The organism is Micromonospora sp. CV4, assembly GCF_003667455.1.
GTDB lineage: Bacteria > Actinomycetota > Actinomycetes > Mycobacteriales > Micromonosporaceae > Micromonospora.
In genome coordinates this window covers 1-57671 of the sequence record NZ_RCVI01000262.1, presented here as the reverse complement: position 1 = coordinate 57671, position 57671 = coordinate 1, and the positions used below count along the sequence as shown (strand labels likewise).

Genomic DNA, 57671 nt, shown 5'->3' with positions numbered 1-57671 from the left:
CCCGGGCGCCGAGCGGCAGCAGCGGACCGTCCAGCTTGGCGACGAAGTCGCCGAAGTCCGGGTTGAGCGCGGTCAGGAAGCTCTGCGACGGGTGCCGGCCATCCTGCAGGATGCCCTTGTAGCCGGCCGTGCAGACGCTGCGGGTTTCAGCACCGCTGAGCTGCCAGACGATCCAGTCCGCGGCTTCGATGAAACGCTCGGCGCGGTGGTAGACCTCGGGGTCCTCCTCCAGGATCTGGAGGCCCTTGGCGAACTGCCACTCGGCGGAGATCTTGCCGCCGTACCGGCCGATCCACGGCTCCGCCCGATCGTGAGCCAGGGCGTTGATCCGGTCGGCGTGCGGCTGGGCGGCGTGGTGCTTCCACAGCTTGACCCAGGAGTGCGGACGGTCGCGCAGGTCCGGCGCCTCGCAGAGCGGCGTGCCGTCGGCGAACGTCGGCAGCACCGTGCAGGCGGTGAAGTCGATGCCGATGCCGACGATCGCGGCGGGATCCACTCCCGCGGCGGACACGGCCGCCGGAACGGCGTACCGCAGCACGTCGCGGTAGTCCTCCGGGTTCTGCAGGGCCCAGTCCGGCGGAAGCGGCCGACCTCCGGGAAGAGCGGCGCTGATGACTCCGTCGCCGTACTCGTGCACCGCGGTCCCCAGCTCGGCGCCGTCACCGACCCGGACCACCAGGGCTCGCCCGGACAGCGTGCCGAAGTCGACACCGACGACGTAGCGTTCGCCAGCTCCGTCCACAGGAATCATGTCCACCTCCACCATCGACGGGCCCAGTGTTAACGCTCACATCCACCCTCGTCAAGACACCTACCGGCAACAGCTCCGTAACGTCGACTGAGGTGGAACGCCGAAGGCCCGGCCTGGCGGCCGGGCCTTCGGGTTGTCGCGGTCGTCGACCGCGGGGCGCTGCGATCAGCGGGCGGGGTTGCGGTTGTACAGGGCCCTGGCCCAGAAGAAGCAGAGCACGGTGATGACGGCGCACCAGACGACCGCGAGGACCGCGTTGCTCCCGATGCCGGTGCCGAGCAACAGGCCCCGCAGGGTCTCCATGACGGGGGTGAAGGGCTGGTAGTCGGCGAACCACCGCACCGCGGTCGGCATCGAGTCGGTGGGGACGAACCCGCTGCCGAGGAACGGCAGCAGCACCAGCGGCATGGGCAGGTTGCTCGCCGTCTCGACACTCTCGCTGACCAGGCCGAGAGCGACGGACAGCCAGGTGAGCGCAAGAGTGATCATGGCGAGGACGCCGATCGCGGCGAGCCACTCGACCGGATTCGCGGTCGGCCGGAAGCCGACCAGCAGTGCCACACCGGTCACGACCGCGAGACTGAGCAGCGTCTGGAGCAGGCTGCCCAGCACGTGGCCGGTGAGGACAGACGGCCGGAAGATCGCCATGGTGCGGAACCGGGCGATGATGCCCTCGGTCATGTCCATGGCGACCGAGATGGCGGTGCCCTGCGCCCCGCTGGCCACGGTGATGAGCAGGATCCCGGGGGTGACGTAGTTGGCGTACTGGGCCCGGTCGCCGGTCGGCCCGAGGCCGGCGCCGAGCGTGCCACCGAACACGTAGACGAAGAGCAGCAGGAGGATGACCGGCATGCCGATGAGCAGGAGGGTCATCGACGGATAGCGCCGCATGTGCAGGAGGTTGCGCCGCAGCATCGTGCTCGAGTCGCGGGCAGCGAGGGTGAGAGTGCTCATCGCGCCATGGCCCTTTCGTTGTCGGGTCGGCCGGTCAGGGTGAGGAAGACGTCGTCCAGGTCGGGACCGTGCACGGTGAGACCGGCCACGTTCACCGCGGCGCGGTCGAGCTGGTCGAGCAGGGCTCGCAGCGATCCGACCCCGCCGTCGCTCGCGACCTGGAGGGTCAGCGCCGCGTCGTCCCGGGTGGCCGCCGGGAGCAGGCCGCTCGCCGCGTCGAGCCCCGCCGGCTCGGCGAACTGCAACACCACGTGACCACCGGGGATGAGCCGCTTCAGCTCGTGCGGGCTGCCCTCGGCGATCAGGCGGCCGTGGTCGAGGAAGGCGATCCGGCTGGCGAGTTGATCGGCCTCCTCCAGGTACTGGGTGGTCAGCAGGATGGTGACGCCGTCGGCGACGAGGTCACGGATGATCTGCCACATGGCGCGGCGGCTGCGCGGGTCGAGGCCGGTCGTCGGCTCGTCGAGGAAGATGACGCGTGGATCGCCGACCAGGGTCATCGCGAGATCGAGCCGCCGGCGCATCCCGCCGGAGTACGTCGCCGCCGGCTTGTCCGCCGCCTCCGTCAGGTCGAACTGCTCCAGCAGCTCGACGACGCGTCGGCGGCCCGCCACGCTGCCGAGGTGGCGCAGGTCGGCCATCAGGCTCAGGTTCTCCCGACCGGTGAGCAGGTTGTCGACGGCGGAGAACTGGCCGGTGACGCCGATCAGTCCGCGTACCGCGTCGGGATCGCGGGTCAGGTCGTGACCGCCGACGCGGGCGTCGCCGCCGTCGGCACTGATCAGGGTGGACAGGATCTGGACGATGGTGGTCTTGCCGGCGCCGTTGGGGCCGAGCAACGCGAAGATCGTTCCTTCGGCGATCTCCAGGTCGATGCCGTTGAGCACGACCTTGTCGCCGTAGGACTTGCGCAGGCCGGTCGCGACTATCGCGGGTCGGGAAGGGCTGGACATGGTCTCCTCGATTCGTGGACGGGGGTGTCGACGCGCGGCCGTCAGGCGCGGCGGATCATGATGTCGCCGTAGGAGGTGCTGGCCCGGACCTCGACCGTGTCGTCGGTCTGCGCCGGGCTGTCGGTCGCGTCGAGCGCGTTGTGCACCCGACCGTGGCGGGAGCTGACGTCGAGCCAGGCGGCGGTCCCCCGGCGGACGCCGACCTCGATGGCCCCGTAGGAGGTCTCCAGCTCGATCGACCCCCGCACGACCTCGCCCAGCCGGACGTTGCCGTAGGCCGTGCGTGCCGCCACCGAGGCCATCGGCTCGTCGACGGTGATGTCGCCGTACGCGGTGTTGACCCGGACGTCGCCGTTGCTCTGGCCGATCCAGCAGTCGCCGGAGGAGTTCTTGATCTCGGCGGTGCCGTCGACCGCGCCGATGCGTACCTTGCCGGAGGACGCCTTCACCCGGGCTGATCCGGTCACGTGCTCCACGGCGACCTCGCCGTGGCTGGTGTCGATGTCCAGCGGACCGGTCCGGTCGAGCCGGATCGCGCCACCGGTCTTGAGGTGGCACTCGCCGAGCCGCCCCTCGCAGCGGAACGCCGCCCAGGACGCCCTGGCGTTCACCCGCGACCCACTCGGCACCTCGATCAGGAGGTCCACCGAGGGGCCGGCGCCGGGACCGAAGCGGCGCCAACTCTTCGGCGCTCTGATCACCAGTTGGCCGGAGGCGTACTCGACGGTGGTCTGCTCGGCGGCGCTCGCGTCGGCCTTGCTCGACGGGTCACGCGGCCGCACCTGGACGACCGTGTCGGTGCGGTCGGTAGCGGCGATCCACGCGTCCCCGACGGGCAGCTCGATCTGGACGGAGATGGGCTCTGGCGTATCGAAAACAGGCATGGTGGTCTCCCGGAATGTGGGCAGCGGGCGAGGGACGGGAAGAAGCAGGGGGTACGGGGGTCAGCGCGCCCAGCCGGTGAAGTGCTGGCCGGAGCGCGGCTCCACCCGACGTGTCGGGCGACGGTCCGGGTCGCCGGCCCCGATGGCGCCGGCGACGGCGCGCACGAGCCAGGCGTTGACCGACAGCCCGGCCCGGCCGGCGGCGTCCTCGACGCTGGCCTTCAGGTGGTCGGGGAGTCGGAGGTTGATCCTCGACGTGCCGCCGTCGTCGCCGCCGGGTGCGAGCACCGGCGCCGGCAGCACCGACGGGCCGGCGTCCTCGCCCGCCCCACCGGCCGGTGGGCTCGCCGGCGTCACCACGAAGTCGGGCTCACGCCCGCGCAGCCGGACGTGCACCGACCCGGGGGCGAGTTCCCGGGTGATCTCGTCGGCCGCGTCGGACAGCGCTTCGAGCAGCGTGAGTCGGGTCGCCGCCTCCAGTTGGGTGGAGAGCCGCTCGGCCAGCGCCCGGCCCTCCGCGTCGACGCCCTCCGCGGCGACGGCGAACTCGTTACGCAGGTTCTCGACGTACGGCTTCAGATCCATGACGCCATCATGGCACCACTTTGGCTCACAGTGCAATACCGCTGGCTCACCTTGATGCCATCACTGGAAAATCGGGTGCCATCCGAATGGACCGTCCCTGCTCACCCACCGGACCGGGCGGGCGGCCTCAGCTCACCGAAGGCGCGTCGGACCACCCGGTTCGCCACCTCCTGGGTCAGCCCGGTGGCCACCAACAGGTCGCTGACGGTCGTGCGGACCTGCGCGACGACGACCGCGCCCGAGAAGCCCACCCCCTCCCGGTAGGCGTCGCCGGCCGCGCAGACCGCGCGTAGCGCCTGCTCCCGCGCCCGCCTGGGTTCGTCGCCGGCGGCGAACTGCCGCTTCATCAGCCGTACCGCCTCGGCAAGGTCGGTGACCGCCCTCGGCATCGGCTCCGGTATCGGCTCGCCGTCCTCGATCAGGCTCACCGACCGGCGGATCAACGTCCCGCTGTTGCGCATCGCGCGGTCGATCGGCTCCGCCGCCTGCGCGTACCGGCCCACCGGTCCGCGCCGTTGGTGCCAGTGCACCGGCGACAGCGTGCTGGCCTCCCGCGCGCCCTGGGTCGCCTCGATGAGCGCCTTCAGCTCGTCCTTGTTCTGCCGCAGCTCGCCCATGGCGGTACGTGCCGGAGCGGCATCGTGGCGGGCCAACGCGCCGGCCGTGGCATCGAGCTGGGTACTCAGGAGATCCAGCGCCGGCCGTGCGGCCCGGTTGAGCACCCGTAGCGGGTTCAGCGGCAGCAGCACGGCGGTGACCAGGAGCGCCACCGCTCCCCCGACGAGGGCGTCCACGAAGCGGGGGATCTCCAGGTCACGCACGGACGGGCTGAGCGTGGCGATGAGCACCGCTGTCGCCCCGGCCTGGATGACCACCGCCGCGCTCCCGGCGAGAAACAATGCGACGACGATCGCCAGCACGACGATCAGGGCCAGTTGCCACCAGCCGGTGCCAATCACCACGAGCACCAGGTCACCGATCAGCACCCCGACCGTGACGCCCAGGACCAGCTCCACGGTGCGGCGCAGGCGTTGGCCGACCGACGCGGCGAGGGTCGACACCGCCGAGATCGGCGCGAACACCGGCTGCGAGATGTGCAGCACCTCCTGCACCACGAACCAGGACAGCGCCGCGGCCAGGCCCGCCTGCACGGCGAGCCCGCTGAGGGCGCGTGCCCGAAGCAGCCGGTCCCGCAGAGCGGCCACCGTACGGCCGCCGAGCCGGGCGGCGGTCGCCGCCAGGCCGGAATGGTCGGTGGCGTCGGCACGGGGCGGGGTGCTCCCGTCACCCCCGTGCCGATCGGCGTCGACCATGGGGGCACCTACCCCGCCATGACCGGATCAATCCTGGCCGCCGTCGCGGCAGCGCCCGGGGGCGGTCAGCCACGGTTGGAGCCCTCGCGGTGGGGTAGACGCCGGTCTGTCACGGGGATGGCCGCCCTGCGCGGGATCGCGTGGCCAGGGCTGCCGGGCGGGTCGGGGGGCGATGTCGGATGGATCAGCGGGGTTGAGCCGGCCGGAGATGACCGGCGGCGTCGTGGAGCTGCGGGTGCACGGGGTGTCCGGCGCGAGTGCCGCCCACGTGTTGGACCTGCGGCAGACAGCGCAGGTGGCCGGCGACCGCAACGGGGGCTTCTACCGGCCCCGCCCGCTCTGCGAGGACACCGGCGGCGTGCGAGGAGTCACGCTGGAGGCGTACCGCTGGGGTGACCTGCCCTCCGGGACCGTGGCCCGCACGCTGGCGCTGGTGTTCCTGCTGCCCTTCATGCTGGCCAACCTGGCCATCTGGATGCGGCCGGCCGACCCTGGCTCCGCGCCGCTGGTCAAGTCCCTGTGCCGGGTGCTGGCGCTCACGGTGACCGCGCTCTACGTGCTCGCGATCGCCGGTGTCGCCCTGGACCTGATCGCCTGGAAGTGCCCGACCTCGCCCCGCTGCCTGGCCGGGCGCAGCTGGCTGTCCTGGTTGGGAGGGCAACCGGTCGGGCTTCGGCTGGCGCTGCTCGCGGTGCTCCCGGTCACCGCCATCGGCCTGATCTGGCGGATCAGCAACCGCCCGGGAAGGACGTTCGACGCCTTTCACGCACCCGAGAAGGCGGTCTCCGATCGTCCGCTCGGCACGGTCGGTCAGTGGGACGCCGAACCGCTGGTGGGTCGGCTGCGCTCCATCCACGTGGCGACGGCGTTCGCCACCCTCGACCTCGTTCTGCTCCTCGCCCGAACCGGAGCCGGCGCCTCGGTCGTCACGGTCGCGCTGGTCATCGTCACCGGGGCGGTCCTGGTCGCCTGCGTGGCGCTGCTCTGCACGCCCTCGATCATCGACCGGGGCGCCGCCGACCGGCGGCTCGACGGGGTCACCCGCGCGCTGCGGACGATCGCCATCATTCTGACCGTCGTGGTCGTGACCCACGTGCTGGCCAGCCCCGCTCGGTGGCACGAACAGGGCACGTTACCGGGCTACGACGCGACCCTGACCTGGCTCTTCGTCACCCAGACGACGCTGCTGGCCATCCTGGGAGTGGTGCTGCTCTGGCGCCGGGACCGGCGGGCGGGCGTCACCCCGCTGTTCGGGCTGGGCGCGCTGGTGATCATGGCCGTCGCGGTCAGCCTGGGGGTGGCGTACTCCGCCGAGCTGGTGCACCGGACGGCGGACTTTCTGGATCGCGACCTGCCGACCGGGGAGGGCATCGCGAACATCTCACCCCCGGCGTACACCTGGGCGATCTACGGATTCGTCCGCGCGGTGCTGATCACGCTGATCGTCGCGCTCCTGATCATCCTGTTCTCCCGTCGCGGCCGGTACCGCGCCGCCGCGGCGATCGTCGCGCTCGACTACCCCGACCCACCCCCGGAGACCGAACCTCGGCTACGGCAGGTGCGGCAGGCGATAGCCCGGGCCCGGTTCACCGAGAAACTGGTGCCGCTGGCCGTGGTCTACAGCTGCCTCGCCGGACTCGGCACGGCCACCACCGCCTTCGGCCTGCTGGAGCTGTTCCCGAGCGACCTCATCAATCGGAACACCCGGGTGCCGGCCGACGTGGTCACTTTCGGCATCGCGTTCGGCAGCTGGGTCATCGCGGCGATCATCCTCAGTCTGATCATCGCCGGGGTCTTCGCCTACCGGAGCATCCCGTTCCGGCGCCACGTCGGCGTCCTCTGGGACCTCGGCACCTTCTGGCCCCGGGCCGCCCACCCGTTCGCGCCACCCTGCTACGCCGAACGGGCCGTGCCGGAACTGGCCCGACGGATCACGTACCTGGTCACACAGGGCAACGCGGTGCTGCTCACCGGGCACAGCCACGGCTCGGTCCTGCTCGCCGCGACGGTGCTTCAGCTGCCACCGGAGGTCGGCAGCCGGGTCGCCCTGCTCACCCACGGGTCGCCGCTGCGCCGGCTCTACGGTCGGATCTTCCCCGCCTACGTCGACGACGCGGCGCTGCGCGAGATCGGAGGCCGGATCGGCTGGCGGTGGGTGAACCTGTGGCGCGACACCGACGGCCTCGGCGGCTGGATCTTCTCCGCCCACCGGCCCGGGGAACGCGCCACCGTCGACGGCCCACCGGCCTCCGTGGACCGCCGACTGAGAGATCCCAGCGATGTGGTGACGCCGCCCGGCGACAGCGTCCCCCCACCGATCCAGGGGCACGGCCCGGACGAGTCCGACGAGTCGTTCGCCGCCGCGGCGCGTGAGCTGGTGCAGCGCCTCGTCGGGCCGGCGGATCCGCCCGGCACCGCGACGTAGTGGAGTCCCGCTAGGCCGCCCGCGCGCGCCAGTCGTCCAGGCGCGTGTCGGCGACGCGGGCGCCGTCGACGGGGACGAGGGAGCGCTCGCCAAGCGTGGCGCCGAAGTACCGGGCGGCGGGGTCGGTCACCACCGAACGGGAGTCGGACCGCGACGCGAGAAGGGATCGGCCCAGCTCGTCGAGGCGGAACTGCTCCGGCCCGGCGATCTCGACCGTGCCGTTCATCGGTGCGCCGACCGCGACCTCGGCCACCGCGGACGCGACGTCCTCGGCCGCCATCGGCTGGATGAGCACGGGTGCGAGGCGTACGGTGTCGCCGTCCGTGGCGGCGTCGATGATGCCCTGGACGAACTCGAAGAACTGCGTGGCGTGCACCAGCGAGTAGGGCAGCCCGGAAGCGGCGATGAGCTTCTCCTGGGCGACCTTGGCCCGCATGTAGCCGCTGTCCGGGAGCCGGTCCGAGCCCACGATGGAGAGGGCCACGTAGTGCCCCACCCCGGCTTTCCCCGCGGCGGCGAGGAGCGTCCGGGTGGACGTCTGGAAGAAATCCAGCACGGCGGCGTCCTCGAACGAGGGGGAGTTCGACACGTCGACGAGGACGTCGGCGCCGTCGAGCACCTCATCCACCCCTTCGCCGGTCAGCGTGTTCACGCCGGTCTTCGGGGACGCCGGGACGGCCTCATGACCCTGCGCGCCGAGTTTGCCCACGAGCTTGGAGCCGATGAGACCGCTGCCGCCGATAACGACGATCTTCATGAAACAGCCTTCCTGCTGTCCGCTGACGGATCACCCCCGGTTCGGACGGGGCCACGACGACACCAGGCTACGTACCTGCGGATACCCCGCGTGGAGACATCACGGCTCATGATTGCGTGCGTGATGCAGGATGGGAGACCGCGATCGCATCGCATCTGGAGGTCCACGTGGCTGCGGTATCCCACCCGGTGTTCGCCCGGGTCTACGAGCGGCTCAGCGTGGCGATGGACCGCGCCGGCACCGCGGCGTACCGGCGGAGCCTGGTCGCCGGGCTGTCCGGCCGGGTGATCGAGATCGGCGCGGGCAACGGCCGCATGTTCCCCCACTACCCACCCGCGGTCACCGAGGTCCTCGCGGTCGAGCCGGAACGACGTCTGCGTGCCGCGGCCGTCCGGGCCGCGCAGAGCGCGCCGGTACCCGTGACGGTCGTCGACGGCCTGGCCGAGGCACTACCGGCCGGCGACGGCGAGTTCGACGCCGCCGTGGTCGCGTTGGTGTTGTGCACCGTTCCCGATCAGGCGGTCGCGCTCGCCGAGATCGACCGGGTGCTGCGCCCCGGCGGTCAACTGCGGTTCTTCGAGCACGTCGCCGTCGAGGGCTCCGGCGGGCTGCGCCGGGCCCAACGGCTGCTCGACGCGACGCTGTGGCCGAAGCTGTTCGCCGGCTGCCACACCGGCCGCGACACCACCGCCGCCATCAGTGCGGCCGGGTTCGTCATCGAGGAGCTGCACCGGTTCCGGTTCCCGGCCAACAGCAACAGCCCGTCCTCGCCCTGCGTCGTCGGACGCGCCACCAGGCCGGCGCCGACCAGCTCGCACTGAGGGCCGGCACCGGCCGCCCGCGTACCGACGCGGCCGCCGCCCGCGCGACGAAAGTCGGTTGCCGCGCGCGGCGGGCTCGGAAAGAGTGGCGTCCATGACGTACTGACGGACAACACCTCCTGCCCCGGCCACCGGTGACACCACCCCGGTGCCGTGCTGCCGTCCGTCCGTACGTTTCCTCAGAGGTGAGCGTCTCTTGTCTGCGCACCACTCCCGTCGGGAGTCTCTGCCCCCGTCCACTCTGGCGACCGTTCCGGTGTTCGCCTCCCCCGTCAACCGGATCGAGGCCGCTGTCCGCACGCGGCAGCTGGCCACGCTCGACGGCATGATCCACGGTGCCGCGATGCCGGACCTGCGACCGGAACGGACAGCACCCGTTCGCGCCGCCACGACGTCGACCGTGCCGTACCCGTTTCCGGTGGGGTGCGGCAGGGCGGTGTTCCCCATCCGGCTCAAGCGCGTCGTACCCGAGCGCCTGGCCGTGCGGTTCCCCGACCTCGACCGTGCGCTGGAACGGGCGGGAGGGCGACGACCCGGCCTGGGCCCTCGCGCGGGGCGCCATTCCGGCCGGCCTCGGGACGGACGGCCGGGGCAACCACTTCGTCGAACGTACGCGCGTCGACACCGCTTCCGACCCCAGTCACGCGGCATGTCCCGGGCTCGGCGCCGGTGACGCCGCCCGCTGCCGTGCCGCCGTCCTTCCCCGCGTTTCCGCGAGAAGTGAGCATCCTTGTCTGAGCACCACTCCCCTCGGGAGTCCCTGCCCCCGTCCACCCCGGCGACCGTCTCGGTGTTCGCCTCCCCCACGAGCTGGATCGAGTCCGATGCCCTCGACCAGTGCCAGCAGGTGGCGGCCCTCGACGGCATGATCCACGTTGCCGCCATGCCGGACCTGCACCCCGGCAAGGGCGCACCCATCGGCGCTGCCATGGCATCGACCGTGTTGTACCCGTTCCTGGTGGGCTCCGACATCGGGTGCGGCATCGCCGTGTTCCCCATCCGGTTCAAGCGCGTCGTACCCGAGCGGCTCGCCACGCGGTTCCCCGACCTCGACCGTGCGCTGGACCCCGACCGGGACGCCGACGACCCGGCCTGGGCCGTCGTACGGGGTGACATCCCGGCCGGCCACTCGGAGGGCCTCGGCACGGTCGGCCGGGGCAACCACTTCGTCGAACTCGCCCGCGTCGACACCGTCTTCGACCCCGGTCACGCGACCCGTCTCGGGCTCTCCGCCGGTGACCTCGTGCTCATCGTGCACACCGGCTCGCGTGGCCTGGGCGAACGGATCCTGCGGGCGCACACCGAGGTCCACGGGGCCGGCCCGGCCCCCGATCCGGCCGCCTACCTGGTCGAGCATGACGACGCGGTGCGCTGGGGATCGCTCAACCGGCGGTTGCTCGCCGCCCGGGTCGCGTACGCCCTGGGGACCGAGCCCACCGAGCCGATCGTCGACCAGTGCCACAACCTCGTCGAGGTCCGTGACGGGGTCTACCTGCACCGCAAGGGGGCGGCTCCCGGCGACGGCCGGGACGTGCTCATCGCCGGCACGCGGGGCACCTCGTCCTACCTCGTGGCCGCCCACGCCGGGCCGGACGCCAACCACTCCGTGGCGCACGGCGCGGGCCGCAAGATGTCCCGCGCCGACGCCCTGCGCCGGGGCCGGGCCAAGCACAAAGTCGACGAGCTGCGCCGCACTCCGGTGGGATCGCTGGTCGTGTGCGGCGATCGGCAACTGCTCTTCGAGGAGGCGCCCACGGCGTACAAGCGCATCGAGCAGGTGATCGCCGACCTCGTCGACCACCACCTGGCCACGCCGGTGGCCACCACCACTCCCCTGGTCACGTACAAGACGGCCGATCTGGGGTCCACGCAGCGGCCGGACCGCCGGGACCAGCGCCGCAAGCGAGGTCGGGTGTGAGCGTCGAGCTGTTGTTGTCGGCCGGGCGTGGCCCCCGGGAATGCGCCTGGGCGCTGGCCCACCTGCTGCGCCGCCTGGAGGGCGAGGCCATCCGGCGGGGTCTGACGGTTCAGCGGGTCCGGGCCGTACCCGGGGACCGGCCAGGCACCTACCGCTCGGTCCTGATCCAGATCTCCGGCGCCGCCGCCGAGGCGTTCGCCGCCTCGTGGACCGGGACCCTGTGCTGGCAGGCGCCCAGCCCCTACCGGACGAGCGCCGGCCGAAAGAACTGGTACGTCATCGCCCAGCCACCCCGGCCCGACACCGCGCCCACGCCGTTCGCGGAGTCGGATGTCGACATCGTCGGCTGCCGTACCGGCGGCCCTGGCGGCCAGCACCGGAACAAGGCCAGCACTGCGGTACGGGCGACGCACCGCCCCTCGGGCATCGTGGTGGTGGTGGACGAGGAGCGGCAGTTCAGCCTCAACCGCAGCCTCGCCCTGCGGCTGCTGCGCGAGCGCATCGAGCGCGGCGACGAGGCGGCCCGGCGCGCCGTCACCACCGCCCGTTGGCGCGTCCACGACGAGCTGGTACGCGGCAACCCCACCCGCGTCGAACGCCCGGAGCCGGCGGGGCACGACGCGCCACGGCGACCCTCGTAGGGTGGTGGCATGGCTGAGCGATCTCTGACCTTGATGGCGGTGCACGCGCACCCCGACGACGAGGCGACGAGCACCGGTGGTGTCCTTGCCCGCTACGCGGCGGAGGGGATCACGACGGTGCTCGTGACCTGCACCGACGGGCGGTGTGGCGACGGCCCCGGCGGGGTCAAGCCCGGCGACCCGGCACACGACCCGGCTGCGGTCGTGGCGCTGCGCCAGGCCGAGTTGGAGGCCAGCTGCGCGGCGTTGAAGGTCACCCACCTGGAGACGCTCGGCTACGCCGATTCCGGGATGATGGGCTGGGCGACGAACGACCTGCCCGGGGCGTTCTGGACCACGCCCGTCGACGAGGCCGCGGACCGGCTGGCGGAGCTGATCCGCCAGTACCGGCCGGACGTGGTCGTCACCTACGACGAGAACGGCTTCTACGGCCACCCGGACCACATCCAGGCCCACCGCATCACCATGGCCGCTGTCGAGAAGACGGACATCCCCGCGAAGGTGTACTGGACCACGGTGCCTCGTACGGCTTTCGCGGAGTTCGGCCGGGTCATGCGGGAGCTCGGCGTCGAGTGGGAAGAGCCGGACGCGTCGTCGGGCGAACCGGAGCCGCAGCTCGGCCTGCCCGACGACGAGATCACCACCTGGGTGGACACGAGCACCTACGGCGAGCAGAAGTTCGACGCGTTGGCCGCGCATGCCAGCCAGACCGAGAACATCTTCTTCCTGCAACTGGGCAGGGAGCGGTTCACCGAGCTGATGGGCATGGAGACCTACGTCCGGGTCCGCGACACCACCGGCGCGCCGTTGCCCGAGGACGACCTCTTCGCCGGCCTTCGCTGAGGCGTCGCCCGGACGCGGCGCGACCCGCCGGGGACCTTTCACCGCCGTGCAGACCGCGGCGTACGTCGCGGTGGCCGAGGCCCTGGCCATCCGGTCGACCCGCGGTGATGCGGCGGGCCGGTAGGGCGACACGTGTGGCCAGCAAACGGTTGTTCGGCAACACATCTGGCGATCAACACACCGCTGCTAGAGTGGGCACATGTCCGACATCGACCCGTGCGATCTGCCCGCCGACCGCCAGCGCGGCTCGAACTTCGGGTGGTCGCTCGGCATGGTGCTGCGCCGCTGGCACGAGTACGTCGAGGAGGCACTGAAGGACCTGCCCCACCGCAGCCGTGGCTACCACATCCTGGCCGTGGTCGTTCATGAAGACGTGCCGACACAGGCTGCCCTGGCGTCCCGGCTCGTGATCGACCGCAGTGTCCTGACGTACGTGATCGACGACCTGGAGAACGCCGGCCTGATCGAGCGACAGCTGGACCCGCGCGACCGGCGTGCCCGGCGGATCGTGGCCACCGAGCGCGGGCGGCAGGCGCTCGCCGACGCCGAGAAGCGGGTCGCGCACGCCGAGGACCACGTGCTGGCCGGGCTGCCCGAGGAGCAACGTGCCACCTTCCGCGACTTCGCCAACCGCGCCGCCGAGGCGATCCACGCCGCCGCACCCGGCACGGACCCCTGTGCCGCGGTGACCAGCGTCATCGGCCCGACGGAGCAGGTGCCGGGCTGACCCGGCCCGAGCGATCTCAAGCGGCATCGTCGAACTCCTCTCCGGTCTGGCGGGCGGGCGCCGGTGGAATCGGGAAGTTGCGGTTGAAGACGTTGTCCGGGTCGTACGTGGCCTTGACGGCGCGCAGCCGGCCGAGGGTGGGCTCGGGAAAGGCGTCCAGGAGCCGCTCCGGGCTGGTGTCGGACTCGAAGCTGAGATACATGCCGTCGAGGTGCCCGTACAGGTCGGCCCAGAGCCGGTCGAGTCGGGGCCTGCGCTCCGGGACGGTGGCGGCGAGCACGGAGAAGTTCTGCTCCCGGTGGGGGTAGGCGGTGGCCTCGCGGGCGATGTCGTTGACCGCACCCCCGACAGAACGGACCTGCATGACCATCACTTCGCCGGAGCGGATCATCGTCGCCATGGCCTCCGCGGCCTGCGGTGTGAGGTGGTGCAGCAGCCCGCTGCGCGTGTCCGAGAGTCCCTGGCCCCGGTGCTGGTTGCCGGGCGGTGCGACGAGCGCCGGGTACGGCGCGAGCTGGGCCTGCTGATCGAGGACCGGCCCGATCTCCAGGAACGGGCTCAGGGCGGACTGCGCGGCCTCGATGTCGTCTCCGGCGTAGACCAGGGTGACCTGGGCCATCGGCGGGTTGCCACGCCGTCCGGGGAACAGGGACAGGAAGCTGGTCAACTCGCGCGGCGCGTCCTCGACGAGCCGGCCCCAACGACCGAGCAGGCCGGCGGCGTCGCTCGCGTCGATGACGAGCTGGCCGAAGACGACGTTGTCGACCTCGTACGCCTCCAGTTCGAGGGCCGTGACGACGCCGAAGTTGCCGCCGGCGCCGCGGATCGCCCAGAACAGGTCGGGATGATGGTGTGCGTCCACCCGGAGCAGGCTGCCGTCCGCGGTGACGATCTCGGCGGCGACGATGTGATCGATGGTCAGGCCGTACTTGCGCACCAGGTATCCGACACCGGCAGTGGTGGCGAGACCACCCACGCCCACGTCGCCGTAGTCGCCCGAGCTCATCGCCAGCCCGTACGGGGCGAGCGCCCGGGCGACGTGTCCCCAGCGGGCTCCCGGCTCCAGGCGGATCCGGCGGGTGGCCCGGTCGAGCACCTCGACCTTGTCCATCGTGGACATGTCGATGACGATCCCGCCGTCGTTCGTCGACCGGCCGCTGATGCCGTGCCCACCGCTGCGTACGGAGAGCGGAAGCTGCTGCGTGCGCGCGTAGGCCACGGCGTCGATCACCTCGGCGGCGTCCCGGGGTCGGATCACCAGGGCCGGTGAGCCCTGCCAGCTGTAGCTGTGGCGCACCCGCTCGTACTCCGGGTCGCCGGGCTCGACGGACCTGGCGACCAGCGACGCGGGCAGTGCGTCGTAGTCGACGCCGGGCTGGCGCCGCGCCAGGGCGACGCTCGACCGGACCCGGCTGGTCGAACTCCCGCCTCCCGTGCGCTCCCTGGCCACGGCCTCCCGCAGCGCGGGGGCGATCTCCTGCCCGAACGCCTGGATGATGCGTGGGTCGTCGCGGCCGATCAGGAAGGTGCTGAACCCCTCTTCGAGGACCAGCGGGAGGAGCTGCTCGACCCACTGCTGGGCGGGTCCCTGCAGGAAGCCCCGGCTGCGCGACGAGACGTCGACCGTGAACACGTTGAGCAGCCGGCGGATCTGTCGCGGGTCGCGTCCGGCCGCCACCGCCGCCTCGTCGATGAGCCGGTTGGCGGTGGCCCGGTCCGGCGACCGGAGGTACTCCTGCGTCGGCAGCCACCCGTCGGCCTTCTGGCCGGTCAACTCCAGCATCCGGGGCTGGTAGGCGCCGAGCCAGATGTTGATGTCGTGCTCCGGTGCCGGGCCGCGCTGCATGCCCGGAATCGGGTAGTACTTTCCCTCGTGCCGCAGCGGCCCGGCGGCGCCGTCGTCCCAGACGCCGCGCAGGACGTCGATCGCCTCGCGCAGCGCCGCGACGCCCTGCCCCGCGGTCAACCGACGTGCGCCCATTCCCTCGACCCCGTCCCAGAAGGCACCGGCGCCGAGGCCGAGCTCGAACCGGCCGTGCGAGAGCCGGTCCAGGCTCGCCGCGGCCCGGGCCAGGACGGCCGGTGGGCGCAGCGGCAGGTTCAGAACGTTCGCGGAGACCCGTAGCCGCTCGGTACGGGCGGCGACCCAGCTCAGCAGAGTCCAGGTGTCGAGGAATTCGGCGTTGTAGGGATGGTCCTGGAAGGTGGCGAGGTCCAGCCCGGCCGCCTCGGTCAGCTCAGCCAACGCCACGACCCGGTCCGGGTCGTGCACGGTCGGCGTGAGGAACGTCCCGAACAGAAGATCGTGTCCGTAATCGGGCATTGCCGTACCACCAATCTGACTCACTCGTCGGTAACCTGTTGATCCACAACTCGTTTGCCCGACAGCTCATTCCGCGATCGGGATCGGATGTGTTGGGTGCAACATGAGTTGCCAGACAAACGGTTGGCGCGGGTGGCCGGAGCGAGCGGCGACCTCTCCACAGCCGTGGAACGATCAACCCATGGGCGATCCGCGCCTTCGTCGACGCGACGAACCAGGGCGACCCGGAGGCCTTCGCCGCCTCGTTCACCGACGACGCCTACCTCAACGACTGGGGCCGCGAGTACCGGAGCCGGGACGGCGTGCGCGACTGGGACCGCACCGACAACATCGGCAAGCAGTCCCACTTCGAGATCGTCGGGATCGAGCAGGGCCCCGACCCCGACAGCTACGTCGCCACCCTCACGGTGACCGGCAACGGCCACAACGGCACCGGCCCGATGACCTTCCACCTGCGCGACGGTTTGATCGCGAGCCTGCGGATCAGCTGACGCGAAGGCCGTCCGTCGTTGACACTCGATCGACGCGCTGCTATTTGTTAAGAGAGTTTCCTGATGCTCGCGGCACCCTCGGGTCGATCGCGCCGCACGGGGGCCAACCGTCCCGCCGGCGGACCGCCGCCCTTCCCCCGAGGAGCAGCATGCTTCGCAAGAGGACCGCCGCCCACGTCGTGGGCGCGCTGCTGATCGGCACCGCCGCGCTCGGCTACGGCCTGCCGTCGGCCAGCGCGGCGGCCGCAGGCCCGATCACCGGCCTCGGCGGCAGATGCGTCGACGTTGCCGGGGCCAACCCGGCCAACGGCACCCCGGTCCAGCTCTACGACTGCAACGGCAGCGCGGCCCAGACGTGGACGGTCGGCAACGCCGACAGCTCGGTCCGGGCACTCGGCAAGTGCCTGGACGTGGCCGCCGCGTCGACCGCCAACGGCGCCAAGGTGCAGCTGTACGACTGCGACAACACCGCCGCTCAGAAATGGACGGCCAGCAACGGCGCCCTGGTCAACACGGGCTCGGGCAAGTGCCTCGACGTCACCGACCGGAGCACGGCGAACGGCGCCCGGTTGCAGATCTGGAGCTGCTCCGGCGGCACCAACCAGCGGTGGACCCTGCCCGGCGGCGGCACCCCGCCCCCCACCACCCCGGCCGGGCGCAACCTCGACGACCCGGCGAAGAAGGACGTCGCCATGCAGCTCGTCTCGGCGGCGGAGAACTCCTCGCTCGACTGGCGCGCGCAGTTCTCCTACATCGAGGACATCGGCGACGGGCGGGGCTACACCGCCGGCATCATCGGCTTCTGCTCCGGCACCGGCGACATGCTCGAACTGGTCGAGGCGTACACCCGCGCCAAGCCGGGCAACGTGCTGGCGTCGTACCTGCCGGCGCTACGCGCCGTCAACGGCACCCCCTCGCATGCCGGCCTCGACCCCAACTACCCCCGCGACTGGCGGGCCGCGGCCACCGACCCGGTGTTCCGGGCCGCGCAGGAGGCCGAGCGGGACCGGGTGTACTTCAACCCTTCGGTACGCGACGGCAAGACCGACCAGGTCCGGGCGCTCGGCCAGTTCGCGTACTACGACGCGGCGGTGATGCACGGGTACGAGGGCATGCGGGCGATCCGCAACCGCGCCCTGGCCCGCGCGAAGCCCCCGGCGCAGGGCGGCGACGAGCGCGCCTGGCTCCACGCCTTCCTCGACGAGCGGGTCATCGAGATGAGGAAGGAGGCGGCCCACTCGGACACGTCCCGCGTCGACACGGCCCAGCGGGTGTTCCTCAACAACGGCAACTTCGACCTGAACACGCCACTGGTGTTCGCCGTCTACGGGCAGCAGTTCCGCATCGGCTAGCCGCCCTTGCCTTGACGTCGGCGACAAGGTTTAGCGTGGTCGTGACGGGCGGGCACAGGGGGTCGGATGCTGATCGGTGAGCTGGCGGAGAGGGCCGGGACGAGCACCCGCGCCCTGCGCTACTACGAGGCGCACGGGCTGGTACGCCCGGAGCGCTCCGCCAACGGCTACCGCGTCTACGACGAGGCGGAGCTCCGGGTCGTACGGGAGATCCGGGCCCTTCTCGACGTCGGCTTCGGCCTCGACGACGTTCGTCCGTTCGTCGCCTGCCTCCGGGCCGGCAACACGTCCGGCGACGTCTGCCCGGACTCGGTCACCGTGCTGCGGCGCAAGCTCGCCGAGGTGGACGCCTATCTCGACCGGCTCGGCGCGGTACGCCAGCAGCTCCACACCCAGCTCACCCACGCCATCGCGCACCGGGAGGAACCATGCCCCAGGAAACGGCAGTCGGCTCGCTAGTCACCGTCACCGACGACACGTTCGCCGAGCTGGTGCTCGCCAGCGACCGGCCGGTGGTGGTCGACTTCTGGGCCGACTGGTGCCCTCCCTGCAAGGCGATCGAGAAGAGCCTGGTCGAGCTGGCCGGGGAGTTCGGCGACCGGATGGTCGTGGCGAAGCTCAACTCGGACGAGAACCCGGAGGCCACCCGGCGCTACGCCGTCATGTCCCTGCCGACGCTGCTGGTCTTCCGTCAGGGCGAGGTCGTCGGCTCGACCGTGGGGTCCAGGCCGAAGACCCACCTCCGGCAGATCCTGACCACACAGGCCGACCTGTAGCGGTCAGCGGCGGCTGAGCTCCGCCTCGAGTCGCTGGATGAGCGTCTTGCGGGCCTTGCCGCCGCGCTCGTTCCGCAGGGCGGACCGGAGCTGTCGCGTGTCGAGGCCACGGACCAGTTTGGCCGCCTCGGCGACGGACATCTCCGACATCCGTCCGGCCGTCGTGGCGTCCCGGCGGGCTCGGCTGGCCGGTCTCGTGTTGGCCACGAACTGCTTGCCGGTCCGCGACGCCTTCCGCTTCTTGGTGTCGGTGGCGCGCTTCTCGTCCTCCGACAGCTCCTCCCAGGCCTTCTTCGGCAGGTAGCGACTGGTGGTGTCGCCGTGCCGGGCCCGGGTGTCGCCCTCTCTGGTCTGCCAGTCCTCCGCGCCCCACCGTTGCAGGGACTTCTGCCGCTCGTCCTTGGGACCCAGGAATCCGCCGCCCCGTCTCTTGTACTCCTGGGTGACCAGTTGCGACTTCCGCGCCGACCACTGCCCCGGCCTGCCGCCCTTGTCGGAAGCCTTGATCTCTTCCTTGATCTGCTCTCTGAGTTCGGGCTTCGTGTACCGCGCCATGAACGGCAGCTACCCGGGACCGCACGGCCTATGCCTCCCGCGCGGCGGCTTGACCTCAACCTCACGCGAGGTTCTAGCCTGCTTCGCGGAGGTACGGCATGAGCATGGAAGTTACCGCGTGGACGTCCCTGCACCACGCGATGAACGCGCAGGACGAACGACCACTGTCCCGGGCGACCCTGAAGCGCATCGCGCGGTTCGCACGACCACACCGGCCCCTGATCATCAAGTTCCTGTTGTTGAGCGTGGTGACGGCGGTCCTCACGGTCGCGGCGCCGGTGCTCGCCGGTCGGGTCGTGGACGCGATCGTCGACGGCGCCGACAGCGGCGTCGTGATCCGGTTGGCGGTGCTGATCGCCGTGATCGCCCTGGCCGAAGCCGGTCTGGGGCTGTTGACGCGGTTCCTGTCCGCCAGCATCGGCGAGGGACTGATCGTCCAGCTGCGGACCGCCGTCTTCGACCACGTCCAGCGCATGCCCGTGGCGTTCTTCACCCGGACCCGCACCGGTGCGTTGGTGAGCCGCTTGAACAACGATGTGATCGGCGCGCAGCGGGCCTTCAGCGACACCCTGTCGGGTGTGGTCGGCAACGCGGTCACACTGGCCCTGACGCTGGCGGTGATGCTCAGCTTCTCGTGGCAGATCACGCTGCTGGCGCTCGTACTGCTGCCCATCTTCGTGCTTCCGGCCCGGCGGATGGGTTCGCGGCTGGCCCGGTTGCAGCGCGAGGCGGCCGAACACAACGCGGCCATGAGCACCCGGATGACCGAGCGTTTCTCGGCACCCGGCGCGACACTGGTCAAGCTCTACGGACGTCCGGCCGAGGAGTCGGCCGAGTTCGCGGCGCGGGCGCGCCGTGTACGCGACATCGGCATTCGCACCGCCATGCTCCAGTGGGTCTTCATCACCGCGCTCACCGTCGTCGGCTCGCTGGCGCTGGCCCTGGTCTACGGGCTGGGCGGTCTCTACGCCCTGCGGGGCAGCCTCGACGCCGGCACCGTGGTCGCGCTCGCGCTGCTGCTGTCGCGCCTCTACGCGCCGTTGACGTCGCTGGCCAGCGCCCGGGTCGAGGTGATGAGCGCGCTGGTGAGCTTCGAGCGGGTGTTCGAGATCCTCGACCTCAAGCCGCTGATCCTCGACAGGTCCGATGCCCGGCCGCTCCCGGACGGACCGGTCGCGGTGGAGTTCGACGCCGTACGGTTCGGCTACCCGTCGGCCGACAAGGTGTCGCTCGCGTCCCTTGAGGATGTGGCGAAGCTCGATACGCGCGGCGGCGAGGAGGTGCTGCACGGCGTGTCGTTCCGCGCCGAGGCGGGGCAGATGGTCGCCCTCGTCGGTTCGTCCGGGGCGGGCAAGTCGACGATCGCCCAACTCCTGCCGCGCCTGTACGACGTCGAGGGTGGCGCGGTGAAGCTCGCCGACGTCGACGTACGCGACCTGTCGGCCGAGTCGATCCGAGCGGCGCTCGGCGTGGTGACCCAGGACGGGCACCTGTTCCACGAGAGCATCCGCGCCAACCTGGTGTTCGCCCGGCCGGATGCGACCGAGAACGAGATGTGGGACGTGCTGCGACGGGCTCGGCTCGACACCCTGATCCGCTCACTTCCGGACGGGCTCGACACCGTCGTCGGTGAACGGGGGTACCGCCTGTCGGGCGGGGAACGGCAACGCCTCACCATCGCGCGACTGCTGCTGGCCCGTCCCCGTGTGGTCATCCTGGACGAGGCCACGGCGCACCTGGACTCCACGTCGGAAGCCGCCGTGCAGGACGCCCTCGCCGAGGCCCTGACCGGCCGGACCAGCGTGGTCATCGCGCACCGGCTGTCCACCATCCGTGCGGCCGACCAGATCCTCGTCGTCGAGGACGGACGCATCGTCGAACGCGGGCGACACAGCGAGCTGCTCGCCGCGGGTGGCCGGTACCAGGATCTGTACCGCACCCAGTTCGACCAGGACGGGCCGCCGGTCCAGGAGGAGCGCGTCGCGGCCGTCTGAGCGGTGCGCTCGTACCGCCGCCCGCCACGGTGAGCCCGTGGTGGGCGGCGGCAACCCGGCGTCAGTCGTCGTCGCCGGACTTGTCGTCGTCGTCATCGTCCTGGTCGTCGTCGTCATCGTCATCGTCCTGGTCGTCGTCGTCGCCGTCGTCGTCGGCCGGCTCCTGCTCGGCCTTGAGCACCGTGCCGTTGTCCCGGTCGACGTCCACCTCGTGCTCGGTGTCGCCCGCGACGATCTCGACGCTCCAGACCGGTCGGCCGTGCTCCTGCTCGGCCTCCACCTCGGTGATCTGACCGCCGCCGGCCCTGGCGAGCGCGATCTCGCCGGCACGCTGCTGGTCCACGGCGCCGCTGGGGCTGCCGCTCGACGGCGTGCCGCTGGAGGGCGTACCGCTCGACGGTGCGCCGCTCGACGGCGTACCGCTGATCACCGGCGCGGGGCTGGTACCCCGGGTGGCGCTGTCGTCCGGTGCGTCGGTGGCCGTCGGGTCGACGGTCGCGGCGGCGAGTGCCGTGCCGGTGGCCCGCGGGTCGCCGGCGGCGCTGACGCCGACGGCGACGCCGGCCACGGCCAGCACCGCCGCTCCGCCGACCGATGCCAGGAGCAGAGAGCTGCGCTTCATCGTGATGTCCACCTTTCCTCGGTTGTCGACTTCGAGGATCGGCTGGATCGGGATAGCGCCGCGCTGTCCGGACGCTAAGGCCGGGTTAAGCCGTCTCCGGCGGACCTGGACGCGCCGTCCGCCGCGGGTCGCCCCGCCGTCGACGGCCCGAGCCGGAGCAGCACCTGCGCCCCGCCTGCCGGACCGGTACGCAGTTCCAGCCGGCCGCCGCCGGCCTGCGCGGCGCGTCGGGCGATGTCCAGGCCGAGGCCGGTCGACCCGGCCGGGCTGGCACCCCGCCGGACCGCCCCGGCCGGCATCCCCGGGCCCTCGTCGGTGACGGTGAGCAGCACCTCGCCCTCGTCCCGGGCCAGCCGGACGGCGAAGGGCGTGCCGTCGGGGGTGTGCGCGAAGACGTTGCCCAGCAGGGCGTCCACGGCCGCCGTCAGGTCGTCGGCGGGCACACCGACGGGAAGCGGGCCGGGCGCCAGGTCCAGGGTGACGGTCCGGCCGGTGTCCTCGGCCAGCACCGACCAGAACGCGACCCGGTCGCCGACGATCGTCGCGGCGTCCGAGCCGACCGTTTCCGTGGCCGGTGACCGGCGCCAGCGGGCCTGCCGGATCAGCCCGGTGACCGCCCGTTCCAGTCCGTCAGCGGCGGCCGTGATCCGGGCCGCGTCGTCCGGGTCGCGCAGCGACTCCGCCTCCAGCCGCAGCGCCGTCAACGGCGTACGCAGCCGGTGCGAGAGGTCGGCGACCTGCTCCCGCTCCTGGAGCAGGAGCACCTGGATCCGGCCGGCCAGGTGGTTGAGCGCTCCCGCCACCTCACGTAGCTCCGCCGGGCCGGCCGGCACGACCCGGGCGTCCAGCTCGGCGTTCGCCAGCCGGTGCGAGACGGCGGACAGGTCGCTGATCGGCCGGACCAGGGTGCGTGCCAGCCGGTCGGCGACCACCAGCCCGATCACCACCAGGACCACTCCGAGCAGGGCCAGCACCAGCCACGCCCGGGTCACCCCGGCGGTCAGCTCGTGCCGCGGCACGACGGTCCGGATGACCGCGGTGCCGTCCGCCCGGCCCTGCACCGCGATCACCACCTCGCGCCCGGCCGCCGACTCCCCGGTGAGGCTCTGCCCCCGCGCCGCCAGGGCCACCGCGGGCGTACGGGGAGTCTGGGCGCCGAGCACCGTGCCGTCCGGCAGGAAGACACTCACCGGCCGTCCGGCCTCCGCGGCGAGTTGCTCGACGGTGAGCCGGATGGTGGCCGCGTCGGCGGTGCCGACCACCGGCACCAGACTCTGCGCGTCGGCGGTGGCCCGGACGGTGGCCCGGTCCTCGGCGACCGTGCGGACCAGCAGCGCCAGCGGCACCAGGAACGCGATGAGGGTGAGCACGCTGACCGCGGCGACCAGCAGCGCGAGTCGTGCCCTCACGGCTGCACCGCCGGCGCTTCGAGACGCACCCCGACACCACGCACGGTGTGCAGGTAGCGAGGCTGCTGGGCGGACTCCCCCAACTTGCGACGCAACCAGGACAGGTGCACGTCGACGGTCTTGTCGGCGCCGCCGTACGGGATCTGCCAGACCTCGGTGAGCAGCTCACGTTTCGTGACCACCTGACCGGGTCGACCGGCGAGGTGATGCAGCAGGTCGAACTCGCGGGGCGTCAGCTCGACCGCCACCCCGTCCAGGGTGACCTGCCGCGCCCGGGGATCGACGCGTAGCCCACCGACGACCAGCGCGGAATCCTGCACGTCGGCACCGGCGGGACCCCGCCGCAGCACCGCCCGGGCGCGGGCGTCGAGCTGCGCCGCGGTGAACGGCTTGATCACGTAGTCGTCGGCGCCCGCGTCGAGCACCCGTACGATCTCGGCCTCGTCGTCGCGGGCGGTGGCCACGATGACCGGCACCGTGCTGACCGCCCGCAGCATCCGCAGCAGCTCGCGCCCGTCCAGGTCGGGCAGGCCCAGGTCGAGCACGACGAGGTCGGGCCGGTCCTCCAGCGCGTCGCGGAGCCCGGCCATCGCGGTCGAGGCCGCGGCCACCGCGTGGCCGCGTTCCCGCAGGGCACGGATCAGCGGGGTACGGATGGTCAGGTCGTCCTCGATGAGCAGCAGGCGGGCCACAGCTGGCAGGCTAACCGCTGCCGCTGCCAGCGAGGCGGACGTTAACCATGCCTTAGCGTCCCGATGTGCCGACGACAAGGACGGATCGGGGATAGTCAGAGGATGGGCCGTCGTTCGATCCTCGTCGCCGCCGGATGGGTGGCCACCGCCGCCGTGGCAACCCTGATCGGGTTGGGCGCGATCCGGCTGGTGGGCGAGAGCCTCACCGGCACACCGGGCGGGGTGCGCAGCGCGGCCGAGATCGAACGGGCGCTCGCCTCGCCGGAGCCGGTGCCCACCGGCACGACGGGCGCGGGCTCGGTCGGGCCGGGCACGACGAGCCCCGCGCCAGGCGCCAGCTCCGGGGTCCGCCGGGGGTTCGCCACCGACGGCGGCACGGCGGTGGCCGAGTGCGGTGCCGACGGCGTACGCCTGGTCTCCTGGGCGCCCGCGCAGGGCTACCGGGTCCGGGACGTGGACCGGGGTCCGGACGACGACGTCGAGGTCACGTTCCAGGGATCGGCCCGGGAGTACGAGTTGAAGGTGCGCTGCATCGGCTCGGAGCCGGTGGCCGTCGACGACGACTAGGGCGTTGGGCGTTCGCGGTCCGCGGCCCTGCCGATGGCGACCATGCGCAGGGTCTCCTCTCGACGGCGCACGAGCAGCGCTCCGGCCAGGAACGTCACCGGTGGGACGAGGACCAGCCGTGGCCGGCACGGAGGTCCGTGCCGGCCACGTCCCGGTGGTGGTTCAGCTGGTGTACGCCTCCACCTCCCAGAGCGAGTGGCCGTATCCGGTGCCCCGGGCCGTCCCGTAGATCCGCAGGTAGCGGCCGTTGGCGCCGAGCGCGGTGTGCTCGTCCACGCCGCCGTCGGCCCCGGTCACCGTCTTCATGGTGGTCCAGGTGGTGCCGTCGTTCGAGGTCTGGATCTGGTACGCGCTGCTGTACGCCGCCTCCCAGTTCAGCTTCACCCGACCGATCGCCGTCGGGCTGCCGAGGTCGACCCGGATCCACTGCGGATCGGAGAACGCGCTCGACCAGCGGGTGGTGAGGCTGCCGTCCACCGCCTGGGCGCCGGCCACGTCGGCCCCCTCGTTGCTCGACGTCGTCGCCGGCTTGTTCAACAGCAGGTTGCCGCCGGTCGGGTTCCCGGTGCCGCCGTACACCTCGAACTCGAACAGCGAGTAGCCCCAGGCGGTCCCCCTCGTGGTGCCGAGCAGCCGGACGTACTGGCCGGAGCCGCTGAGCCCGGTCAGGTCGTCCACCCCACCGTCGCCACCGGTCACCGTACGGATCGTGGTGAAGTTGACCCCGTCCGGCGAGGTCTGGATCTGGTATCCACTGCCGTACGCCGCCTCCCAGGTCAGCTTGACCCGGTTGATGCTGTGGCTCGCGCCCAGGTCCACGTCGATCCACTGCGGATCGCTGAACGAGCTGCCCCAGCGGGTGCCGAGCGCACCGTCGAACGCGTTGGCCGCGACGAAGGCGCCCTCGAAGCTGGACGCGCGGGCCGGCTTGCCCCGGGCCAGGTTGGCGCCCGGGTCCGGGTCCGGGTCGGGCCCGGGCCCGCCGGGGCTGGAGAGCGTGAACTCGTCAATGTCGAAGTACGGGCCGGTGCCCTTGAAGACCAGGAACAGCGTTCGGGTGCCGGTCGGCGCGGTGACCCCGCCGGTGACCGTGGCGAAATTGGCGTACCCGCCGGTGGGCACCACTGTGGCCGAACCGACAAGCGGCCCGGTGGGCGAGTCGACGCGCAACTCCAAAGTGCCACCGCCGCCGGCCGGTGCGCCGACCCGGGCGCTGAACGACCGGACGCCGGTCAGGTTGTAGGGGCGGAACGAGATCCAGTCGTTGTTGTCGACGTAGCCGACCGCCGCGCCGCCGTGCCCGGCCGCCCCGGAGACGATCTGCACGCCGGACGAGTCACCGAAGTGCTCGGCCTGGCGTACCCGTGGTTGCAGGACCGCCTGGGTGTGCGTGGTCAGCGGCGGCTGGCCACCCCCACCCAGGTCGGTGTACTCGGCGTCGATGATGCCGAAGATGTTCGCCGCGGTGTCGTGCTCGCCGTCGGCCGAGGTCTGGATGACCCCGGTGCAGCCCTGCACGCTGCCGAGCTGGTGGCCGTGCGAGTCGTGCCCGAGGACGTAGTTCACCTTCACCCGGGCACAGTTGATCGCACCGTCCTGGGCGTCGGTGACGGTGACGGAGAACGGCACGGCGTCCCCGAAATTGAAGGTCTGCCCGTTCAACGGGGTGGTCACGGTGACCACCGGGGCGCTGTTGCCGACCGTGACGACCACGCTCGCGGTGGCCGTCTTGCCGGTGGTGTCCCGGACCGTCAACGTCGGGCTGCGGGTCCCGTTGGTGGTGTACGTGAAGCTCGGGTTCGCCGCGGTCGAGTCGGTGGTGCCGTTGTTGTCGAAGTCCCAGGCGTAGGTGAACGGGTCGCCGTCCGGGTCGAGGGTTCCGGCCGACGAGAACGCCACGGTCAGCGGCGCGGTGCCGCTGGTCGGGGTGGCGGAAACCACCGCGACGGGCGCTCTGCCCTCGCGGGCGTACTCGATGCGGTACAGCGCCGAGTTGGCATCGCCGTTGAACCAGCCGGTGCCGTAGTCGAGCACGTAGAGCGCGCCGTCCGGGCCGAACTCCATGTCCATGACCTGCGTGCCCGTCCACGGGAACGGATTGATCTTCAGCGGTTGGCCGGCCGGGTCGAGCTTGATGTTCTTGATCCAGCGGCGGCCGAACTCACCGGCGAAGTAGGTCCCGTCGTAGTACGCCGGGAACGCCACCGGGGAGGTGTTGTTCGGGTCGTACCGGTAGACCGGGCCACCCATCGGGGACAGGCCGCCGCCGGTGAACTCCGGCGGCGAGCCGGAACCGCCGTACGGCAGCCATGCCGGCACGGCCGGCGGCAGCTGGGTGATGCCGGTGTTGTTGGGCGAGTTGTTCACCGGCCCGCCCGCACAGTTGAACTTCGGCCCGGACGGGCCGGACGGGAAGGTGTAGTCGTTGTACGCGTCGTTGCGCGCGGTGCAGTACGGCCAGCCGTAGAAGCCGGGCCGGTCGATCCGGGCGAACTCGACGTTGCCCGCCGGCCCGCGGTTCGGGTCGGCGGTGCCCGCGTCGGGACCGTAGTCGCCGAGGTAGACGATGCCGGTGGCCTTGTCCACGCTCATCCGGAACGGGTTGCGGAAGCCCATCGCGTAGATCTCCGGGCGGGTCCGCGCGGTGCCCGGGGCGAACATGTTGCCGGCCGGGACGGTGTACCCGCCGGCCGCGCTCGGCTTGATCCGGAGCACCTTGCCGCGCAGGTCGTTGCTGTTCGCCGAGGTGCGCTGCGCGTCGAAGGCCGGGTTCCGCCCGGCCCGCTCGTCGATCGGGCTGAACCCGGCCGAGTCGAACGGGTTGGTGTCGTCGCCGGTGGACAGGTACAGGTTGCCGGCCGCGTCGAAGTCCATGTCACCGCCGACGTGGCAGCACATGCCCCGGCTCGTCGGCACGTTCAGGATCAGCGTCTCGCTGGCCAGGTTGAGGGTGTTGTCCGCGTTCACCGTGAACCGGGCCAGTCGGTTGACGCCGTCCCAGCGGGCGAAGTCGGCCGGGGTGCCGGTGGCCGGTGCCCCGCCTCCGGGAGTGTCCAGTGGTGGCGCGTAGTACGCGTACACCCAGCGGTTGGTGGCGAAGTTCGGGTCGGCCTTGATGCCCTGCAGGCCTTCCTCGTCCCCGGTGTAGACCGGCAGCGTGCCGGCGACCTTGGTGTTGCCGGCCGCGTCGGTGTGCCGGATCACGCCGTTGCGTGAGGTGTGCAGCACGCCCCGGTCGGGCAGGACGGTGAGGCTCATCGGCTCGCCGGTCTCGGCCGCGCCCTTGGCCAGCTCCACCTGCTGGAAGTTGCTGGTGACCGTCGGGCCGCAGTCCGCGTCGACCGCGCCGGCCACGGTCATGATGCCGCCGAGCAGGTGCTGGCGGAAGTTCGCGTCGGTGTACGAGGCGTCGGTGTGGCCGAGGCCGGTGTACCAGGACCGGCCGCCGGAGTAGTTCTGGCACCAGGAGATCGGGTGGTCGTACCCCATGCTCCCGCCGGTGTAGGTGCTCTCGTCCAGGGTGGCCAGCACGTGCACGTTCCCCCGCGGGTTGGCGCGGTAGTTGTACCACTCGTCCAGCCGACTCCACCGCTGCGGCAGCGTCGCGGTGGACGGGTGCACCTGGTCGGCGACCTTCATGGTGGCGGTCTGGTCGGCCGGGTGCGAGGCGAAGTACGCCCCGACGAGCCCGCCGTACCAGGGCCATTCGTACTCGGTGTCGGAGGCGGCGTGCACGCCCACGTATCCGCCACCGCCCTGGATGTAGCGCTCGAACGCGGCCTGCTGGGCGGCGTTGAGCACGTCGCCGGTGGTGGACAGCCAGATCACCGCGGCGAACCGGTCCAGGTTGGCGTCGGTGAACTGGGCCGCGTCCTCGGTGGTTTCGACGGTGAACCCGTTGGCGACGCCGAGCTGCTGGATGGCGGTGACGCCCGGGGTGATGGAGCCGTGCCGGAATCCGGCGGTCTTGGTGAACACCAGCACGGTGAACGGTGCGGCGCTGGCCACGGGTGGCACGGCGACAATGCCGCCCACGACGAGGATCGCGCTCAGCACGGCGCCGAGCCACGATCTCAGGGATCTGCGCACGGTAGGTCCTTTCGCGGTGCGGGGGACGGCGTGCGCCGATCACGCCTGGTGGTGGGCAGGGTGGTGTCGAGCCTGGTGGCGGTCGCCCGGCAGGCCGTTCGCCGCCGACAGTGCGACACATGTGAATGTATCGTTGCCGCTGGATCACGGGCGCGTCAAGCACTCTCCCACCATTCGTGAGAGCGCTATCTGCGCTGGTCAGGCGCGACTCCAGCAGGCGAGATCAGATTACGGTTTTCGGGCCTGCGATTCGTCCGGGCACCCGCCGGGACGCGTAGCCTGGGCTCATGGGGACGCTGCGCTTCGCGAGGGATTCCGGTGGCTGACGCGGACGATGTTCGCCGTCTGGCGCTGGCCCTGCCGCAGGTGGTGGAGATCGAAAGTGCGGGCTTCGACTTCCGGGTGGGCGGCAAGGGTTTCGTCTGGTCCTATCCGGAGCGCAGGCCGGGCAAGCCACGCCTGATCCGGACCGATGTCGCGGTGCTGTTCGTCGGCGACCACGCCGAGAAGGAGGCTCTGCTGCTCGGGGAGCCCGATCTCTTCTTCACCACGCCCAGCTACGACGGTCTGCCACTGGTGATGCTCCGCCTGGCGGAGGTGGGAGTCGACCGCCTGCGAGAGCTCGTCACCGACGCGTGGCGGATGCGCGCGCCGCAGGCGCTCCTCGACGACCTCGACGACGGCAGCCTTCGTCTGGGCTGACCCCTGCGGGCCGGGGTGGCGGGCTCAGTCGCGACGGCTGCCGCGGTCCTCGAACTCGTACGTGGTGGTCAGGGCCTCCGGCAGGTCGGGGACCAGGGCGTTGGTGCCGTCGACGACCTGGACGTAGCGCCTGCCCTGAAAGATCGAGTAGCTGCCGTCCGGGACCTGCTCGATCGTGAAGAGCTGCGTCCGCGCGCCCGGGTCACACATCCGCCCGCGGACGCTGCCCGGTGCGGCGTCGTGCACGACGGTCATGCACACCTGGCTGGCGCCGCGCGCCGCGGCCAGCATGATCCGGAACTCGTCCCCCTCGGGGCGCAGGACCCACAGGGCGCGGTCGTCGATGCCCTGCTCGGTGGTGGCCCGCACCCGGTCGTCGTCCCGGCCGACCGCCAGCGCGGCCCGACCGATGCCGGGCACCACGATCAGGACCTGCCGCCGGCCACCGAGGATGTCCTGCGGTCCGGCCGAGGCGGTCGCGGATGGAACGACCGACGGCGGGACCGAGCCCGCAGGGCCGGCAGCCCGGTCCGGCGCCTGGTCTCGTGCCGGCAGCAGGGCGACGCCAGCGGTCACGACCAGCAGGGCCAGCCCCGCCCCGTAGGCGGCGGTTCGGCGCCGCCGGCGGCGCTCGCCACGGCGGCGCAACGTGCCCGCCGCGGGCAGCGTCGTGACTCGGCGGACCGCGTCGGCGATCGCCGTCAGGTCCTGGTGCGGATCAGTCATGGGAGGTTTCCTCCTGCCGCGCCTCGTCCAGCATTCCGGCCATGGCTCTCCGGCCGCGGGCGAGGTACGTCTTCACGGTCCCGATGGGCGCCTGCATCTCGGCTGCGACCTCGGCGACGCTGAGATCGTTCAGGTGGTGCAGCACGACGGCGCGGCGCTGGTTGGCGCTCAGCCGTTGCAGCGCCTGGAGCAGGGCGACATGGTCCTCGCTGAGTCCGGGCACGCTCTGGTCGACGGCGGCCCGACGGTGCGCGCGGATCCGTTTGAACGTCTTGCGCCAGCTGCTCACCGCGGCTCGAGAGGCGACCCGGCGGACCCACGCCTCCGGGCTGTCCGCCTCGCGTACCGTCGGCCAACGCTGCCAGGCCCGGGTGAAGGCCTCGGCGACGGCGTCCTCCGCCTCGCTACGGTTACCGGTGAGGGCATAGACGTGACCCACGATCCGGCCGGCGCAGGCCGCGTAGAGGGCGTCGAACTCCTCGGCGTCACGCATCTGACCTGCGCTTTCCGAGGTCTCGTCCCGTGGTCACCGGCGCATGTAACCGGGAGGGGGACCGGGTCGCGCCCGCGCGGTGTGCGATTGTGGCGACCGTCACACACCAAATGATCAACCCGCCGACCGTGCCAGGCGTCATCGTGCCGCCCCGGGAGAGGCCCGTGGCGGAGAGGACGATGTGCGACGACGGCAACGACGCGCCCTGACAGCCGGGGTGCTCGCGACAGCGCTGGCGGCGGCGGGCCTCACGGCCGCTCCAGCGGACGCGCAGGAGAAGCCGGCGGCGGCGGTCTCCGGACCGCGCGGCACCTTCACGTTGATCACCGGGGACCGGGTGTCGCTGGACGCGGGCGGCCAACCGCGGATCGAGCGGGGACCGGGACGGGCCGGCATGCGGTTCGTGAGCAGCCGGGAGGCCGGCCACCAGTACGTCATCCCGGTCGACGCGATGCCGATGCTGCGCGACGGGCGGCTCGACCGGAGGCTGTTCGACCTCACCGCGCTCGGCGAGTTGGGCTACGACGACCGGACGGCCGAGTTGCCGCTGCTGGTCACGTACCCGGAGAACATGGCGGCGCAGGCGCGGTCCGCCGCAGCCGGAGCCGCGCGGGTACGGGCCGACCTGCCCGCCGCGCACGCGCTGGCCGTGCGAGCGGGCCTGGACGACCGGGCCGAGCTGTGGTCGTCACTCACCCGCGGCACGTCGTCGGCACGTGCGCTCGCCGCCGGGATCACCCAGATCTGGCTGGACGGCAAGCGCCGCGTCTCCCTCGATCGCAGCGTGCCGCAGATCGGCGCGCCGACGGCCTGGCAGGCGGGCTTCGACGGTGACGGCGTGACCGTCGGGGTACTGGACACCGGCATCGACGCCAGCCACCCCGACTTCGCCGGGCAGATCGCCGCGATCCACGACTTCACCGGCGGGAACGACCCCGGCGACACGGTCGGCCACGGCACCCACGTGGCGTCGACCATCGTGGGCAGCGGCGCCGCCTCCGGCGGCCGGTACCGCGGCGTGGCACCGGGCGCGAAGCTGGTCGTCGGCAAGGTCTGCGCCACCACGGAGTGCCAGGACTCGGACATCATCGCCGGGATGCAGTGGGCCGCGCCGCAGGCCCGGGTGATCAACCTGAGCCTCGGCGACACGGACACGCCGGCTCTCGACCCGCTGGAGACCGCGGTCCAGGACCTCAGCCACCGGTACGGCACCCTCTTCGTGGTGGCCGCCGGCAACGAGGGCAAGCCGAAGTCGGTCATGACGCCGGCCTCCGCTGACGACGCCCTCGCCGTCGCCGCGGTCGACGCCGACGACCAACGGGCCTACTTCTCCAGCCGCGGTCCCCGCGTCGGCGACAACCACATCAAGCCCGAGATCAGCGCGCCCGGCGTCGACATCGTGGCGGCCGCCCCCGGCGGCGACTACGCCCCCATGTCGGGCACGTCGATGGCGACCCCGCACGTGGCGGGTTCGGCCGCGATCCTCGCCGGACGCCACCCGGACTGGTCCGGCGCCCAGCTCAAGGCCGCCCTGATGGGCTCGGCCAAGCCGGCCGGCGCCGACAGCCTCTACGAGCAGGGCGCCGGGAGGGTCGACGTCGGTCGTGCCGTCGCCCAGCCCGTCGCCGCCGACGTCGCCGCGATCGACTTCCCGGTCCAGCGCTGGCCCCACGCCGACGACACCCCGTTCACCCGCGTCATCGGCTACCGCAACACCGGCACCACCCCGGTCAGTCTCTCGCTCAGCGTCACCCCGGCTCCCGCCGGCATGATCACCGTCAGCCCGGCCACCCTGGTCGTGCCGGCCGGCGGCCGCGCCGAGGCCACGGTCACCGTGGACACCCGGGTGGACGCCGCCGACGGCCTCTACCCGGGCGCGGTGACCGCGACCGGCGCCGGCGACCTGCGGGTACGGACGCCGTTCGCGCTCAACCGGGAGATCGAGAGCTACGACGTCCGGCTCGACCACACGGGGCGCGACGGCAGGCCGGCCACGGAGTACGAGACCGTGGCGGCGAACCTGACCACCGGCGAGTTCACCACCCTCGGCGGGCAACCCGGCGGCGGCACGATGCGGCTGCCCAAGGGCCGCTACGCGCTCTACAGCACGATCCACGACGGCAGTGCGTCGAGCCTGCTCGTGCAGCCGGTCCTGGACGTACGCGGCCCGGTCACCGAGGCGCTCGACGCCCGCACCGCCCGGCCGGTCTCGCTGACCGTGCCCCAGCGGGACGCCGCGGCGCTCTCGATCAACGTCAGCGCGAACTGGAACGACAACTTCCGCTACCCGGGGGTCCAGCTCAGCGGGGTGTCGTTCGCGGACGTCTTCTTCGGCCGGATCGGGCCCGCCGTCACGGCGCCCGAGTTCGCGGCGACACTGGGCGTCGGGCTCGCCCGCCCGGGCCCGGACGGGACGTTCCGGAACAGCCCCTACACGTACGACCTCGCATACGTGCGCCAGGGCGACATGTTCACGGGCCTGACCAGCAAGCTCTCCCCGAAGAACCTGGCCACCGTCAAGACCACCTACCGGAGCCAGTCCAGCGCGGCGACCGCCACCCGCTTCCACCGTGCGGCCTCCCCCGGCGGCCCGGGCCCGATCGGTTCGAGCACCTCGTTCGACCTGCCGTTCCACGCCACCGAATACCACAACACCGACGGCGGCCTCGTCTGGACGTCCACGTTCGTCGAGGGCGACAACGTCACCACCCAGGAGTCCACCTTCCGCGCGGGTCGGACCTACCACCAGACCTGGAACGCGGCGCCCTTCGGGCCCACGGTGACCCAGCCCCCGGCCTGGTCGCCGCTCGGTTACGCGGGCCGCGACGGGGACACCATCTCGGTCGCGTCGCCGCCCCTCTTCGGCGACGCCTCCGGCCGCCCCGCCAGCCGTGACGACCTCCAGGTCCATTACCGGTTGTCGCGGAACGGCAAGGAGATCGCCACCGCCGACGGCTCGTACGCGGACTTCCCGGTGCCCGCCGGCAAGGCCACCTACCGCCTGGAGGCGACCGTCACCCGCGGCGCGCCGGACACCCTCTCGACGTCGGTCTCGGTGGCCTGGACCTTCACCTCGGCGCACACGTCGAAACCGGAGCCGCTGCCCTTGACGACGGCCCGGCCGACGCCCGCGTTGGACGACACCAACACGGCCCGGGCCGGCCGGACCATGGCCGTCCCCGTGGCGCTGGACCGGCACCCGGGATCGGCGGCCGCGCCGAACCGGACGCTCGCCGTCTCCGCGTCGTTCGACGACGGCAGGACGTGGGTCGCCCTGCCGGTCCACCGTGGCGTCGCGCTGATCACCCATCCGCGGCGGCCCGGCTTCGTGTCGCTGCGCATGACGGCCACCGACACCGCCGGCAGCACGGTGACGCAGACGATCCAGCGGGCCTACCGGATCGCCTGACGCACGGCCGGGTCCGGGGTGGACGGCGGCGGGTCGCCGTCCACCCCGGGCCGGACCACGAGGGCAGCGCACCGCCGTCCTCGGATCATGCCGGTCGCCCGCCGAACGCCCACCTGCGCACCTCGATGTCCGCGTAGCCGTCCGGGGTCAGGACGGCGCGGGCCGTGCCCGGGTCCGGTGCCTGGACCAGCGCGGCCGTGCCCAGCCAGGTCGCGCCGTCGTCGCAGCCGGTTCCGGTGCGGCCACGACCGCCACGGCCGGTGACTACCGCTGTCGGAGCAGCCCAGCGATGAGCAGCTCGACCAGGCGCCGGGCGTCATAGTTGGGGTCGCTGTCGGCGCCGATACAGAGATTGCCGACGCCGCGCATCAGTTCGTACGCGTGCGTACCGGGGCGTATCTCGCCGGCCTCCGCTGCGGCGTCGAGCAGTTGGGTGCACACGGGCACGAGGCGGTCGAGGAAGTAGGCGTGCAGCGTGTCGAAGCCGGCGTTGTCGGGTTGCAGCGCGCCGGCGAGCCCGCGCTTGGTGACCAGGAAGTCGACGAAGAGGTCGATCCATCGCCCGAGGGCGGCGTGCGGGGTGGCGCTGCTCGCGAGCAGGGCCGGACCGGCCTCGGCACAGGCCTCGACCTGGTGCCGGTAGACGGCGATGATCAGATCTGCGCGTGTCGGGAAGTGTCGGTAGATCGTGCCCGTCCCGACGCCGGCCCTGGCCGCGATGTCGCGTACCGGCGCTTCGACGCCGGATGTCACGAAGACCGCGGCGGCCGCGTCGAGCAGGGTCTTCTCGTTGCGTACGGCATCGGCCCGCTTGCGCTGGGACGCGCCCGCACTCCTGTCAGCCTGGGTCGCCACGCTGTTCCTTCCGTCACCGGCCTTGCTAAACGGAACGCCGTTCCGTATCGTTTAACGGAGCAAGGTTCCGTTTCCTCATGATGCCAGAGCAGGGACGGACGACCAAGCCAGCGTCACCACCCCAACGTCACCGAGCAGTGAAGGAACACGTCATGCAGTACCGCACCTTGGGCCGCACCGGTGTCCAGGTCAGCTCTCTCGCGCTGGGCGCGATGAACTTCGGCAGGATCGGCCAGACGACCCAGGACGAGGCCACCGCCATCGTCGACGCCGCCCTCGAAGCCGGGATCAACCTCGTCGACACCGCCGACATGTACGGCCAGGGCGAGTCGGAGGAGATGGTCGGCAGGGCCATCGCCGGCCGCCGCGACGACATCGTGCTGGCCACGAAGGCGGGCATGCCCATGGGCGACGAGCGCAACCAGCAGGGCAGCTCGCGCCGCTGGCTGGTCACCGAGTTGGACAACAGCCTGCGCCGTCTGGGCGTCGACCACGTCGATCTCTACCAGATCCACCGGTGGGACCCGAGGACCAGCGACGAGGAGACGCTCTCAGCCTTGACCGACCTCCAGCGTGCCGGAAAGCTCCGCTACTTCGGCTCCTCGACCTTCCCCGCGTACCGCATCGTGCAGGCCGAGTGGGCCGCCCGGGAGAACCACCTGAGCCGGTACGTCACCGAACAGCCCGGCTACTCGATCCTGCAGCGCGGAACCGAGACCCACGTCCTGCCCGTGACCGAGCAGTACGGACTCGGCGTGCTGGCGTGGAGCCCGCTCGCCTCGGGCTGGCTGTCGGGCGCGATCCGCGAGGGTCACGAGATCACCACCAACCGCTCCGCGTTCATGCCGCAGCGCTTCGACACCACCATCCCCACCAACCGCGCCAAGCTCGACGCCGTCGAGCAGTTGGCGAAGGTCGCCGACGCGGCCGGCCTGACGATGATCCAGCTCGCGCTCGGGTTCGTCACCGCACACCCCGCCGTCACCAGCGCGATCATCGGCCCCCGCACCATGGACCACCTGCACTCGCAGCTCGCCGCCGCGGACACCGTGCTCACCGCTGACGTGCTCGACGCGATCGACGCGATCGTCCCGCCCGGCGTCGACCTTGCCCCACAGGAGAAGTTCGACACCCCGCCCGCCCTGCTCGACCCGTCACTGCGGCGCCGCTGATCACTCCCGGCCGGTCGGCCGTCCACGATCGCGCCGGCCGGAGTCGCCACCGCGTGGTCGGGCGACCGTCAGGCCTGCCGGCGGACGAACGGCGCGGTCTGGTCGGCGACGTCTCCGTACTCCGCCGGCAGCTGGGTGACCACCTGTTCGTAACCGGAGGGATCGAGGGCGTCCCGGAGGACGTCGAAGACCGCCGTCACGCCGTCCTTCGCCGCGTCCGCGTCGAGGTCCGCCCGGCCGCTGACCCGGTCGACGAAGACGTCGAGGCCGAACCGTTCCGCGGTCTCGCTGCCGGCGAAGGCGTACGCCCGCAGCCCCGCGGGAAGCTGGCCGGCCAGGTCGCGCGCCTCCCCGCCGTCGATCCGTTCGGCCAGGGTGGTCAGCGTGGCCTGCGTGACGGCGGTCGCCTGCTCCGACGACATCCCGGATCGCGTCGCCACCAGGGTGAGGAACTCGTTGTCGTTCACCGTCCGACCTTCCTCTCGCCGTTGAAGCGGTCGAGTTCCCAGGCGCCGTGCCGGCAAACGAGGTCACGCGCCGGGCTCATGGTGGCGGTTTGCCGCGGATGCGCTCGGGAAGCCAGCGATCAGACAGGTGCGGAGCGCACCTGTGCCGTGGTTGAGGGGAGAGCGACATGGCGGACCGCGACAAGCTCCACGACATGCGCCAACAGGCCCACAATGCGGGCATCGAGGGCAACTCGAAGATGACCGAGGACCAGCTCCGGCAGGCGCTGCGCAAGGTCGGCAAGGGCACCGAGCCGCAGATGGCCAAGCGGCAAGCCAAGGGCTGACCTGTCGCGGTCGGCGCCAGCACCGAGCCTGCGGTGCTGGCGCCACCGCCGCGCACCGGCTCCCGGCCGTAGCACTCCTGGCCCCAGCGGGGAATTCCGTGGCGACACTCAGCAGAGCCTGGGCGAGCTCTTTGAGGTCGGCGCCCGTGCGGTGGTCGACGAGGAGGAACAGAACATGACCAGGATCGGCATCATCATCGGCAGCACCCGGCCGGGACGGAACGGCGCGGCCGTGGGCCAGTGGGTGTACGACATCGCCAAGCAGCGCACGGATGTCGAGTTCGAGCTCGTGGACCTGCTCGACTACAAGCTGCCGCACCTGGACGAGGTGTACCCGCCGTCGATGGGCCAGTACCAGCAACCGCACACGCTGGAGTGGGCCAGGAAGATCGCGTCGTTCGACGGATTCGTCATGGTGACGCCGGAGTACAACCACTCGACGTCCGGCGCGCTGAAGAACGCGATCGACTTCCTCTACAGCGAGTGGAACAACAAGGCCGTCGGGTTCGTGAGCTACGGCTCGGTGGGCGGCGCACGAGCCGTCGAGCACCTACGGCTGATCTCCGCCGAGCTGCAGTTGGCCGACGTGCGGTCCCAGGTGGCGCTGTCGCTCTTCACCGACTTCGAGAACTACAGCGTCTTCAAGCCCAACGACTTCCAGCGCGACGCGCTGAACCTGACCCTCGATCAGGTCGTGGCCTGGAGTCAGGCCCTCGCGCCCCTGCGAGCGAGTTGACGCCCCAGGTGCTCGCGGCACTGCTCCTGGCCGCGAATCTTCGCCTCCCTCATTCCTCGTCGTGCGGGTCGAGACGCGCGCGAAGCGCTCCCGCGATCTCGCCCGCCGCGACGAGCTGATCCGGTGTGAGGGCGTCGACGAAGAGTTCGCGGATGGCGCGCAGGTGCGGAACGGTGGACCCCTGGAACGCCTCGGCTCCGACCGGCGTGAGCAGCACCTCCGCCCCCCGGGGAACGGTGGGGCACTCCTGACGGCGGATGAGGCCGCGCCGCTCCATCCGCCCGAGGTGGTGGGAGAGGCGGCTCCGCTCCCAACCGATGTGTGTCGCGAGTTCGGACGAGCGCATCTGCCGGTCCTGCGCCTCGCTGAGCGCGAGCAGGACGGCGTAGTCCCCGGGCGAGAGCGAGGACTCGACCTGGAGGCGGGATGCGAGCTGCGAGCGGAGTGCCGCCGTCGTCTCGATGAAGTCCCGCCAGATCCGTAGCTCCTCCGCGGTCGGCAGTTGGCGTCCTCTCCGCCGCTCGGGTGTGGCCCTTGTCATCTACGTCTCCTTGGTTGACGTGTCAATTGGCAGGTTAGCATCATTGACGCGTCAACCGCTCAGGCCTCTTCCGGAGGTCAACGGGTGGGACGGTCCGAGGAGGAGACATGACGGCCGAAGGTTTCCAACTGGGGCTCAACTCGTTCGGGGAGGTCGCCACCGATGGCGGCCGCGTCCTGAGCGACGCCGAGACCGTGCGACTGCTCGTCGACGAGGCGCGGCTCGCGGAGTCGGTCGGCCTCGACGTGTTCAGCCTGGGTGAGCACTACCGCGAGGGCCACAACGACTCGGCCACGCCGGTGCTGCTCGCGGCGATCGCGACGGCGACGCAGCGGATCCGCCTCGGCACCTCGGTCACGGTGCTCAGCACGAACGATCCGGTACGGCTCTACCACGAGTTCGCCACCCTCGACGCGGTGTCCAACGGCAGGGCCCAGATCGTTCTCGGCCGGGCGTCGGCCACCGAGTCGTTCCCACTGTTCGGCTACGACCTGGCCGACTACGAGCGGTTGTTCGAGGAGAAGCTCGACCTCTTCGTACGGCTCCAGCGGGACGAACCGGTCACCTGGTCCGGAACCGTGCGCAGCCCCCTGACCGGGCAGCGGCTGCACCCGCGGATGCGGACAGGCGGCATCCCGACGTGGATCGGCGTCGGCGGGAGCCCGAACTCGGTGGTCCGCGCCGCCCGCTACGGGCTTCCGCTCATGATGGCGATCATCGGCGGGCGCCCGCAGCGCTTCGCCGGCAACGTCGATCTCTATCTCCGGGCGCTCGAACAGGCCGGGCATACTGTCCAGCCGATCGGGCAACACTCGCTCGGCCTCGTCGCGGACACCGACGAGGAGGCGGTGGAGACGTGGTGGCGGTACTGGCAGCCGGTCGTGGCGGCGCTCGCCGAGGAGCGCGGCTTCTACAAGCCGGACCGCGCGCGCTACGAGGCCGAGATCGACCACGGCGCGCTGTTCGTCGGGTCACCGGAGACGGTCGCGCGGAAGATCGCCACAATGGCCCGCGATCTGCGACTGAGCCGCTTCGACCTCAAATACGACATCATGCACCTGCCTCGCGAGGCACGCGCGCGCACCATCGAGCTGCTGGGCAGCGAGGTCGCGCCGCGGGTCCGGGAGCTGCTGGCGAAGGAGCCCACCAATGTCTGACCTCGAGTTCGGCCTCGACACCTTCGGCGACGTACCGGAGGACGACTCGGGTAAGCCGATCTCCTACGCTGCCGCCATCCGGCAGGTCGTCGACGAGGCGGTGCTCGCCGACCAACTGGGCGTCGACGTCATCGCCCTCGGCGAGCACCACCGGCCCGAATATTCGGTGTCGACGCCGGAGACCGTGCTGGCCGGTATCGCCACCCGCACGTCGCGGATCCGGCTCGCCTCCGGGGTGACCGTGCTGAGTTCGGACGACCCGGTCCGGGTGTTCCAGCGCTTCGCGACGGTCGACGCGCTGTCGCACGGCCGGGCCGAGGTCATCCTCGGTCGCGGCTCGTTCACCGAGTCGTTCCCCCTGTTCGGCTACGACCTGCGCGACTACGACGTGCTGTTCGAGGAGAAGATCGAACTGTTCGTGAAGCTGCTGGACGAGCAGCCGGTCACCTGGAGCGGCACCAAACGGGCTCCGCTGGAGAACGCGGACGTCTTTCCGAAGACGGAGTCGGGTCACCTCACCACCTGGGTGGGCGTCGGGGGGTCGCCGCAGTCGGTCGTGCGTACCGCCCGGTACGGCCTCCCGCTCATGCTCGCCATCATCGGTGGGGCTCCCGAGCGCTTCGCGCCCTACATCGACCTCTACCGGCGGGCGGCCGAGCAGCTCGGCACGACCGCGCACCCGGTCGGGATGCACTCCCCCGGCTTCATCGCCGACACCGACGAGGAGGCGAAGGAGCTGTTCTGGCCGCACTACCGGGTCATGCGGGACCGGATCGGGCGGCTGCGGGGCTGGCCGCCGATCCGTCGCCAGGAGTTCGACGCCGAGGTGGAGCACGGTTCCCTCTACATCGGCTCACCGGAGACCGTGGCCCGCCGCATCGCCGGGGCGATCCGCAGCGTCGGCGTCGGCCGCTTCGACCTCATCTACACGGCGGGAGCCCAGCCGGTCAGTGCCCGGATGCGTGCCGTCGAGTTGTACGGCACCAAGGTGATCCCCCTGGTCCGTGACATCCTGGCCAGCTGACCCACCCCTCGAACACCGCCTCGGCACCCCGGAAGGAAGACATGAACGGCAACGGCCGGAACAGGCCACAGACCCTCGCTGTCCTCGGCGCCGGCAAGGTGGGCACCGTGCTCGCTCGACTCGCCGTCGCCGCCGGCTACCGGGTGCTCGTCGCCGGCTCCGGTGACCCGGCGAAGATCGCCCTCACCGTCGAGGTGCTCACGCCCGGGGCGGTCGCCACCAGCGCGGCCGACGCCGCGGCCAGCGCCGATGTCGTCATCCTCGCCCTTCCATTGGGCAAGTACCGCAACGTTCCCGCCGAGACGCTGCGCGGCAAGCTCGTCGTCGACGCGATGAACTACTGGTGGGAGGTCGACGGCATCCGCGACGACCTCACCAACCCGCGCACCTCGTCGAGCGAGACCGTCCAGGCGTTCCTGTCCGACGCCCGGGTCGTCAAGGCGTTCAACCACATGGGGTATCACGATCTGGAGGATGAGGCGCGGCCGGCCGGAGCGGCCGGCCGCAAGGCCATCGCGATCGCCGGCGACGACGCCGCCGACCTCGCGCTGGTCGCGTCCCTCGTCGACGCGCTCGGCTTCGATCCGGTCGTCGCCGGTCCCCTCGCCGAGGGCGTACGGCTCGAACCGGGCAGCGAGTTGTTCGGCGCCAACGTGAGCGCTGAGGAGGTGCGGGTCATGCTCGACCGCTTTCCCGAATCGGAGCGTGGGCGGACCATCGCCTCGGCGCGGTCCTCGACGTCGCAGGAGACGACGTAGTCCGTCAGCAGCCGGCGCGTACGGCGTCGCGCGCCGCACGGGCGAGCTGCTCGTCGTGCGGCCGGCCCAGCTCACGGGCGAGCAAGATGGTGCGGTCGAGCAGCGCGAGCGCCTCGTCACGGCGACCCGCCACGCGGGACGTCTCGGCGTGGGTGTGCAGGAAGTCGATCTCCATCTGCACCTCGGCCAGCGGTTCCAGCAACTCGAAGGCACGCCGGTGGTGTTCGAGAGCCTCCTCGGGCGAACCCATGATTCGCAGCGCGACGCCGAGATAGTTGTGGCACCACGCCTGGTTGTGTTGCAGGTTGTTCTGCTCGGACAGCCGCAACGCGTCGTGCAGCGTCCGCAGTGACTCCGCCGGGTCGTGCGCAGCCAGTGCGACGCCGAGGGTGACCAGCCCGGTGATCCGGGCGGGCCCGTCGGCCAGGGCGATCGAGGCCCGGGCGAGTTCGACGGCTTCGCTGTGGCGCCCGAGGCGTAGGGTCACCCATCCGTCGAAGGCCAGCGCCTGGGCCTGCCCCGCGCGCCGCCCGATCTTCTCGAACAGCTCGTGTGCCCGCCGGAAGCGCGCCTGTGCCGCTTCGAGGTCGCCGAGATCCCGGCGGACGAGGCCGATGCGCAGCGCCAGACCGGCCGCCAGGTCGTCGTCGTCCGGCCCGGACCGCTCGGCCAACTCGTAGGCGGACAGCGCCTCGGTGAGGCGTCCCGCGGCGGCACGGGTGTAGCCCAGGTCCGCGAGCAGCGCGGCCCGCTCCTGGTCGCGGCCGAGACGTGCCGCGGCGGCCGCGCCGGCTTCGAGCAGTCGTGCCTGGTCGTCGGTGCCGCGGTGCCGGAAGAACCAGACCCGCATGGCCTGCGGCAGGTCGGCCACCACCTCGTCCATGCCGAGCCGCACGGCGGCGTCGAATGCGGCGATCAGGTTGACGTACTCAAGATCGAACCAGGCCACGGCCGCCGCCGGATCGCCCGGTGACGGTTCCTTGCGGTACGGCGAGGGCAGCGTCCGGTCGTGGGCGACCGCCTGCGCCAGGTAGTGCCTCAGGACGCGGCGCAGGGCGGCTTCAGCCTGCGGCTCCTCATCGGCGGCGAGGTCCGCCGCGTACTGCCGGATCAGGTCGTGCATCCGGTACCGCCCGGGCGACAGCTCCTGGATCAGGTGGGCGTCGACCAGCTCCTCCAGCACCGCGCCGAGCCGGGCCGGCGGCAGGTCGGCGAGCGCGCCCGCCACCGCCGCGTCGAAGTCGGCGCCCGGCAGCACGCCCAGTAGCCGGAACATGCGGCGCTGCACGGCGTCGAGCTGCCGCAGCGACATGCCGAACACGGAGTCGAAGCGGTTGGCGGTGTCGCGCAGCCGCTCGGCCAGCACCGCCACCGTCCAGCCCGGGCGGTGGCGAAGCCGTGCGCCGGCCATCCGGAGCGCCAGCGGAAGTCCGCCGCACTGCCGCAGCACCTGACCGACCGCTTCCTCCTCGGTGAGCGCGACCCCGGCCGCCCGGCCGAACAGGCTCGCCGCGTCACGGTCGGCCAGTGGCTCCAGGGACACCGGCGGCACGCCGTCCAGGCTGACCAGCCGGTGGCGGCTGGTGATCAGGACCGTCGACTTTCCCGCGCCGGGCAGCAGTGGGCGCACCTGCTCCGCGTCGAGCGCGTTGTCGAGCACGACGAGCACCCGCCGGCGGGACAGCTCCGACCGCCAGAGCGCCGCGCGTTCGGCGGCGCTGGCCGGCGGCTGCGGGACATCCAGCGCACCCAGCAGCCGGCCCAGCGCCGCCTGCGGCTCCAGCGGCTCCTGGCCCGGGGTGAAGCCGTGCAGGTCGAGGTAGAGCCCGCCGTCCGGGTACGACGGGGCGAGCCGATGGGCCACGTGCACGGCCAGGCTGGTTTTGCCGACGCCCGGCATGCCGTCGACCGCGACTGCTCCGGCGGTCCGCAGCAACTCTTCGACCAGCGCCGACTCCGCCTCCCGCCCGGTGAAGTCGAACAGGTCGCCCGGCAGGTCGTTGCGGCGTGGGACGGGTGCCGGGCCGGCCTGAGCCGCCTCGGCCCACACCGCGCGCAGTGGCCGGGGGTCGCGGCCGACGGCCCGGCACAGCGCCACGACGGCCTCCCACGGCGGCACCAGCCGACCGGTCAGATACCGGGACAGCGACGAGCTGCTCAGGCCCGACTCACGGGCGAGGGAGCGCAGGCTGAGCCCGCTCAGCTCCTTGATCCGGGCCAGCTGAGCCACCAGTCGCTCCTGGGGGCTGGACACCTGCAACACCGTACCGTCCCGGCCCGCGCGAGCGGATCGGCGCTGCGTCTGCCCTGCTGGACAGGGGTCTTCGTGTCCCACGGTGTCCCACGGACCGCGCGTGCTTCGGCACGCCGGTGGTCGGATGACTCCCGTCAGGAACACGGACGACGAAGACGAAGGAGAAGCGATGTCGACCGAGCGCATGCCGAACCCGGCGGTTCTGCTCCCCGACGCGATGGAGGCCCTGATGGCCGTCAACAGGGCGGTCGCGGGCGGCGGGCTGGACGGCAGGCTGCTGGCGCTGAGCCACCTGCGGGCCAGCCAGATCAACGGCTGCGGCCCGTGTGTGGCCGGCGGCGCCCACCAGGCCCGTCAGCACGGTGCGACCGCCGACCAGGTGCACGCCGTCGCCGCGTGGCGGGAGACGCCCTGGTTCAGCGACGAGGAGCGCGCCGCGCTGGCGCTGACCGAGGCCGTGACGCGGCTCGCGGACCGGCCGGACCCGGTGCCGGACGAGCTGTGGGACCTGGCCGCCAAGCACTTCGACCAGAAGGAGTTGGCCGCGCTGCTGCTCAACATCGCCATCACCAACGCCTTCAACCGGCTCAACGCGCCGACCCGTCAGCAGGCGGGCGCGTGGTGACCGGTCCCTGACCCGTGACCGCTTCACCGACCAGTACCACCCGACGCCACGATCACCGAGAGGACATCTGACATGTCGACCACGACGAAGACCACCACCGCCAACGGCGAGCAGTACGACGGCTTCACCGAGGAGGAGCGCGGCGCGATGAAGGAGCGCGCCAAGGAGCTGAAGACGCGCGCCCGGCGGGGCGCCAAGGCCGACACGGAGCCCGACGTGCTCGCGAAGATCGCCGAGATGGCCGAGCCCGACCGGCTGATCGCCGAGCGGCTGCACGCCGTGATCAAGGCGAACGCGCCGGTCCTCACCCCGAAGCTCTGGTACGGCATGCCGGCGTACGCCCGCGACGGCAAGGTGGTCTGCTTCTTCCAGAGCGCGGCGAAGTTCAAGACGCGGTACGCGACGCTCGGCTTCAGTGACCAGGCGAACCTCGACGAGGGCACCATGTGGTCGTGCTACTTCGCGCTGACCGAGCTGACGGCCGACGACGAGGCGCGGATCGCCGCGCTGGTGCGGCAGGCGGTGAGCTGAGGACCCGGTGCTTCTCGGCGGGAGGTCGGACGTGCCTACGCCGACCTCCCGCCGAGGTGCCCAGCGATAGTGATCCACGTCACTCGGGATGAACTTTCACCCGTCGGTCACGTCCGGAACACCTGGATACCTCTCGAGTTCATCCAGGGAGCATGATGCCTTCAGTTCGCAAGTTATCGGCGCTGGCACTGGTGGTGCTGGGCGTCTCGGCGGTGGCTCCGGGTGGTGTGCCGGCCTCGGCGCAACCCCGCGCCGCGAAGCCGGCGACCACACCCACGGTCGCGTCCAAGCCCCGGACGGTCACTCTGCTCACCGGCGACACCGTCCACCTCAGCACGGTGGACGGTCAGACGGCTGTCGACGTCGTGCCGGGCAAGGGACGGGAACGGATCCCGTTCATCACCCACAGCGCCGGCGAGGACGTGCGGGTCATCCCCGCCGACGCCGTCGGCCTGCTCAACCGGGGCAAGCTCGACGAGCGGCTCTTCGACCTCTCGACGCTGGTCCGCTTCGGCTACGACGACACCCGGGCCAGCCTGCCGCTCATCGTCCAGCACGGCGGCGCCACCCCCGCCGGTCTCGCCGGAGCCCGGACCACCCGGGAGCTCACCGGGGCGAGCGCCGTCGCGGAGAGCCGCGCCGACGCGGTGTCCTTCTGGAACAGCCTCACCGCCGCCAGTGGCACCGAACGGCAGCTGCGGCCCGGGTTCGACAAGATCTGGCTCGACGGGCTGCGCCAGCCCTCCCTCGACGTCAGCGTCCCGCTGACCGGCGCGCCGCAGGCCTGGCAGGCCGGCTGGACGGGAACGGGGGTGAAGGTCGGCGTGATCGACACCGGCGTCGACCAGACCCACCCCGACCTGACCGGCCGCGTCGCCGCCGCGGAGAACTTCACCGCCGACCCGGACGCCCTCGACCGGGTCGGCCACGGCACCCACGTCGCCTCCACGATCGCCGGCGGCGGGGACGCCTCGCAGGGCCGGTACAAGGGCATGGCGCCCGGCGCGTCCCTCTACAGCGCCAAGGTCTGCGTCCAGGAGGGCTGCCCGGAGTCGGCGATCCTGGCCGGCATGACGTGGGTGGCGCAGCAGGGCGTCAAGGTCGCCAACATGAGCCTCGGCGGCCCGGACAGCGCGGGGACCGACCCGATCGAGGCGGCCCTGGCCGACCTCACCCACCGCTACGGCGTGCTCTTCGTCGTCGCCGCCGGCAACGACGGCGCGGGCGGCGAGTCCACCGTGGACTCCCCCGGCAGCGTGGACGAGGCGCTGACCGTCGGGGCCGTGACCAAGACGGGCGAGCTGGCCGAGTTTTCCAGCCGGGGCCCGCGTGCGGGCGACGCCGGCATCAAGCCGGACATCACCGCGCCCGGCGTCGGCATCGTCGCCGCCCGCAGCTCGACCTCCGACCTGTGGCCGGACGACGAGAACCCGCAGTACACCAGCATGAACGGCACCTCGATGGCGACTCCGCACGTGGCCGGCGCGGCGGCGATCCTGACCCAGCAGCACCCGGACTGGGCGCCGGAGCGGATCAAGTCGACGCTGATGTCGGCCGCGCAGCCGAACACCGCCATCGGCGTCTACGAGCAGGGCGCGGGCTTCCTCGACGTCGCCCGGGCGATCCAGCAGACCGTCACGGCGAGCCCGGTCGGCGTCGCCTTCGAGCGGACCACCGCCGCGCAGACGCGCACCGTCACGTACGCGAACAGCGGCACGTCCGCCCGCACCCTGGCCGTCGCCCTCGACGCCAAGGACGCGGACGGCGCCCCGGCGCCGGCGGGCCTGTTCAGCCTCAGCGCCTCCTCGGTGACGGTTCCGGCCGGCGGCACGGCCACCGTGACCGTCACCGCGCAGGCCGGCGCCAACCTGCCCGACCGCTACTTCGGTGGTGAGCTGACCGCCACCGGCGGCGGTACGCAGGTGCAGACCCCGGTCGCGCTCGACATCGCCCGCCGCCAGCTGACCCTCAAGCTCATCGGGCCGGACGGCGGAGCGCCCCGGGCCGACCAGGGCTGGGTGACCGTCCTGACCGACCTGGACCGGCAGACCCTCCTGGTGCTCGACGACCCCACGGTTGCCACGCACCGCGTCCGCGCGGGCCGCTACCTGGTGCAGACCTACCTGCAGACGGGCGACCCGAACGGCCCGCAGATCACGTCGCTGGTGCGCCCGAGCCTCGACCTGAGCAGGGACCAGGCGCTCACCGTGGACACCCGCCTGGCGAAGCCGATCGCGGTGTCGGTGCCGAACCCGAAGGCCACCGCGGTCTTTCAGGAGTCCGGCTGGACGATCCGGACCGAGCAGCCGCAGATCTGGGGCAGCAACGACCCGTACGGCGTGCTGATGAACGTTCCGTTCGACCACGTGCGGACCGCGCAGATCGGATCCGGTAAGACGCCCGGCTTCGTCTCCTACGTCAACGGCATGTGGGGCCAGGTCGCCCAGGACGGCAGCCTGCACAACAGCCCGTACGTCTACCGGGTCTACTTCTACGAGCCCGAGAAGATGATGAACGGTCTGACCCGCAAGCTGCGCGCGGGCGACTTCGCCACGGTCCGCTCCCGGATCAGCGCGGACGTGGCCGACGTGCCGGTGGCACGGCTCGCGGTGGCGCACGCCCCCAACAACTCGCCGATCAGCCGGTCGAACGACGGCCGCCAGACTCCGCCGAGCTTCACCTACGACGTGCCGAACACCATCACGGAGTACTACAACCAGGACAAGAAGGCGGTCTGGCAGTCGACCTCGGCCCAGCAGGGGTACACGTACTACCAGTCGCCGTGGACCAGCTACAAGCCTGGGCGCACGTACACCGTGAAGTGGGCCAACGGCGTGATCGGCCCGGTCTTCCCGGAGCCGAACTTCGGCCAGCAGTTCGCCACCCGCTACTGGGGCGACACGATGGGCGGTCCGGGGCCGCTGCACGGCGACGGCGCCGGGCACATGGGCTTCCGGCACATCGTCGGCGGCAGCGTGCAGGTGGACCTGTACCGCAACGGGGTCAAGATCGGCGACGCGAACCAGACGCCCTGGACGTGGGACGTGCCCGCGGCGAAGGGTGACTACCGGCTGGCCGCGACCTTCCGCAGCGACCCGGCCTTCACCCTGTCGACCGTGGTCGACGCCGAGTGGACCTTCAAGTCCGGGCACGTGCCGGACGGCGACCTGGTGAAGCTGCCGATGACGGCGATCCGGTACACCCCGGAGCTCGACATCGACAACAAGGCGCCGGCCGGCCGGCTGTTCGCGCTCCCGATCTCGCTCGACCGTCAGGTCGGTGCGGCGCCGGGCCGGACCACGAGCCTGACCGTCGAGGCGTCCTTCGACGACGGCCGGACCTGGCGGAAGCTGTCCGTGCTGCGGTCCGGCGAGAAGGCGGTCGCCTGGGTGCACAACCCGGCCGGCACCGGCTTCGTCTCGCTGCGCTCCGCCGCGAAGGACACCAGCGGCAACACGGTCAAGCAGACCGTGATCCGCGCCTACCGGTACTGAGGCTGACGACCCGGACGCGGCGCCGCACCGGCGCCGCGTCCGGGTCACCGGTGCCAGAGCAGCCGGTCGCGGATCCGCCGGGCCATCGGCGAGTCCGTTCCGTCGAGCTCGGCGAGGGCCTCGCTCCACGCCCGCCCGGCCAGCGCCGGGTCGCCGTTGGCGGAGTGGAAGTCGCCGATGGCGACGAGCACCTCCGCGGTGTGGTGGGGGGCCCGGGCGCCGCGGAAGGTGTCGATCGCCTGCTGCCAGGTCGCCATCGCGTGCGGGAGATCGTCGATCATCGAGTACGTGTGCGCCAGCCAGGTCTGGGTGGTGCCCAATCCGTGCAGGTCTCCGAGGGCCTCGAACTGCCGTCGCGCCTCGACGAACATGACCAGCGCCGTGCCGTGCCTGCCCAGCCAGCCCTGTGCCCGGGCGATGACCAGCAGCGCGTTGGTGGCTCCCCGCACGTTGCCCTCGGCGCGGAAGAGTTTCCGCGCGGCCTCGGCGTGCCGGATCGCCTCGGGGTAGCGCCGCTGGTCCAACCGGATCTCGGCGATGTTGTTCTCCACGTGGCCCTGCTCGGCGCGCCGACCGAGCCGGTCGAAGAGCGCCCGGGCGTGCTCCAGGTGGGACAGCCCGCGGTCGAGATCAGCCAGGAAGTAGCAGGCGCCGGCGAGGCTGCGGTGCAGCAGCGCCCGAGCGGCGGGGTCGTCCCCGGCCGTCGCGAGCCCGGCGCTCACCACTTCCGCCCACTGCGTGAACTGCGCGGTGTCCTGGAAGAAGTTCTGCATGGCCAATGCGATCTGCCACGCCGCGCGAGGCCGTCCGCGCTCCGTGGCCCGCGCCACGATGTCGGTCAGCACCCGTTGCTCGGCGGCGAACCAGGCCATCGCGTCCGCACGATCGGTGAACCCACGCCCGGTGATTCCGCGCCCGGACGGCTCCGGCCGCGCCAGCGGCACCTGCGGCAGCAAGGGCAGGTGCGCCGCGTACGCGCTGAGCTGGTAGTGGTCGTGGACCCGCTCGACGGCGGCGTCCCGCTCGGCCGCGTCGTCGTGCTCCTCCCCGAGCTCGACGGCATAGGCACGCAGCAGATCGTGCATTCCCCACCGGCCGTCGACGGGCACAACCAGCAGTTGCGCCCCGAGCTCGGCGAGCAGGCCGCGGGCGGAGCGCAGGGACAGGCCGCCCAGAGCGGCGGCGGCTTCCGTGCTCAGCCCTCCGGCCGGGTGCAACGGGAGCAGCCGGAAGAGCCGGCCCGCCTCGGGGGTCAGCGCGCGGTAGGACCAGGAGAAGATCGACTCCAGGTCGGCGTGCCCGTCCCCGAAGCCGGCCAGCCGGCCGTCGGCCTCGGCCAGCTCACCGGCGACCGCGGGCAGGCTGAGTCCGGGCCGGCCGACGCTGCGGGTGGCGACCAACGCCAGGGCCAGCGGCAGCCGGCCGCACCGCGCGATGATCTCGTTGACGGCGTCCGGGTCGACTGCCGCCGCGTCGCCGAGTCGTCGGGTGAGCAACTCCCGGGCCTCGGCATCGGTCAGCAGGTCGAGGTGGAGCGGGTGGGTGCCCGCCGGGCCGGCGACACCGGTGATCCGGCGGCGGCTGGTGGCGATGACGAGACTGCCGCCGGTGCCGGGTAGCAGATGCCGGATCTGGTCCCAGTCACGGCAGTTGTCGAGCAGGATCAGCATCCGGCGCTCGGCCAGGATGCTGCGGTAGAGGCCGGCCTGGGCGTGCAGTTCGGCCGGGATGGCGGCCGGCGCCACCCCGAGGGACCACAGGAAGCCGCGCAACGCCTCCGCCGGTGTCATCACCGAGTCGCCGGAGTCGAAACCGCGCAGGTCCGCGTGCAGCTGCCCGTCGGGGTAGCGTGCGGCCAGCTGATGGGCCAGATGCACGGCGAAGGTCGTCTTCCCGACGCCGGGCATTCCGTCGATGACCAGCGCGGTGGCTGGCCGGTCGCCGGCCAGCAGCTCCTTCGCGGCGGCCACGACGCTGTGCCGACCAACGAAGTAGGGGTGGTCGGCCGGCAACTGCGCCGGCGGCTCGGCCCCGGTGGACCGCGACACCTCCAGCGCGGCGCCTCCGACGCCGCGCCGCGACCGGAAGCCGTCGGTCGACGCGTCGTGGTCGAACAGGCTGTCCCGGGCCGCACGCAGGTCACCGCCCGGCTGGATGCCGAGCTCGTCGGCGAGCCGGTACTCGATGTCGGCATACGCCGCGAGGGCCTCGGCCCGCCGCCCGTCCGCGGCGAGCGCGAGCAGCAGGCGCGCCTGCAGTGCCTCGTCCAGCGGCTCGTATTCGGCGGCGAGCCGGATCGCGGGCAGCACCGCGTGGACGCATCCGGCCCGCAGCGCGGCGTCGGTCGCGGCGCGGGCTGCCGCGAAGCGCTCGCCGTCGACGGCGACGAACTCCGGGTGGGCCCGGCCGCCGGCCTGCAGACCCGAGGCGCACCGGTCACGCCACAGCGCCAACGCCTCCCGGTAGAGCTCCACGGCCGGCTCGCCGGAGCTGCCGCCGGCCCGGGCGACCAGACGCCGGAAACGCAGCAGGTCGAGGGACTCCCCGTCGATCCGCAGCCGGTACTCGGCGCCGTCACGGATCAGTACCGAGCCCGCCGCCCGCGTCGGCAGACCCGGCTCGAAGCGCCGCCGGAGCATCCCGACGTGCCGGTGCACCACATTGACCGCGCTGGGCGGAGGGTCGGCTTCCCACAGCAGGTCGACCAACTCGGCGACGCTGACCGCGCCGCCGGCCCGGGCGAGCAGCAACGCCAGGATCAGCCGCTGCTGCCGGGTGCCCAGGTCGATCTCGGACGAACCACGCCAGGCCCGCACCGGGCCGAGGACGGCGAAGGAGAGCGTGCGGGTCATGGTGCGGCGATCCGTCTGGGGCTGGTTACCACGATCGCCAGAGCATGGCAGGGCTCCCACCGCGAGACGGCGCGTGTCGCGGCAGTGTGAGCTTCCGCTCAGGAGCCGGGCTGTCGGGTCGTGGAGCCGTCCCTGCTCAGGCCGCGTCCAGGCCGGTGCGCAGGGCGCGCAGCGCGTAGTGGGTCCGGGACTTCACCGTGCCGATCGGCACTCCCAGCCGGCCCGCCACCTCCTCCGGTGACCGCCCCACCAGGTACACCTCGGAGAGCAGACTGCGCTGCGCCGGGCTCAACCGGCCGAGCGCGTGCCGGATCGCGTACGACGCGAGCGCGGCGCCGGTGGTGTCGTCACGAGCGGGAATCCAGGTCATGTCGACGAGATAAACCTCGGCCGGGCGGCCCCTGCGCAGCCGGACGCCGTCGATGACGAGCCGCCGGGCGACGGCGACGAGCCATCGACGGGCCGATTCGGGCTCGGCCGGCACCGAGTCGAGGTGCCGCCAGGCCCGCAGCATCGTCTCCTGGAGCAGATCCTCGGCGGTCTGCCGCTGGCCGCGGGTCAGCACCAGCAGGAGGCGCAGCACGGCACGGGCGTGGCCCGCGTGCAGCGCGGTCATGCGCTCGGCCCGGCCGGCCGGTGATTCTTCGGGTGCCCGCAGCACGGCATCTCCCCCACAGGCAGGAGCAACGGTGAATGCGGCACGAGCCTAGGGACGAGCGATGCGAATGGACTGACGCGTAAGTGCGAATCGAGTGCCGTCGCCGAACGCCATCGGTCACGGACGGGACGTGACCGCCGCGAGCAGGCTGGCCAGCCGCCGCCCGGTGCGGGTCTGCGCGTACGGGATGAGGGCCTGCGCCTCCTGCCACGCCCGCACCGCGGCGTCCTGGTCGCCGGCGGCGGCGAGGGCGTCGCCGAGCAGCGCCAGCACCTCCGCGGCCGGCGCCGAGGCCGAGGCCTCCTGGTAGGCGACGGCCGCCGCACGCCAGCAGTCGACCGCCTCGCCGAGCTCCCGTCGGGCGGAGTGCACCCGGCCGAACACCTCCCACGCCTCGGCGATGCCCAGCCGGTAGCGCGCCGCGCGCGACAGCTCCATCGCCTGCTCGGCGCAGCGCACGGCCTCGTGCTCCCGGCCCAGTTCGACGTAGCTCGCCGCGATGATCACTAGGACGTCCGCGAGCAGTCTGTCGTCTCCGGCCGTCCCTGGCCCCAACGCCCCCGACAGCGCCCGGACGACCTCCTCATGTCGGCCCTGGGCACTCAGAATCATCGCCCGGTTGATCCTCGCCCGGGTCATCTCCTCGTACAGGCCCAGCCGGGCGAGCAGCTCGACCGCCTGATCGAGATGCCCGACCGCGATGTCGTGCTCGTGCCGGAAGTAGGCCGCGCCGGCCAGGCTGCGGTGCATCCGGGCCTGTCCGACCAGGTCGCCGCCCGCCCGGGCGGCCGCAAGGGCCACCACGCCGGTCGTCGTCCAGTCGGCCCACCGGCCGCTGAAATCGAAGAACTGCTGCATGCCCAGGGCGAGCTGCCAGGCCTCGGTGTGCCGGCCCTGCCGGGCGGCCCGGCCGACCAGCGTGATCAGGACCTGCCGCTCGGCGGTGAACCAGCGCATGGCGTCGCCGTGGCCGGCGAAGCTCAGCGGGGTCTCGGCCGGCCCCGGCTCGATCATCGGGTGGTGCTCGGAGGTCAACAACCGTCGGTGCGCCTGATAGCTGGTGGCCCGGTAGAACTCCAGGCAGCGCAGCTCCGCGGCAGCCCGCTCGGCCGGGTCGTCGTTCTCCTCACCGACCTCCGTTGCATAGGCCAGCAGCAGGTCGTGGGTGCGGTATCGGCCCGGCACGTCCTCGCTGATCAGGTGCGCGCGGCTCAGCTCGCCGAGCAGTGCCCGGGCGCTGCGCAGTGGGACGCCGGCCAGGCCCGCCGCGCCGGCGATCGAGATGTCGGGGCCGGGATGGATCGGCAGCAGCCGGAAGAGCCGGGCGGCCGCGGCGGAGAGCGCCTGGTAGGACCAGGAGAAGACGGCACGCAGGCCGGTCCGCGGGTCGTCGCCGTCGAAACCGTCCAGGCTCTCCGGCGTCTGGGCCAGCTCGGCGGCGATCTGCGCCGTTGGTGTCTGCGGCAGGCTCGCCGCGCGGGCGGCCACCACGGCCAGCGCGAGCGGCAGCCGGCCACAGCTGGCGATGATGGCGTCGATCGCGGCCGGGTCCGCCGCGACGCGGCCGGCGCCGAGGGGCTTCCGGAGCGCCGCGCGGGCCTCGTCGACGCTCGGCAGGCCGACCGGCAACGGGTGGGCGCCGGCCATGGTCAGCAGGGTGCTGAGCCGGCTGCGGCTGGTGACGATCACCAGACAGCCGGGGCTGCCCGGCAGCAGGTGCCGGATCTGCTCGGCGTCCCGACAGTTGTCGAGCAGGATCAGCAGGCGTCGGCCGGCGAGGCTGCTCCGATACATGCCTGCCTGGGCGTGCAGCTCGGCCGGAATGCTCTCCTGGGACATCCCGAGCGCGCCGAGGAAGCCGCGCAGCGCCTCGGACGGGCTCATGGCCCGCTCTCGCCCGTCGTATCCGCGCAGGTCGACGTAGAGCTGCCCGTCCGGGTAGTCGACGGCGAACCGGTGGGCGAGGTGGACGGCGAGAGCGGTCTTGCCGATCCCGGGCATGCCGTCGATGGCGAGCACCGCCGGCCCGCCCGGTCGGGCGACCGCCGCGCGGGCCTCGGCGATGAGGTCGTCCCGGCCGGTGAAGAAGGCCAGGTCCGGGGGCAGCTGCGCGGGCCGGGGCAGTGGCGACGACACCGGGGTACGCGCCGGCCGGGTGCGCTGGTGCAGCAGCCGGTCGTACGCCTCGCGCAGCTCCTCGCCCGGATCGATGCCGAGGTCGTCGGCGAGCCGGCGACGCACCACCCGGTACATCTCCACGGCTTCGGCCTGGCGGCCGTCGGCGGCGAGCGCCAGCAGCAGCCGACTCTGCAGCGACTCGTCGAGCGGGTGCTGCTCGGCTGCCTGCCGCAACGGCGCCAGCACCGCGCTCATCCGGCCGCAGCGCTCGGCGGCGTCGGCGGCCTCGCGCACGGCTTCGGCGCGTTCGGCCTCCACCGCGAGGAACGCGGGATGCAGGCGGGAGGCCGGTTCCAGGCCCGCGGCGCACCGGCCGCGCCACAGCCGCAGCCCGTCGAGGGAATGCCGCAGCGCCGACTCCGGATCGCCGTCCTGGAGGCTGCGCCCCGCCCGCCGGTGCAGCGACCGGAACCTCAGCAGGTCGAGGGACTCCTCGTCGGCGCGCAGCCGATAGCCCGACAGCTCGCGGAGGATGTGCCGGCCCGCCGACCGGGTGGGCAGGCCGGGTTCGAGCAGCCGCCGGAGCACCCCGACGTGCCGGTGTACGACGTTCGCGGCGCTGCGCGGGGCCTCCTCGTCCCAGAGCAGGTCAACCAGCTCGGCCAGGGAGACCGGTGCACCGGCCCGGGCCAACAGCAACGCGAGCACCAGGCGCTGCTGGCGGGCACCCAGGTGCAGCTCGGCGCCGGCGCGGACGACCCTGATCGAGCCGAGCACCGAGAACCCGATCGTCTCGCCCGACTCCGCCGCCCGCACACCGGCAACGGTAACCGGCGGATCCGTCGGCCCGGCCCGCGACCACGGGCGCGGGGACGACGCTGGATGTCCGGGACGGCGGGATTCTTTCGCGGGCCGCCGGCTCAGCGCCGCAGGGCGGTCGCACCCCGCATGTGGGACAGCTTCTCGGGATTGCGCACGGCGTAGAGGCCGGTGATGAGGCCCTCGTCGATGCGTACCGCGACGACCGTGTCGATCTGGCCGTCCAGCCGGAGAGTCAGCGCCGGGTAGCCGTTGACGTGGGCCGGCTCCAGCGACATGGCAGCGATCCTGACCTTCCGGCTGGCCAGCAGGCGCGCCACCTTGCCGGCGCCGGCGACGGGCCGCAGCAGCGCCTGCCGGACACCACCGCCGTCACCCACGAGCACGACGTCCGGGGCGAGGATGTCGAGCAGGCCCTGCACGTCGCCGGTCTCGACCGCCCGCCGGAACGCCTCGAGCGCACCCCGGGTCTCGGCCGGGGTGACCACCCCGCGCGGCCGGCGCGCCGCCACGTGCACCCGTGCCCGGTGCGCTATCTGGCGGACCGCAGCCGGGCTCTTCGAGACGGCCTCGGCGATCTCGTCGTAGCCCACATCGAACACGTCGCGCAGGACGAACACCGCCCGCTCGGTCGGCGCGAGCGTCTCCAGCACCAGCAGCATCGCCATCGAGACGCTCTCGGCCAGCTCGACGTCCTCGGCGACGTCGGGCGTGGTCAGCAGCGGCTCGGGCAGCCAGGAGCCGACGTAGGACTCCTTGCGGCGGCCGAGCGTACGCAGCCGGCTGAGTGACTGTCGGGTGGCGATCCGGACCAGGTACGCCCGCTGGTCCCGCACCGTCTCCAGATCGACGTCCGCCCACCGTAGCCAGGTCTCCTGGAGGACGTCCTCGGCGTCGGCGGCCGACCCGAGCATCTCGTAGGCGACGGTGAAGAGCAGGTTTCGGTGGGTGATGAACGCGTCGGTAGCGGGGTCGGGTCCGCGGTCCTGCCTCGGGACTGCGTTTCCAGCGTCCGGAATTGCGCCGACCATGCGTCACTCCTGTCGCTCCGATCCCGCCTGCGTCGCCCACAAGACGCCGACGGGTCACCTGCTGTGACACCGGGCGTTCGTGAGGGGCGTCACCAGCGACCGACCCGACCCGACGCCTCGCGTCGTCACTCGGGCGGCTTCTCCCCGGACTGCTCGCTCGCCATGTACGCCGCGTACCAGTCGGGCCAGTTCTCGTCCCGCTCGCCGGTGCGCTCCTCGTGCTCGCCGTGGGCGGCGGCCGCGCGTCGGAGCGCGCTCGCCAGGTCGGTCGCGGAGCCGAACGACGTCACGCCGCCCTCGACGCGCCCGGGAAGCCTGGTCGTGATCTCCTGCATCAGCCAGGTGTTGCCGTCCGGATCGCGGAACGTGGCGCGGGAGAAGTAGCTGCGCCGCTCGGGATCCAGCCCGTCGACCGGGCCCTTCGGGCCGACGTGGAAGATGTCGCTCACCTCGACACCGGCCGAGACCAGGGCGTTGCGGGCCGCCTCGACGTCGGACACGATCAGGTACGCCTTGGCCGAGCCGGGCGCCGCCGAGGTCAACTCCGAGCCGAACTGCACCGAGCACCACGAGCCGTGCGGCGTGAACTGGACGATGCCAGGAGGTGTCTGGTCGAGCCGCCACCCGAGCCGCTCGTAGTACTCCTTCGCGCGGTCGACATCCGACACCGGGATGACGATCACCTCGAGCTTCACGTCGAGGTTCTCGACGCTCGACGTCCCACTCGCGTCGCGCTGGGCATCCTTCGGGCTCATCGCGGCCTCCCTGGATCGAGTGCGGCGCCGTCAGCGCGCAAGCCAGCGCTCCCACGAGCGACGTCGGCTCGATCACCACGCTACTGGCTGCGCCCCGCCCGGGTGCCTCGTTCCCGGCATCAGCCGGGCGACATCCTCGTCGCCCTGCGCACTCCGAGCAGAGCGATGAGGGCGAGGAGGATGACGGCGACGGAGTACTCGTCGGCGGTCCGGGGCACGCCGCCGGCGTAGACCACGAGGAAGCCGGCGATCACGGTGGGAAGGCCGAAGCCGACGTAGCAGACGACGTAGAGCACGGACAGCACGCTGGAGCGTTCGTGCGCCTCGACCAGCGGCATGACGGTCTTGAGGCTGCCCTGGAAACCGGCGCCGAAGCCGACGCCCCCGAGCGCGAGCCCGACGAAGAACCCGGGAACGGACTCGGCCATGGTCGACACCAACGTGACGACCATGCCCAGGATCAGCGCGGCGATCCCGGTCAGGATCACGGTCCGCGCGGCGGTGTTCCGCAGCAACAGGACGGCGATCGACCCGAAGAGGGCGAAGACGAAGAGGACCAGACCGCCGACCACGATCGACGTGTTCATGAGGGCGCGCACGAGCGCCGGGCCGAGCGCCCCGAAGAAGCCGGCCAGCGCCCAGACCGCGAACAGCACCGGAACGACCACCAGCATCGGCCCGCGCACCGAGCGGGGCAGGTTGATGTCCGGACGCAGGCTGCGCCGCGCTCCCGCCATCCGCGTGACGGTCTCCGGCATCAGCGCGACCCCGAGCGCCTGGAGCAGCAGAATCACGAGAAGGACGACGTACACCAGCTGGGTCGGCGCGGGCAGGAACTGGATGAGCAGCGCCGAGAGCAGCGCGCCGCTACCGGTCCCGATGCCCGGGGCGATCGAGTTCGCGAGCGTGCCGCGGGCGCGGTCGATGTCGAGCATGGCGGCACCGATGGCACCGGTGGCGGCGCCGGCCGCCAGGCCCTGCACGAGACGGGCGGCCAGCAGCGTGGGTACGCCGTTGGCGAAGACGAAGACGACCAGCGAGAGCATCTGCACCACGATCGCGACGGCCAGGACCGGACGCCGGCCGACGTGATCGGACAACTTGCCGAACGTGAGCAGGGACGCCAGCACCGCGAGCGCGTAGACGGCGAACACCACCGTGGTCGTCACCGGCGAGAAGTGCCAGCGCTCCTGGTAGATCCCGTACAGCGGGGTGGGGGCCGCCGACGCGGCCAGGAACGACACGAGGATCGACGCGAGCAGCACCAGTGAGGTGCCCGGCGAGAGTCGTGCCCGCCCCGCGATACCCATGTCGGTGCTCCTCGGCTGCGCTGGAAGCGGTCAGGCCTGAAACCCCGCTGGCTGTAGGGCCGCAGCGGCGTACCCGGTGTGCTCCGTCGCATGCACGCTCCCGCACCCGCCCGCGCGTCCCGGCCACCCGCTCCCCCGCAGCCGAAATCCGGACGGCCGGGCAGCCGGCCGGGCGGATGGGCGGATGGGCGGCGCTGGTCCGGCGAGTCGTCGTACGGTCGGGGCATGGATGCGCCGGCCGGGTTGGGCACGGCCACCGGGCTGTCCCCTGATCGGACTACGCCTTCCGGGAGGACGTGTGTTCGCCAATTCCGAGGAACTGCTGCGGTACCTCAAGAACGAGGACGTGAAGTTCGTCGACGTTCGTTTCTGTGACCTGCCCGGTGTGATGCAGCACTTCAACCTGCCGGTCGAGT

General features: G+C 72.0%; 49 protein-coding genes and 1 pseudogene (1 of these 50 running past the window's edge). 25 read left to right on the top strand and 25 right to left on the bottom strand.

Annotation, left to right across the window (positions count from 1 at the left end; all coding sequences use genetic code 11):
- From araB to EAD98_RS15795, 6 genes are all read right to left on the bottom strand, one after another.
- Positions 1–751, bottom strand: the start of a protein-coding gene (gene araB, locus EAD98_RS15820; protein WP_121654837.1) for a ribulokinase. The gene continues 932 nt to the left of window position 1, outside the view; 751 of the gene's 1683 nt are visible here — the first part of the coding sequence; it begins with the start codon at positions 749–751; its stop codon lies off the left edge, out of view.
- A 165-nt stretch (positions 752–916) separates the two neighbouring features.
- Positions 917–1705 (bottom strand): ABC transporter permease, encoded by a 789-nt coding sequence (locus tag EAD98_RS15815; protein ID WP_121654823.1) that lies wholly within the window; start codon positions 1703–1705, stop codon positions 917–919.
- Positions 1702–2658 (bottom strand): ATP-binding cassette domain-containing protein, encoded by a 957-nt coding sequence (locus EAD98_RS15810; protein WP_121654822.1) that lies wholly within the window; start codon positions 2656–2658, stop codon positions 1702–1704. Before EAD98_RS15810 ends, EAD98_RS15815 begins: the two co-directional genes overlap by 4 nt.
- A 41-nt stretch (positions 2659–2699) precedes the next feature.
- A complete protein-coding gene (locus tag EAD98_RS15805) occupies positions 2700–3542 on the bottom strand; it encodes a DUF4097 family beta strand repeat-containing protein (protein WP_121654821.1) in 843 nt (280 codons plus the stop codon).
- 60 nt (positions 3543–3602) lie between these two features.
- Positions 3603–4127, bottom strand: a complete 525-nt coding sequence (locus EAD98_RS15800; protein ID WP_121654820.1) for a hypothetical protein — start codon at positions 4125–4127, stop codon at positions 3603–3605.
- A 101-nt stretch (positions 4128–4228) separates the two neighbouring features.
- Complete coding sequence (locus tag EAD98_RS15795) at positions 4229–5440, bottom strand: FUSC family protein (RefSeq protein WP_121654819.1); 1212 nt, start codon at positions 5438–5440, stop codon at positions 4229–4231.
- 172 nt (positions 5441–5612) lie between these two features.
- Between EAD98_RS15795 and EAD98_RS15790 the strand changes: the two genes are divergently transcribed.
- A complete protein-coding gene (locus tag EAD98_RS15790) occupies positions 5613–7865 on the top strand; it encodes a hypothetical protein (RefSeq protein ID WP_199723423.1) in 2253 nt (750 codons plus the stop codon).
- 10 nt (positions 7866–7875) lie between these two features.
- Here EAD98_RS15790 and EAD98_RS15785 read toward each other — a convergent pair whose 3' ends face one another.
- Positions 7876–8622 carry an SDR family oxidoreductase gene (locus EAD98_RS15785; protein WP_121654817.1) on the bottom strand — a complete coding sequence of 249 codons (747 nt, stop codon included), beginning with the start codon at positions 8620–8622 and terminating at the stop codon, positions 7876–7878.
- Positions 8623–8789: 167 nt separating this feature from the next.
- Here EAD98_RS15785 and EAD98_RS15780 point away from each other — a divergent pair, with 167 nt between their 5' ends.
- The 6 genes and pseudogenes from EAD98_RS15780 (at position 8790) to EAD98_RS15760 (ending at position 13572) form a co-directional block, all read left to right on the top strand.
- A complete protein-coding gene (locus EAD98_RS15780; RefSeq protein ID WP_199723422.1) occupies positions 8790–9443 on the top strand; it encodes a class I SAM-dependent methyltransferase in 654 nt (217 codons plus the stop codon).
- A 196-nt stretch (positions 9444–9639) separates the two neighbouring features.
- Positions 9640–10117: pseudogene (locus EAD98_RS31575) on the top strand (RNA ligase RtcB family protein); the annotation flags it as partial.
- Positions 10118–10173: 56 nt separating this feature from the next.
- Complete coding sequence (locus tag EAD98_RS15775; RefSeq protein WP_121654816.1) at positions 10174–11361, top strand: RNA ligase RtcB family protein; 1188 nt, start codon at positions 10174–10176, stop codon at positions 11359–11361.
- Positions 11358–12002: a peptide chain release factor H gene (gene prfH, locus EAD98_RS15770; protein WP_121654815.1), complete on the top strand. Its 645-nt coding sequence runs from the start codon at positions 11358–11360 to the stop codon at positions 12000–12002. Before EAD98_RS15775 ends, prfH begins: the two co-directional genes overlap by 4 nt.
- Positions 12003–12011: 9 nt before the next feature.
- Complete coding sequence (locus EAD98_RS15765) at positions 12012–12845, top strand: PIG-L family deacetylase (protein WP_121654814.1); 834 nt, start codon at positions 12012–12014, stop codon at positions 12843–12845.
- A gap of 199 nt (positions 12846–13044) precedes the next feature.
- Positions 13045–13572, top strand: coding sequence for a MarR family winged helix-turn-helix transcriptional regulator (locus EAD98_RS15760; RefSeq protein WP_121654813.1), 528 nt, complete (start codon positions 13045–13047; stop codon positions 13570–13572).
- A gap of 16 nt (positions 13573–13588) precedes the next feature.
- On the opposite strand, the gene EAD98_RS15755 is transcribed toward EAD98_RS15760, so the two are convergent.
- On the bottom strand, positions 13589–15895 hold the full coding sequence (locus EAD98_RS15755; protein ID WP_121654812.1) for an LLM class flavin-dependent oxidoreductase: 2307 nt from the start codon (positions 15893–15895) through the stop codon (positions 13589–13591).
- Positions 15896–16068: 173 nt separating this feature from the next.
- Between EAD98_RS15755 and EAD98_RS15750 the strand changes: the two genes are divergently transcribed.
- The 4 genes from EAD98_RS15750 (at position 16069) to trxA (ending at position 18514) form a co-directional block, all read left to right on the top strand.
- A complete protein-coding gene (locus tag EAD98_RS15750) occupies positions 16069–16386 on the top strand; it encodes a nuclear transport factor 2 family protein (protein ID WP_121654811.1) in 318 nt (105 codons plus the stop codon).
- Positions 16387–16535: 149 nt separating this feature from the next.
- Positions 16536–17738, top strand: coding sequence for a chitosanase (locus tag EAD98_RS15745; protein WP_121654810.1), 1203 nt, complete (start codon positions 16536–16538; stop codon positions 17736–17738).
- Positions 17739–17804: 66 nt separating this feature from the next.
- Positions 17805–18197 carry a MerR family transcriptional regulator gene (locus tag EAD98_RS15740; RefSeq protein ID WP_121654809.1) on the top strand — a complete coding sequence of 131 codons (393 nt, stop codon included), beginning with the start codon at positions 17805–17807 and terminating at the stop codon, positions 18195–18197.
- Entirely contained in the window at positions 18167–18514 is a 348-nt protein-coding gene (gene trxA, locus EAD98_RS15735; protein WP_121654808.1) for a thioredoxin, read from the top strand. The genes EAD98_RS15740 and trxA overlap by 31 nt, the downstream gene beginning before the upstream one ends.
- A gap of 3 nt (positions 18515–18517) precedes the next feature.
- Here trxA and EAD98_RS15730 read toward each other — a convergent pair whose 3' ends face one another.
- Positions 18518–19069, bottom strand: coding sequence for a DUF5872 domain-containing protein (locus tag EAD98_RS15730; RefSeq protein WP_121654807.1), 552 nt, complete (start codon positions 19067–19069; stop codon positions 18518–18520).
- A gap of 98 nt (positions 19070–19167) precedes the next feature.
- On the opposite strand from EAD98_RS15730, the gene EAD98_RS15725 reads away from it, so the two are divergent.
- Positions 19168–21063 (top strand): ABC transporter ATP-binding protein, encoded by a 1896-nt coding sequence (locus EAD98_RS15725; protein WP_121654835.1) that lies wholly within the window; start codon positions 19168–19170, stop codon positions 21061–21063.
- 61 nt (positions 21064–21124) lie between these two features.
- Here the strand turns inward: EAD98_RS15725 and EAD98_RS15720 are convergent, their stop codons facing one another.
- From EAD98_RS15720 to EAD98_RS15710, 3 genes are all read right to left on the bottom strand, one after another.
- Positions 21125–21685 carry a PepSY domain-containing protein gene (locus EAD98_RS15720; RefSeq protein WP_121654834.1) on the bottom strand — a complete coding sequence of 187 codons (561 nt, stop codon included), beginning with the start codon at positions 21683–21685 and terminating at the stop codon, positions 21125–21127.
- A gap of 74 nt (positions 21686–21759) precedes the next feature.
- Complete coding sequence (locus tag EAD98_RS15715) at positions 21760–23094, bottom strand: HAMP domain-containing sensor histidine kinase (protein WP_121654806.1); 1335 nt, start codon at positions 23092–23094, stop codon at positions 21760–21762.
- Complete coding sequence (locus EAD98_RS15710) at positions 23091–23786, bottom strand: response regulator transcription factor (protein WP_121654805.1); 696 nt, start codon at positions 23784–23786, stop codon at positions 23091–23093. The genes EAD98_RS15715 and EAD98_RS15710 overlap by 4 nt, the downstream gene beginning before the upstream one ends.
- 102 nt (positions 23787–23888) lie before the next feature.
- Between EAD98_RS15710 and EAD98_RS15705 the strand changes: the two genes are divergently transcribed.
- Positions 23889–24353, top strand: a complete 465-nt coding sequence (locus EAD98_RS15705) for a septum formation initiator (RefSeq protein WP_121654804.1) — start codon at positions 23889–23891, stop codon at positions 24351–24353.
- Between the two features lie 162 nt (positions 24354–24515).
- On the opposite strand, the gene EAD98_RS15700 is transcribed toward EAD98_RS15705, so the two are convergent.
- Positions 24516–28442 (bottom strand): ThuA domain-containing protein, encoded by a 3927-nt coding sequence (locus tag EAD98_RS15700; protein ID WP_121654803.1) that lies wholly within the window; start codon positions 28440–28442, stop codon positions 24516–24518.
- 318 nt (positions 28443–28760) lie between these two features.
- Here EAD98_RS15700 and EAD98_RS15695 point away from each other — a divergent pair, with 318 nt between their 5' ends.
- Positions 28761–29144 carry an MmcQ/YjbR family DNA-binding protein gene (locus EAD98_RS15695; RefSeq protein WP_121654802.1) on the top strand — a complete coding sequence of 128 codons (384 nt, stop codon included), beginning with the start codon at positions 28761–28763 and terminating at the stop codon, positions 29142–29144.
- A 24-nt stretch (positions 29145–29168) separates the two neighbouring features.
- On the opposite strand, the gene EAD98_RS15690 is transcribed toward EAD98_RS15695, so the two are convergent.
- On the bottom strand, positions 29169–29870 hold the full coding sequence (locus tag EAD98_RS15690; RefSeq protein WP_121654801.1) for a hypothetical protein: 702 nt from the start codon (positions 29868–29870) through the stop codon (positions 29169–29171).
- Complete coding sequence (locus EAD98_RS15685) at positions 29863–30363, bottom strand: SigE family RNA polymerase sigma factor (protein WP_121654800.1); 501 nt, start codon at positions 30361–30363, stop codon at positions 29863–29865. Before EAD98_RS15685 ends, EAD98_RS15690 begins: the two co-directional genes overlap by 8 nt.
- 181 nt (positions 30364–30544) lie before the next feature.
- On the opposite strand from EAD98_RS15685, the gene EAD98_RS15675 reads away from it, so the two are divergent.
- Entirely contained in the window at positions 30545–33772 is a 3228-nt protein-coding gene (locus EAD98_RS15675; RefSeq protein WP_147457401.1) for a S8 family serine peptidase, read from the top strand.
- 264 nt (positions 33773–34036) lie between these two features.
- On the opposite strand, the gene EAD98_RS15670 is transcribed toward EAD98_RS15675, so the two are convergent.
- Positions 34037–34627 carry a TetR/AcrR family transcriptional regulator gene (locus EAD98_RS15670; protein WP_121654797.1) on the bottom strand — a complete coding sequence of 197 codons (591 nt, stop codon included), beginning with the start codon at positions 34625–34627 and terminating at the stop codon, positions 34037–34039.
- Between the two features lie 152 nt (positions 34628–34779).
- Between EAD98_RS15670 and EAD98_RS15665 the strand changes: the two genes are divergently transcribed.
- Complete coding sequence (locus EAD98_RS15665; protein ID WP_121654833.1) at positions 34780–35799, top strand: aldo/keto reductase; 1020 nt, start codon at positions 34780–34782, stop codon at positions 35797–35799.
- Between the two features lie 68 nt (positions 35800–35867).
- Here EAD98_RS15665 and EAD98_RS15660 read toward each other — a convergent pair whose 3' ends face one another.
- Positions 35868–36266 carry a DUF2267 domain-containing protein gene (locus EAD98_RS15660; protein WP_121654796.1) on the bottom strand — a complete coding sequence of 133 codons (399 nt, stop codon included), beginning with the start codon at positions 36264–36266 and terminating at the stop codon, positions 35868–35870.
- A 194-nt stretch (positions 36267–36460) separates the two neighbouring features.
- Between EAD98_RS15660 and EAD98_RS31785 the strand changes: the two genes are divergently transcribed.
- Together EAD98_RS31785 and EAD98_RS15655 are read left to right on the top strand one after the other, a co-directional pair.
- Positions 36461–36592 (top strand): hypothetical protein, encoded by a 132-nt coding sequence (locus EAD98_RS31785; protein WP_255421227.1) that lies wholly within the window; start codon positions 36461–36463, stop codon positions 36590–36592.
- Between the two features lie 175 nt (positions 36593–36767).
- Positions 36768–37328 (top strand): NADPH-dependent FMN reductase, encoded by a 561-nt coding sequence (locus tag EAD98_RS15655; protein WP_121654832.1) that lies wholly within the window; start codon positions 36768–36770, stop codon positions 37326–37328.
- 49 nt (positions 37329–37377) lie between these two features.
- On the opposite strand, the gene EAD98_RS15650 is transcribed toward EAD98_RS15655, so the two are convergent.
- Entirely contained in the window at positions 37378–37869 is a 492-nt protein-coding gene (locus tag EAD98_RS15650) for a MarR family winged helix-turn-helix transcriptional regulator (protein WP_121654795.1), read from the bottom strand.
- 107 nt (positions 37870–37976) lie between these two features.
- On the opposite strand from EAD98_RS15650, the gene EAD98_RS15645 reads away from it, so the two are divergent.
- The 3 genes from EAD98_RS15645 to EAD98_RS15635 are packed head-to-tail and all read left to right on the top strand — an operon-like array spanning position 37977 to position 40808.
- Complete coding sequence (locus EAD98_RS15645; RefSeq protein ID WP_121654794.1) at positions 37977–39026, top strand: LLM class flavin-dependent oxidoreductase; 1050 nt, start codon at positions 37977–37979, stop codon at positions 39024–39026.
- Positions 39019–40050: an LLM class flavin-dependent oxidoreductase gene (locus EAD98_RS15640; protein ID WP_121654793.1), complete on the top strand. Its 1032-nt coding sequence runs from the start codon at positions 39019–39021 to the stop codon at positions 40048–40050. Before EAD98_RS15645 ends, EAD98_RS15640 begins: the two co-directional genes overlap by 8 nt.
- 41 nt (positions 40051–40091) lie before the next feature.
- The gene (locus EAD98_RS15635; RefSeq protein ID WP_121654792.1) at positions 40092–40808 is read left to right on the top strand and encodes an NADPH-dependent F420 reductase; all 717 of its coding nucleotides are present in this window, start codon (positions 40092–40094) and stop codon (positions 40806–40808) included.
- Positions 40809–40812: 4 nt separating this feature from the next.
- On the opposite strand, the gene EAD98_RS15630 is transcribed toward EAD98_RS15635, so the two are convergent.
- Complete coding sequence (locus EAD98_RS15630; protein WP_233583840.1) at positions 40813–43062, bottom strand: tetratricopeptide repeat protein; 2250 nt, start codon at positions 43060–43062, stop codon at positions 40813–40815.
- Between the two features lie 169 nt (positions 43063–43231).
- Here EAD98_RS15630 and EAD98_RS15625 point away from each other — a divergent pair, with 169 nt between their 5' ends.
- From EAD98_RS15625 to EAD98_RS15615, 3 genes are all read left to right on the top strand, one after another.
- On the top strand, positions 43232–43687 hold the full coding sequence (locus tag EAD98_RS15625) for a carboxymuconolactone decarboxylase family protein (protein ID WP_121654790.1): 456 nt from the start codon (positions 43232–43234) through the stop codon (positions 43685–43687).
- 72 nt (positions 43688–43759) lie between these two features.
- Entirely contained in the window at positions 43760–44218 is a 459-nt protein-coding gene (locus EAD98_RS15620; protein WP_121654789.1) for an iron chaperone, read from the top strand.
- A gap of 155 nt (positions 44219–44373) precedes the next feature.
- A complete protein-coding gene (locus tag EAD98_RS15615; protein ID WP_121654831.1) occupies positions 44374–47712 on the top strand; it encodes a S8 family serine peptidase in 3339 nt (1112 codons plus the stop codon).
- A gap of 44 nt (positions 47713–47756) precedes the next feature.
- Here EAD98_RS15615 and EAD98_RS15610 read toward each other — a convergent pair whose 3' ends face one another.
- The 6 genes from EAD98_RS15610 to EAD98_RS15585 all read right to left on the bottom strand — a co-directional run bounded on the left by EAD98_RS15610 (position 47757) and on the right by EAD98_RS15585 (position 57255).
- Positions 47757–50564: a BTAD domain-containing putative transcriptional regulator gene (locus tag EAD98_RS15610; RefSeq protein WP_121654788.1), complete on the bottom strand. Its 2808-nt coding sequence runs from the start codon at positions 50562–50564 to the stop codon at positions 47757–47759.
- Positions 50565–50700: 136 nt separating this feature from the next.
- Positions 50701–51225 carry a sigma-70 family RNA polymerase sigma factor gene (locus EAD98_RS15605; RefSeq protein WP_199723421.1) on the bottom strand — a complete coding sequence of 175 codons (525 nt, stop codon included), beginning with the start codon at positions 51223–51225 and terminating at the stop codon, positions 50701–50703.
- Positions 51226–51339: 114 nt separating this feature from the next.
- Positions 51340–54156, bottom strand: a complete 2817-nt coding sequence (locus EAD98_RS15600; protein ID WP_121654786.1) for a BTAD domain-containing putative transcriptional regulator — start codon at positions 54154–54156, stop codon at positions 51340–51342.
- Between the two features lie 104 nt (positions 54157–54260).
- The gene (locus EAD98_RS15595; RefSeq protein WP_121654785.1) at positions 54261–55190 is read right to left on the bottom strand and encodes an RNA polymerase sigma-70 factor; all 930 of its coding nucleotides are present in this window, start codon (positions 55188–55190) and stop codon (positions 54261–54263) included.
- Positions 55191–55315: 125 nt separating this feature from the next.
- On the bottom strand, positions 55316–55945 hold the full coding sequence (locus tag EAD98_RS15590; protein ID WP_121654784.1) for a VOC family protein: 630 nt from the start codon (positions 55943–55945) through the stop codon (positions 55316–55318).
- Between the two features lie 119 nt (positions 55946–56064).
- Positions 56065–57255: an MFS transporter gene (locus EAD98_RS15585; protein ID WP_199723420.1), complete on the bottom strand. Its 1191-nt coding sequence runs from the start codon at positions 57253–57255 to the stop codon at positions 56065–56067.
- 298 nt (positions 57256–57553) lie between these two features.
- On the opposite strand from EAD98_RS15585, the gene EAD98_RS31570 reads away from it, so the two are divergent.
- Positions 57554–57671, top strand: a 118-nt coding sequence (locus EAD98_RS31570; protein ID WP_233579239.1) for a glutamine synthetase, incomplete at its 3' end; no start/stop codon positions are given.

Excerpts from the sequence above, each read along its gene's own strand:
- EAD98_RS15815 (WP_121654823.1), bottom strand. The coding sequence starts at position 1,705 with ATGAGCACTCTCACCCTCGCTGCCCGCGACTCGAGCACGATGCTGCGG.
- EAD98_RS15810 (WP_121654822.1), bottom strand. The coding sequence starts at position 2,658 with ATGTCCAGCCCTTCCCGACCCGCGATAGTCGCGACCGGCCTGCGCAAG.
- EAD98_RS15805 (WP_121654821.1), bottom strand. The coding sequence starts at position 3,542 with ATGCCTGTTTTCGATACGCCAGAGCCCATCTCCGTCCAGATCGAGCTG.
- EAD98_RS15800 (WP_121654820.1), bottom strand. The coding sequence starts at position 4,127 with ATGGATCTGAAGCCGTACGTCGAGAACCTGCGTAACGAGTTCGCCGTC.
- EAD98_RS15795 (WP_121654819.1), bottom strand. The coding sequence starts at position 5,440 with ATGGTCGACGCCGATCGGCACGGGGGTGACGGGAGCACCCCGCCCCGT.
- EAD98_RS15790 (WP_199723423.1), top strand. The coding sequence starts at position 5,613 with ATGTCGGATGGATCAGCGGGGTTGAGCCGGCCGGAGATGACCGGCGGC.
- EAD98_RS15785 (WP_121654817.1), bottom strand. The coding sequence starts at position 8,622 with ATGAAGATCGTCGTTATCGGCGGCAGCGGTCTCATCGGCTCCAAGCTC.
- EAD98_RS15765 (WP_121654814.1), top strand. The coding sequence starts at position 12,012 with ATGGCTGAGCGATCTCTGACCTTGATGGCGGTGCACGCGCACCCCGAC.
- EAD98_RS15760 (WP_121654813.1), top strand. The coding sequence starts at position 13,045 with ATGTCCGACATCGACCCGTGCGATCTGCCCGCCGACCGCCAGCGCGGC.
- EAD98_RS15755 (WP_121654812.1), bottom strand. The coding sequence starts at position 15,895 with ATGCCCGATTACGGACACGATCTTCTGTTCGGGACGTTCCTCACGCCG.
- EAD98_RS15745 (WP_121654810.1), top strand. The coding sequence starts at position 16,536 with ATGCTTCGCAAGAGGACCGCCGCCCACGTCGTGGGCGCGCTGCTGATC.
- EAD98_RS15740 (WP_121654809.1), top strand. The coding sequence starts at position 17,805 with ATGCTGATCGGTGAGCTGGCGGAGAGGGCCGGGACGAGCACCCGCGCC.
- trxA (WP_121654808.1), top strand. The coding sequence starts at position 18,167 with ATGCCCCAGGAAACGGCAGTCGGCTCGCTAGTCACCGTCACCGACGAC.
- EAD98_RS15730 (WP_121654807.1), bottom strand. The coding sequence starts at position 19,069 with ATGGCGCGGTACACGAAGCCCGAACTCAGAGAGCAGATCAAGGAAGAG.
- EAD98_RS15725 (WP_121654835.1), top strand. The coding sequence starts at position 19,168 with ATGAGCATGGAAGTTACCGCGTGGACGTCCCTGCACCACGCGATGAAC.
- EAD98_RS15720 (WP_121654834.1), bottom strand. The coding sequence starts at position 21,685 with ATGAAGCGCAGCTCTCTGCTCCTGGCATCGGTCGGCGGAGCGGCGGTG.
- EAD98_RS15705 (WP_121654804.1), top strand. The coding sequence starts at position 23,889 with ATGGGCCGTCGTTCGATCCTCGTCGCCGCCGGATGGGTGGCCACCGCC.
- EAD98_RS15690 (WP_121654801.1), bottom strand. The coding sequence starts at position 29,870 with ATGACTGATCCGCACCAGGACCTGACGGCGATCGCCGACGCGGTCCGC.
- EAD98_RS15685 (WP_121654800.1), bottom strand. The coding sequence starts at position 30,363 with ATGCGTGACGCCGAGGAGTTCGACGCCCTCTACGCGGCCTGCGCCGGC.
- EAD98_RS15665 (WP_121654833.1), top strand. The coding sequence starts at position 34,780 with ATGCAGTACCGCACCTTGGGCCGCACCGGTGTCCAGGTCAGCTCTCTC.
- EAD98_RS31785 (WP_255421227.1), top strand. The coding sequence starts at position 36,461 with ATGCGCCAACAGGCCCACAATGCGGGCATCGAGGGCAACTCGAAGATG.
- EAD98_RS15655 (WP_121654832.1), top strand. The coding sequence starts at position 36,768 with ATGACCAGGATCGGCATCATCATCGGCAGCACCCGGCCGGGACGGAAC.
- EAD98_RS15650 (WP_121654795.1), bottom strand. The coding sequence starts at position 37,869 with ATGACAAGGGCCACACCCGAGCGGCGGAGAGGACGCCAACTGCCGACC.
- EAD98_RS15645 (WP_121654794.1), top strand. The coding sequence starts at position 37,977 with ATGACGGCCGAAGGTTTCCAACTGGGGCTCAACTCGTTCGGGGAGGTC.
- EAD98_RS15640 (WP_121654793.1), top strand. The coding sequence starts at position 39,019 with ATGTCTGACCTCGAGTTCGGCCTCGACACCTTCGGCGACGTACCGGAG.
- EAD98_RS15635 (WP_121654792.1), top strand. The coding sequence starts at position 40,092 with ATGAACGGCAACGGCCGGAACAGGCCACAGACCCTCGCTGTCCTCGGC.
- EAD98_RS15625 (WP_121654790.1), top strand. The coding sequence starts at position 43,232 with ATGTCGACCGAGCGCATGCCGAACCCGGCGGTTCTGCTCCCCGACGCG.
- EAD98_RS15620 (WP_121654789.1), top strand. The coding sequence starts at position 43,760 with ATGTCGACCACGACGAAGACCACCACCGCCAACGGCGAGCAGTACGAC.
- EAD98_RS15615 (WP_121654831.1), top strand. The coding sequence starts at position 44,374 with ATGCCTTCAGTTCGCAAGTTATCGGCGCTGGCACTGGTGGTGCTGGGC.
- EAD98_RS15610 (WP_121654788.1), bottom strand. The coding sequence starts at position 50,564 with ATGACCCGCACGCTCTCCTTCGCCGTCCTCGGCCCGGTGCGGGCCTGG.
- EAD98_RS15595 (WP_121654785.1), bottom strand. The coding sequence starts at position 55,190 with ATGGTCGGCGCAATTCCGGACGCTGGAAACGCAGTCCCGAGGCAGGAC.
- EAD98_RS15590 (WP_121654784.1), bottom strand. The coding sequence starts at position 55,945 with ATGAGCCCGAAGGATGCCCAGCGCGACGCGAGTGGGACGTCGAGCGTC.
- EAD98_RS15585 (WP_199723420.1), bottom strand. The coding sequence starts at position 57,255 with ATGGGTATCGCGGGGCGGGCACGACTCTCGCCGGGCACCTCACTGGTG.